Source organism: Vreelandella sp. 21 (assembly GCF_050995515.1).
In the GTDB taxonomy this organism is placed as follows: Bacteria; Pseudomonadota; Gammaproteobacteria; order Pseudomonadales; family Halomonadaceae; genus Vreelandella; species Vreelandella alkaliphila.
Genome location: NZ_CP194673.1, coordinates 3,279,670 through 3,337,340, shown reverse-complemented (window position 1 = coordinate 3,337,340; position 57,671 = coordinate 3,279,670). Strand labels below are relative to the sequence as shown.

Genomic DNA, 57,671 nt, shown 5'->3' with positions numbered 1-57,671 from the left:
TTCCGCGTCAGGCGCTGCATGCTCGGAAGCTCAGTTTTGTGCATCCGGTGAGTGGTGAAACGCTTACTTTTCATGCCGACTTGCCTGATGATCTACTGATGTTGTTGGATTACCTGCGCGAAGATAGTGAGACCATGAGATGAGCGACGCGATTGATCTAAAGCCCACGCTACTGTTACCTGATTGGCCAGCCCCCGCGAATGTGCGGGCGTTTGTGACCACTCGGGAAACAGGGCCGAGCCAGGATGATTTTGCCGCTTTTAATCCAGCGAGCCACGTAGGCGATAATGCTGATCATGTCGCGCTATGTCGGCGTTTGTTGCACAAAGAAATCGGCGATGATCGGCCGCTGCTGTGGCTTAACCAAACCCATGGCGCACGCGTTCAGCAGGCGTATCAAGACGATACGCCGGAAGCAGACGCCTCGGTTGCCAGCAGCAACGACTATGCTTGTGTGGTGCTAACCGCAGACTGCTTGCCGGTGATGTTCTGCAATCGCCAAGGGACCCAGGTAGCCGTTGCCCACGCGGGCTGGCGCGGGCTAGCGGGTGGCGTGCTGGAAGCGACCGTCGCCGCTATGAACTGCGATCCTGACGACATTTTGGTATGGCTCGGGCCGGCTATTTCGAATGCCCAATTTGAGGTAGGACCAGAAGTGTATGGTGCCTTTGTTGCGGTACACCCTGAGACCGCTGAAGCGTTTGACCACAGCCCTTATCGTCTTGGTCACTATATGGCGGATCTTTATCGCTTGGCGCGCTTTCGTTTAGAAGCGCTGGGTATTCATCACATCAGCGGAGGCCACTTCTGCACGGCCTGCGAGTCGCGTTTTTACTCCTACCGCCGAGACAATGGCAGCACTGGACGCATGGCAAGTGTGATCTGGATCAATTAAGTAGTGTTATTCCTTCGAGCTTGTTATGCACAGCTCTTGAAATGCGTGGAACTGACTCCATTAAACTTGTCAAGCTAAACGTTTTTAGCACATTAAAGACAAGTTATTGGGAAACACCGTGGGTCCAAACGCACGGCACCCCCAGGAGGAATTCCATGCGATTCGATAAATTTACTGCCAAATTACAGGCCGCTATTTCTGAGGCACAATCCCTTGCGGTTGGGCACGGCCATAATCAGCTTGATCCCGCGCACTTATTGCTTGCGTTACTCGATACCAAAGACACTGGCATTAAAGCCCTGGTTGAAAAAGCTGGGGGCAGTAGCTCGCGCCTGCGCGACGGTTTGCAGAAGCAGCTAGATAACTTACCTAAAGTAAGCCAGTTCGACGGTGACGTTCAGCCATCTCGCGACTTCATCAAACTATTCAATTTAACTGACCGGGAAGCGCAGAAGCGTGGCGACCAGTTCATTGCCAGTGAATTGGTACTTCTGGCTGCACTGGAAATGAACAGTGCGATCACCAAACTGATGAAAGAGTCAGGGCTCAACCGGAAGGCCCTGGAAGCCGCAATCAATAGCTTGCGCGGTGGTGCTAAGGTCGACGACCCGAATGCCGAAGACCAGCGCGAAGCGCTTAATAAATACACCATGGATCTAACCCAGCGTGCATTAGATGGCAAGTTGGATCCCGTGATTGGTCGTGATGATGAAATTCGCCGCACGATTCAGGTGCTGCAGCGTCGTACCAAAAATAACCCGGTACTGATCGGTGAGCCAGGGGTGGGTAAAACCGCCATTGTTGAAGGGCTGGCTCAGCGTATTGTGAACGGTGAAGTGCCTGAAGGCCTGAAAGAGAAACGCGTCCTTTCCTTGGATATGGGCTCACTGCTGGCAGGCGCCAAATTCCGTGGCGAGTTTGAAGAACGTCTGAAAGCGGTGCTAAAAGAGCTTTCCCAGGAAGAAGGCCGGGTCATCCTGTTTATTGATGAGCTGCACACCATGGTGGGCGCGGGTAAGGCTGAAGGTGCGATGGATGCAGGCAACATGCTTAAGCCCGCGCTGGCGCGTGGTGAACTGCACTGCGTAGGGGCGACCACGCTGGATGAGTACCGCAAATACATTGAAAAAGACGCCGCGCTGGAGCGTCGCTTCCAGAAGGTGTTGGTCGATGAGCCCTCTGAAGAGGACACGGTAGCTATTCTGCGCGGTTTAAAAGAGCGTTACGAAGTCCACCACGGCGTGGATATTACTGATTCGGCGATTATCGCCGCGGCCAAGCTCTCTACCCGCTATATCACTGATCGGCAGTTGCCCGATAAAGCCATTGACCTGATCGATGAGGCAGCGTCACGTATCCGCATGGAACTGGACTCTAAGCCTGAAGAGATGGATAGGCTGGATCGTCGCCTAATCCAGCTGAAGATGGAGCGCGAAGCGCTTAAGAAAGAGACCGACGAGGCCACTAAGAAACGCCTTGAGGCGCTGAACAACCAGATCCACGAGTTAGAGCGCGAATACGCTGACTTGGATGAAATCTGGAAAGCTGAAAAAGCCAGCATTCAAGGCGCAGCCCAGTTTAAAGCGGAGTTGGAGCAGGCGCGCATTGACCTTGAACAGGCGCGTCGCCAGGGCGACCTAGGTCGTATGTCAGAGATTCAGTACGGCAAAATTCCGGCGCTTGAGAAGAAAATCAGCGAAGCGGGTGAAGGCGAAGCTGATATTGCCAGCCACCAGCTGCTGCGCTCAAACGTTACCGAAGAAGAGATTGCCGAGGTGGTTTCTCGCTGGACAGGCATACCTGTCTCCAAAATGTTGGAAGGCGAGCGAGACAAGCTACTGCGCATGGAAGAAGCGCTGCATGAACGAGTGATTGGCCAGCATGAAGCGGTAGAGGCCGTGGCTAACGCCGTGCGCCGCTCGCGGGCAGGGTTGTCTGACCCCAATCGACCCAACGGCTCGTTCCTGTTCCTCGGCCCAACCGGGGTGGGTAAAACAGAGCTATGTAAGTCGCTGGCTAACTTCTTGTTCGATACTGAAGAGGCGATGGTGCGTATCGACATGTCGGAGTTTATGGAGAAGCACTCCGTGGCTCGCTTGATTGGTGCGCCCCCAGGCTATGTAGGTTATGAAGAGGGCGGCTACTTAACTGAGGCGGTGCGTCGTAAGCCCTACTCGGTGCTGTTACTGGACGAAGTGGAAAAAGCGCATCCGGATGTATTCAATATCCTGCTGCAAGTGTTGGAGGATGGCCGCTTAACTGATGGGCAAGGTCGTACAGTCGATTTCCGTAATACGGTGATCGTGATGACCTCTAACATGGGCTCGGACATCATCCAGCGCATGGGTGGAGATGATAACGACTACGAAGTCATGAAAAATGCAGTGATGGAAGTGGTGGGTAACCATTTCCGCCCTGAATTGATTAACCGCATTGATGAGGTGGTGGTGTTCCACGCCCTTGGCCAAGAGCAAATTCAGGCGATTGCCGGTATTCAGTTAGAGCGTTTGAAAGTTCGCTTGGCTGAGCATGACCTGAGCCTGGAAATTAGCGATGACGCCATGGCCCAGCTGGCGGTGGTCGGTTTCGACCCGGTGTATGGCGCAAGGCCGCTGAAGCGGGCGATCCAAAGCCGCATCGAGAACCCATTGGCTCAAGACCTGCTGGCGGGCAAATATGCCCCTGGCGACACTATTCATATCAGTGCGAGTGAAGGCAAGCTAGTATTTGAGTAATTTACGCGTGGGCAATTAAAATTCCCACGTCCTCAACTAGCCTGCGCAATGAACTTCAGCAAGCCTGCGCAATGAACCTCAGTAAGCCTGCGCAATGAAATAGTGCAAAAGCCTCGTTAGCTCTGCTAGCGGGGCTTTTTTAATGGCTAACTGCGACGTTTGTTGCGTTTGTCCTGATCGGAGGTTGACAGGCTGAGGGCGCTAATGGAATCTTGTGTGTTCCTGATTTGCGGGCGCGGAACCAACGGGCAACCCCTAATCCCCGCGCGAAGGGTAGGCGAAAGCCTTTACCCGCCGAAGGACTTCCGGGCTTGGGCTAACCGCCCGACCTGGCCAACGCCCCGACACGGCAAACCGTCGTGTAAGGTAGCTACTGGCGTATTTGATGATATGCCGGTGCTTCCGATGAGAGTGCAGGCCCTAACCGGGCCATATGCCAGGGTTTGGCATCAGGTGCCGGCATGGGCCGGCAGCGGCATACCGCCGCACTCGACACCGCAGGATGTCCTGCGGATCGCACTCGAGACCTCCAGGGGAGAAACACAGTGGAACTGCTTTCCGGCGCAGATATGATCGCCCGCTTCTTGCAGGATGAGGGCGTTGAGTACATTTATGGTTATCCCGGCGGCGCGGCGCTGCACATTTACGATGCGTTGTTCCGCCAGGACAAGGTGAAGCACATTCTTGTGCGTCACGAACAGGCAGCGACTCACGCAGCCGATGGTTATGCTCGTGCAGCGGGCAAACCAGGCGTGGTGCTTGTCACCTCGGGTCCTGGTGCTACCAATGCGGTTACCGGCATTGCGACTGCCTATATGGATTCGATTCCAATGGTCGTGCTGTGCGGTCAGGTCATGAGCCACCTGATTGGTGACGATGCCTTCCAGGAAACCGATATTGTGGGTGTGACTCGCCCCATCGTGAAGCACAGCTTCTCAATTCGGCATCCGTCTGAGATTCCAGAAGTGCTGAAAAAAGCCTTCTATCTCGCGGCGACTGGCCGCCCGGGTCCGGTCGTGGTCGATATTCCTAAAGATATGACAGCACCGACCGAGCGCTATGAGTACGTCTACCCGAAAAAGGTCAAGATGCGCTCCTATAACCCGGTTACCCGGGGGCATACGGGGCAAATTAAAAAAGCCGTTGAGATGATGCTGAAAGCCAAACGTCCGGTGTTCTATACCGGCGGTGGCGTGGTAACTGGCAAGGCAAGCGAAGGGTTGACCGATTTGGTCAAACAGCTCGGCTTCCCCATTACCACGACGCTGATGGGCATTGGCGCCTATCCGCAAAGTGATCGGCAGTGCCTGGGCTGGTTAGGGATGCACGGCTCGTATGAGTCCAATATGGCTATGCACCATGCGGATTTGATTATCGCTATTGGCGCGCGTTTTGATGACCGAGTGACCAACAACACGTCGAAGTTTTGCCCCACGGCAAAAATCATTCACGTGGATGTGGACCCAAGTTCGGTATCTAAAACCGTACGCGCAGATGTGCCCATCGTTGGGCCAGCGTCTAGCGTTATTAATGAAATGATCAGCCTGGTTCAAGGTCAGTCAATTTCGCAGCCTGAAGCGCTGACCGAGTGGTGGCAAAAGATTGACGGCTGGCGCGCCGAGCGTGAAGGCAAGCTATATGAGCCTTCTAAGCCAGGCGAAGTGTTGAAGCCACAGGAAGTTATCGAAGCGCTATGCCGTGTTACTCGCGGTGAAGCCTATGTGACGACGGATGTTGGCCAGCACCAAATGTTTGCTGCTCAGTACTACAAGTTTGATAAGCCTAACCGTCTGATCACTTCGGGTGGTTTGGGCACCATGGGCTTTGGCTTCCCGGCTGCCATGGGTATCAAACAGAACTTCCCTGATGACGATGTCGTGTGTGTAACAGGGGAAGGCAGCTTTCAGATGATGATGCAGGAGCTCTCTACCTGTAAGCAGTACGGCGTGGGCGTCAAAATTGTAAACCTCAACAATGCATCGCTTGGCATGGTGCGGCAGTGGCAGGATTTGAACTACAAGTCCCGTCATGCGCACTCCTATATGGAGTCGCTGCCAGACTTCCACATGCTCATTGAGGCTTACGGATTTACCGCAATCACCGTGAATACCCTTGACGAGTTGGAGCCGGCGCTAGAGCGCGCCTTTGCCGACAAGCATGAGCTGGTGTTCCTGGATGTGAAGGTTGATCCCTTTGAGCACGTCTATCCGATGCAGGTGCCGTTGGGTGCCATGCGTGACATGCTGCTGTCTAAAACGGAGCGTACCTGATGCGTCATATCATCTCGATTCTGATGGAAAACGAACCGGGTGCGCTGTCACGTGTGGTCGGGCTGTTCTCCCAGCGTAACTTCAACATTGAAACGCTGAACGTTGCACCGACCGAAGACCCGTCGCTGTCACGCCTGACGGTGACCACCGTGGGTGATGACCGCGTGATTGAGCAAATCACCAAGCATCTGAATAAGCTGATTGATGTGGTGAAGCTGGTCGACCTGACGGAAGGTAACCACATTGAGCGTGAGCTGATGTTGGTGAAAGTAAAAGCGTTAGGCGCTGCCCGCGATGAAGTGAAGCGTACGGTGGATATTTTCCGGGCGCAGATCGTCGACGTAACGCCAAGCCTGTATACCGTTCAGATTACCGGTGACGCTGCTAAGTTGGATGCATTTCTACAGGCCATGGCGCCGGTAGGCATTCTCGAAGTGGCGCGTACCGGGGTGTCCGGTATCGCTCGTGGCGATAAAGTTCTATCGTTGTAAACGCGGCATGCTAGCTGAGTAAGCCGTTGGAAAAGCCGTCCTTATCAGGGCGGCTTTTTTTTTGTGTTCTTATAAGCACGCGTTAACGCGGCGTCACAGTCGCCCAAAACGCGTCAATCATCGGATTTTTGAGGCGTCGGTTAAGCACGCAAACTCCGACATCGTAGTGGGGGAGCTCGGGTTTTACGCTGAGCACTTGCACACGTTCGGACAGCGGGCTGTTATCTAACACGATTTTGGGTACCACGCCCACGCCAAATCCCAGCCCCACCATGCTCACAATCGCTTCGTGCCCAGCTACTTGGGCATAAATGCGCGGCGTTATACCCATCGCCTTAAACCACGTGTTGGCGTACTCCCTTGAAGGCCCTGCCTCTGAAAGAATCATCGGAACATCACGCCACTGCTCGGCTGTTGAGCTTTCCGGCTGACTTGGCAGCCAGTCGTGGGCTTCTGTAGGTCCAATAAACAGCAGCGGCGAGCGGGTAAGCGATTTAAAGGCCAGAGCGCTGGGTGGAATTCGCGGACGGGGGGTAATGGCCATATCGTCTGCGCCTTCCAGTACCCGTGACATGGCGTCAGCGGGGTCACCGGTATGCAGCTTTAATTCGATACCAGGGTGCCGAGTACGCACATCACTCAGTAGTTCGTAGAGAAAGCTATAGCTCGCGGTTACCGAACAGTAAATGCTTATTTCGCCACTCAGCTGTGCCACCGTGGCGGCCAGTGTTCGCTTTTGCATTTCCCATTGCTCTAAGGTCTCTTTTGCATAGCGCTGAAACGCTAAGCCTTGAGGAGTTAGCGTGACATGGCGATTGTCGCGCTCAAATAGTTGCGTGCCTAGCTCGCCTTCAACCTGCTGAATTGAGCGGCTTAAGGTGGATGGGCTGATATGACAAAGCTCGCTGGCGCGGCCAAAATGCAGCGTCTCGGCCAGCGTTACCACATGCTTTAATAAGCGAAAATCCATAGGAAGCCCACTGTTAAGATCGATGTTTCATAATTAGAAATAGTATGTTGCAAATATAGCGTTTTACGCAATGGTGGCGGTGGCGTAGAGTGATCTCAACGCCAAAGCCCAGTGCTGCAAAAGACGGCACGGGTGGCCATCAACGCTGATACGACATATATAAATTATTCCTATATAACGATCATTTTTTGATCAAATTCGATTTTTGGAGTCTTGCTATGCACGTTTATTACGATAAAGATTGTGATCTATCCCTCATCCAAGCCAAGAAAGTCACTATTGTTGGTTATGGTTCGCAAGGCCATGCCCATGCGAATAACTTGAAAGAGTCTGGCGTCGACGTCACGGTTGCTCTGCGCAAAGGTTCTTCCTCTGCCGCCAAAGCAGAAGCCGCAGGCCTGAAAGTGGCAAGCGTTCCAGAAGCGTGCAAAACCGCAGACGTTGTCATGATTCTGGCGCCGGATGAGAATCAAAAAGCAATCTACGAGCAAGAAGTAGAGCCGAACTTGAAAGAAGGCGCGACCTTGGCCTTCGCTCATGGCTTTAATATCCACTACAACCAAATCGAGCCGCGTAAAGATCTTGATGTCATCATGATCGCCCCGAAAGCACCGGGACACACGGTACGCTCTGAGTTCGTTAAAGGTGGCGGTATTCCTGACCTGATCGCTATCCACCAGGATGCGTCTGGTAATGCCAAAGAATTAGCGCTTTCCTACGCGGCAGGCGTTGGTGGTGGCCGTAGCGGCATTATCGAAACTACCTTCAAAGATGAGACCGAAACAGATCTGTTCGGTGAGCAAGCAGTTCTGTGTGGCGGCGCAGTTGAGCTGGTTAAAGCTGGCTTTGAAACGCTGACTGAAGCGGGTTATGCGCCAGAAATGGCTTACTTCGAGTGTCTGCATGAGCTTAAGCTGATTGTTGACCTGATGTACGAAGGCGGCATCGCCAACATGAACTACTCCATCTCCAACAATGCGGAGTACGGTGAGTACGTTACTGGCCCTGAAGTGATTAACGATGAGTCTCGTGCCGCAATGCGCAATGCACTCAAGCGTATCCAAACGGGTGAGTATGCCAAAATGTTCATTCAGGAAGGCAACACTAACTACCCGTCGATGACGGCACGTCGTCGCTTGAATGCTGAACACGAAATTGAGCAAGTAGGCGCTAAGCTACGTGGCATGATGCCGTGGATTGCTGCCAACCAGTTGGTTGATAAATCGAAAAACTAAGCGGTTAGCGTGTTAGTACGCTAGTTAAAGCTTCGGGGCGCACATTGTTGCGCCCCGAGGCGTTTGGCGTTGCATGCTGCAATTGACTGGCTGAGTTAGCTTCACCGTGTAGAATGAAAAGAGATCACTGTGCTGGTGACTTCACTTCAAACGGATGATATTTATGACCCAGGATGCTCGCGATCAAGAGCGTAAACAGGCCCCGCAGTCAGCGCCTCAAGAAGGCCAGAAAACAGAAGCTAGTGGTGCTGGAGAGCAAGAAGACGCTAGTCACGAAAAGGTAAGTAATGGCAGCGTAAGTCATGACAACGTAAGTAATGAAGATCTGGCTAGCGTTTTTTTGCGCGAAACCGAAGTGGTTGAAGAAGCGGTTGAGGACGGTAAGAAAATTCGCCGAAAAGGCATTTACTTATTACCTAACTTGTTTACTACGTCTGCGCTGTTTTCAGGGTTCTTCGCGGTGGTAGCTGGCATTAACGGAGAATTCACTTCGGCAGCAGTGGCAATTTTTATCGCCATGGTGCTTGACGGACTTGATGGCCGTGTTGCCCGTATGACCAATACCCAAAGCGAGTTTGGCGCAGAGTACGATAGTCTTTCCGACATGATCTCGTTCGGTATGGCGCCTGCATTGGTGGCCTTTACCTGGATTTTACAAGACATCGGTAAAACTGGCTGGGTGGTGGCATTTCTTTATGTGGCTTGTGCTGCACTGCGTCTGGCGCGCTTTAATGTCCAGATTGGTAGTGTTGATAAGAAATGGTTTATTGGCTTGCCAAGCCCATCCGCTGCCGCTTTAGTGGCTGCAAGTGTGTGGACCTTCCATAGTTTTGATGCGGATGCGGTAGGTTTTAAGCTGCTAATGCTGTTTGTTGTAGGGGCTGCGGGTGTGCTCATGGTTAGCAATATTCGTTATTACAGCTTTAAAGATCTCGATTTCAAAAAGCCTGTACCTTTTGTTGTGCTTCTAGCGGTGGTGCTAGGGTTCGTAATGATCTCAGTGGAACCATCTGTAATGCTGCTACTGCTTTTTGGTGCTTATGTGTGCTCAGGCCCGGTATTGGCCGTTATGCGCAAGGCCAAGCCTAAAAGCTAAAGTTTATTCACATTTTCTCAAAAAACCACTTGCCAAGTCGGCAGCGAATCCGTAAAGTACGCATCCGCTGCCGGGGACGCACAGCGTTACCAGCGGTGAATGAAGGTGAAAACCTTCGGTTTGTCAGAGAGTTAGAAGAACTCAGCAGCAATACGCTGCGATGTCTTCCAGCGCTTTTTGAAACGGGCCACGCCAGAAAGCAACGTTATTTCGCTTTCTTCGCTCACTCGCTTCACTCACTCAAAACAGTGATTGACAAACACCAGGAAATGCGTAGAATACGCCTTCCTCGCTAAGGCAAGCCAGTTCATCGGTTAGCCAGTTGCTTCTTCGGAAGTTCAGCAGCGAAAACAGCTCTTTAACAATTTGATCAGGTAATTCATGTGGGCGCTTGCCGATGAGGGTGATAAATCACCAAATATCAAGGCAAGCGGTCATGAGAACGACAGTTTTTAAACGTAAGTTTTTAAACGATAGTTGAATGAATTCGTTTGAACCTTGAGCCAAGTTTGATGCGCTTTTGTTGTTCGTAAACATTACGTTTTCGAGTGACGAGTAAGTATCACAATGATTTTAAACTGAAGAGTTTGATCATGGCTCAGATTGAACGCTGGCGGCAGGCCTAACACATGCAAGTCGAGCGGTAACAGGGGTAGCTTGCTACCCGCTGACGAGCGGCGGACGGGTGAGTAATGCATAGGAATCTGCCCGATAGTGGGGGATAACCTGGGGAAACCCAGGCTAATACCGCATACGTCCTACGGGAGAAAGGGGGCTCCGGCTCCCGCTATTGGATGAGCCTATGTCGGATTAGCTAGTTGGTGAGGTAATGGCTCACCAAGGCAACGATCCGTAGCTGGTCTGAGAGGATGATCAGCCACATCGGGACTGAGACACGGCCCGAACTCCTACGGGAGGCAGCAGTGGGGAATATTGGACAATGGGCGAAAGCCTGATCCAGCCATGCCGCGTGTGTGAAGAAGGCCTTCGGGTTGTAAAGCACTTTCAGCGAGGAAGAACGCCTAGTGGTTAATACCCATTAGGAAAGACATCACTCGCAGAAGAAGCACCGGCTAACTCCGTGCCAGCAGCCGCGGTAATACGGAGGGTGCAAGCGTTAATCGGAATTACTGGGCGTAAAGCGCGCGTAGGTGGCTTGATAAGCCGGTTGTGAAAGCCCCGGGCTCAACCTGGGAACGGCATCCGGAACTGTCAAGCTAGAGTGCAGGAGAGGAAGGTAGAATTCCCGGTGTAGCGGTGAAATGCGTAGAGATCGGGAGGAATACCAGTGGCGAAGGCGGCCTTCTGGACTGACACTGACACTGAGGTGCGAAAGCGTGGGTAGCAAACAGGATTAGATACCCTGGTAGTCCACGCCGTAAACGATGTCGACCAGCCGTTGGGTGCCTAGCGCACTTTGTGGCGAAGTTAACGCGATAAGTCGACCGCCTGGGGAGTACGGCCGCAAGGTTAAAACTCAAATGAATTGACGGGGGCCCGCACAAGCGGTGGAGCATGTGGTTTAATTCGATGCAACGCGAAGAACCTTACCTACTCTTGACATCCTGCGAACTTGTGAGAGATCACTTGGTGCCTTCGGGAACGCAGAGACAGGTGCTGCATGGCTGTCGTCAGCTCGTGTTGTGAAATGTTGGGTTAAGTCCCGTAACGAGCGCAACCCTTGTCCTTATTTGCCAGCGGGTAATGCCGGGAACTCTAAGGAGACTGCCGGTGACAAACCGGAGGAAGGTGGGGACGACGTCAAGTCATCATGGCCCTTACGAGTAGGGCTACACACGTGCTACAATGGCCGGTACAAAGGGTTGCGAGCTCGCGAGAGTCAGCTAATCCCGAAAAGCCGGTCTCAGTCCGGATCGGAGTCTGCAACTCGACTCCGTGAAGTCGGAATCGCTAGTAATCGTGAATCAGAATGTCACGGTGAATACGTTCCCGGGCCTTGTACACACCGCCCGTCACACCATGGGAGTGGACTGCACCAGAAGTGGTTAGCTTAACCTTCGGGAAAGCGATCACCACGGTGTGGTTCATGACTGGGGTGAAGTCGTAACAAGGTAGCCGTAGGGGAACCTGCGGCTGGATCACCTCCTTAAACGATGCATCATCCTCGCGGTAAGCGCTCACAATGAATTACCTGATCAGAATGCTGTTGATACGCAGTGATAAGCGTTTTCTTCATATTGAAAGAAGAGAAAAGAGCTTTTTTAAGCTCTTCTTTAAAGACCTTTCTTTTTCTTTTAACGTGAAAAAAGCACTCGCTTATCACTGCGCATAGCAGTCGCTCTTTAACAATGTATATCATGCTGACATAAACGTTTTTAAAACGTTTATACGTAATTGTTTTGTGATACGTCTCAAGCGTATCCGGCAATCGTTATCATTGCGAGACACCAGACTCCTTCGGGTTATAGGGTCAAGCAATGAAGCGCACACGGTGGATGCCTAGGCAGCCAGAGGCGATGAAAGACGTGGAAGCCTGCGATAAGGCTCGGCGAGGTGGCAAACAACCTGTGACCCGGGCATCTCTGAATGGGGAAACCCACTCATCATAAGATGAGTATCTTGCGCTGAATATATAGGCGTAAGAGGCGAACCAGGGGAACTGAAACATCTAAGTACCCTGAGGAAAAGAAATCAACCGAGATTCCCCTAGTAGCGGCGAGCGAACGGGGACCAGCCCTTAAGCATGTGACTGATTAGGCGAATGCGCTGGGAAGCGCGGCCATAGTGGGTGATAGCCCCGTAGTCGAAAATCTGATCATGTGAAATCGAGTAGGTCGGGGCACGAGAAACCTTGACTGAAGACGGGGGGACCATCCTCCAAGGCTAAATACTCCTGGCTGACCGATAGTGAACCAGTACCGTGAGGGAAAGGCGAAAAGAACCCCGGAGAGGGGAGTGAAATAGATCCTGAAACCGTGTGCGTACAAGCAGTAGGAGCAGACTTGTTCTGTGACTGCGTACCTTTTGTATAATGGGTCAGCGACTTATATTCAGTGGCGAGGTTAACCGTTTAGGGGAGCCGTAGGGAAACCGAGTCTTAACTGGGCGACACAGTCGCTGGATATAGACCCGAAACCGAGCGATCTATCCATGAGCAGGGTGAAGGTTGAGTAACATCAACTGGAGGCCCGAACCAGGATCTGTTGAAAAAGATTTGGATGACTTGTGGATCGGAGTGAAAGGCTAATCAAGCTCGGAGATAGCTGGTTCTCCTCGAAAGCTATTTAGGTAGCGCCTCACGTATCACCGCCGGGGGTAGAGCACTGTTTCGGCTAGGGGGTCATCCCGACTTACCAACCCGAGGCAAACTCCGAATACCGGTGAGTGCAAGCGTGGGAGACACACGGCGGGTGCTAACGTCCGTCGTGAAAAGGGAAACAACCCAGACCGTCAGCTAAGGTCCCGAAATCCTGGTTAAGTGGGAAACGATGTGGGAAGGCTCAGACAGCTAGGAGGTTGGCTTAGAAGCAGCCATCCTTTAAAGAAAGCGTAATAGCTCACTAGTCGAGTCGGCCTGCGCGGAAGATGTAACGGGGCTAAACCAGGTACCGAAGCTACGGGTTCACACTATGTGTGAGCGGTAGAGGAGCGTCGTGTAAGCTGATGAAGGTGGATTGAGAAGTCTGCTGGAGGTATCACGAGTGCGAATGCTGACATGAGTAACGATAAAGGGAGTGAAAAACTCCCTCGCCGGAAGACCAAGGGTTTCTGTTCGACGCTAATCGGAGCAGAGTGAGTCGGCCCCTAAGGCGAGGCCGAAAGGCGTAGTCGATGGGAAACAGGTCAATATTCCTGTACCGGACATGATTGCGATGGGGGGACGGAGAAGGCTAGGTGAGCCAGGCGTTGGTTGTCCTGGTGAAAGTGAGTAGGCTGGTATCTTAGGTAAATCCGGGATGCCTTAAGGCCGAGACACGAAACGAACTGACTACGGTCAGGAAGTCATTGATGCCACGCTTCCAGGAAAAGCCTCTAAGCTTCAGATCATGTGCGACCGTACCCCAAACCGACACAGGTGGTCAGGGTGAGAATCCCAAGGCGCTTGAGAGAACTCGGGTGAAGGAACTAGGCAAAATGGTGCCGTAACTTCGGGAGAAGGCACGCCGGCGTAGGGTGACGAGACTTGCTCTCTAAGCCCGAACCGGTCGAAGATACCAGGTGGCTGCAACTGTTTAGTAAAAACACAGCACTCTGCTAACGCGCAAGCGGACGTATAGGGTGTGACGCCTGCCCGGTGCCGGAAGGTTAAATGATGGTGTTAGGATTCGTCCGAAGCTCTTGATTGAAGCCCCGGTAAACGGCGGCCGTAACTATAACGGTCCTAAGGTAGCGAAATTCCTTGTCGGGTAAGTTCCGACCTGCACGAATGGCGTAATGATGGCCACGCTGTCTCCACCCGAGACTCAGTGAAATTGAAATCGCCGTGAAGATGCGGTGTACCCGCGGCTAGACGGAAAGACCCCGTGAACCTTTACTATAGCTTCACACTGGACGCTGATGTTGCCTGTGTAGGATAGCTGGGAGGCTTTGAATCTCGGACGCCAGTTCGAGGGGAGCCAACCTTGAAATACCAGCCTGGCATCATTGGCGTTCTCACTCAGGTCCGTTATCCGGATCGAGGACAGTGTGTGGTGGGTAGTTTGACTGGGGCGGTCTCCTCCCAAAGAGTAACGGAGGAGCACGAAGGTACCCTCAGCACGGTCGGACATCGTGCAGTGAGTGCAAGAGCATAAGGGTGCTTGACTGCGAGACAGACACGTCGAGCAGGTGCGAAAGCAGGTTCTAGTGATCCGGTGGTTCTGTATGGAAGGGCCATCGCTCAACGGATAAAAGGTACTCCGGGGATAACAGGCTGATACCGCCCAAGAGTTCACATCGACGGCGGTGTTTGGCACCTCGATGTCGGCTCATCACATCCTGGGGCTGAAGTCGGTCCCAAGGGTATGGCTGTTCGCCATTTAAAGTGGTACGCGAGCTGGGTTTAGAACGTCGTGAGACAGTTCGGTCCCTATCTGCCGTGGGCGTTGGATGTTTGAGAAGGGCTGCTCCTAGTACGAGAGGACCGGAGTGGACGCACCTCTGGTGTTCCGGTTGTCACGCCAGTGGCATTGCCGGGTAGCTATGTGCGGACGGGATAACCGCTGAAAGCATCTAAGCGGGAAGCCCCCTTCAAGATGAGACATCCCTGAGGCCTAGAGCCTCCTGAAGGGCCCAGCGAGACCAGCTGGTTGATAGGCACGGTGTGGAAGCGCTGCAAGGCGTTGAGCTAACGTGTACTAATGGCCCGTGAGGCTTGACCCTATAACACCCAAGGGGTCTGGTCGTAGTGATAATGAAAACCGGATACGCGCTTCCTGTCAGTAACAGGAGACGAGAGACGACACAAAACATCAGTGACATGTTCAGCATGATATGCATTAAAAGTTACGCCTGACGACCATAGCACGCGTGAACCACCTGATCCCATGCCGAACTCAGAAGTGAAACCGCTTAGCGCCGATGGTAGTGTGGGGTCTCCCCATGCGAGAGTAGGTCATCGTCAGGCACTTATTGAGAAGCCCCGGCCATTTGGTCGGGGTTTTGCTTTTTAGGGGTCTCCCCTGGAGAGTAGCGGAACGCCGCCCGGATCATCGTCAGGCACTTATTTAACAAGAAACCCAGCCCATCGGCTGGGTTTTTTGTTTGCGCTATTGGTTATAGACTATTCGAAAAAATCCCCCAGGGCTGATGCCTTGGGGGATTTTTTTATGCTTTGAAAATGTGAGAATTAGCGGCAGATTGCTTCCAGTGCCTCTATTAAACTATCCATTTCATCATCTGTACCGATTGTGATGCGTAAGAAGTTGTTGAGCGCGTCAGTATTAAAGTGACGTACCAAAACTCCTCGCTCGCGGAGGCCTGCAAACAGCTGAGCGCCTTCAAAATCGTGATGCTGGGTAAGCACGAAGTTGGCCTTTGAAGGCAGTACTTCAAAACCTAGCTGCTCAAGTCGCTGACGTGTGCGCTCACGGGTCGTGATCACATTATTTCGGCAAGCGTTAAAGTGTTCTTCATCTTTCAGAGCTTCAATGCCGATGAGGCTCGCTAGGCTATCCACTGGATAGGAATTAAACGAGTCCTTGACCCGCTGGAGGCCATCAATCAGCTCAGGGGAGCCAATGGCATAGCCCAAGCGTAAACCAGCCAAGCTACGTGATTTAGAGAACGTTCCCGTGACTAGCAGGTTAGGGTAGCGCTCAACTAAGGTGACAGCGCTTTCAGCGCCGAAATCAACATAAGCCTCATCGATTAATACAACCCAGTTTGTCACGCGCTTAAGCAGAGCTTCAATGGTTTCGAGGGAGTGCGCATGCCCAGTCGGCGCGTTTGGGTTGGCAAAAATAACGCCGCTGCGCTCTGATGCACTCGCCAGGGCATCAATATCAACTTCCCACTGGGCATTTAGTGGGTGTTTGCGAAGCGTGACGCCATAAAGATTGGCGTAAACAGGATAGAAGCTATAGGTGATTGAGGGGACATCCAGCGGTGCGTCATGGCAGAAGAAGGCCTGAAACGCAAACGCGAGTACTTCATCTGACCCATTGCCGACGAAGGTTTCTGCCACGCTAACCCCATAGCTTTCAGCCAGCGCAGTACGCAATGCGTAAGAGGTAGGGTCAGGATACAAGCGCAAATGATCGGTGGCATAATTGCGCAGCGCCTTGCTCACCCCTGGCGCAGGTGGGTAAGGGTTTTCATTGGTGTTGAGTTTAATAACCTGTTCGCGGGGCTGCTCACCTGGCACATAGGGGGTAAGCTCCCGAACAGCTGGACTCCAGTATTGGCTCATGGGGGTAACCTGATTATCCTAATGTTAATACCCCATGGTCACCCGATGGCTGCCCGAGCGCAAGCATTCAAGTAAGCAAGGGGGTGGGCGTCGCACCTTGTAGCGGTTATGCTGTCATAAGCGCGCGAAAGAAATGTATGTCCAACACGATAAGGAGACACTCAATGCAATTTAGGAGTTTGCTAGCCGGCTCGGCTATGTTGGCACTGCTGGCGGGCTGTGCAGCTGGCCCGACGGGCCAGGGGGAAGATGCAGGAATGACTGCTTCTCAAGTCAATTACCAAGGTACGCTGCCTTGCCGCAACTGCGATGGTATCGACTTGGATGTGACGATGATAGGCGAAGAAATGAGTGCTCCTGAAGAGCGGACGTTCACGTTAAACGCCACTTATCGTAATCATCCACAAACACCACCAGACGAAAACTATGCAGGGAACTGGGAAGTGTTGACGGGCACGCCGTCTGATCCAGATGCTACTGTCTATGAATTAACGCCGAATGGCGATGGTCAGATTTACTACTTCCAGCGTATCAGTGAGCGCACGTTGGAGCTGATCGACCCAGAGCGTCGTCGTTTCGAGAATGGCGAGATGCTGCAGTTACAGCGTCAATAAAGTGTGAAGCGACGCTCAAAGGCGGCCATTGGCCGCCTTTTGCATTTCTAGCTATCTGATGCATAAATCTCAGTGGCGACATCAAGATATCAACAGGAGCAACATGGCGGTGGCGAAAGCGAAGAGTGCCTTTGTATGTACCGAGTGCGGTGCAGAGTATCGGAAGTGGCAAGGCCAGTGCTCCAGCTGCCAGGAGTGGAACACGCTAAGTGAGATTCGTTTGGCCAGTGCGCGACCTGGAGGTGGTACTGCGACGGGACGAGCGGGCTATGCTGGAGACCTGTCGCGAGACGTGGTGGATCTTGGTAATGTGGATCTCAGTGAGGTTCCTCGTCTTACCTCGACCTTTGCCGAGTTTGACCGTGTGCTGGGTGGCGGCTTAGTGCCGGGTTCCGCTGTGTTACTGGGGGGGAATCCAGGCGCTGGTAAATCTACACTGCTTCTACAAACTGCCTGCAAGCTCGCCCAGCAGCGGCGTATTCTATATGTCACTGGGGAGGAGTCGCTTTCCCAAGTCGCCATGCGCGCCCACCGCTTACAGCTGCCTACTAATGGCTTGAAAATGTTGGCCGAGACCAGTGTAGAAACCATCTTGGCGGTGTCTGAACGGGAGAAGCCAGAGATTCTGGTGATTGACTCCATCCAGACTATGCATCTGGAAGATATCAGCTCTGCGCCGGGGGGCGTTGCCCAGGTACGGGAGTCTGCGGCAGCGCTGACACGCTTCGCTAAGCAAACGAACACGGTTCTTTTGCTGGTTGGACATGTGACCAAAGATGGCACGCTGGCTGGTCCTAAAGTGCTGGAGCATATGATTGATGCTTCGTTGCTATTAGAGGGCGGAGCTGATTCTCGATTTAGAACGCTCCGCGGCCAGAAAAACCGCTTCGGCGCGGTGAATGAGCTGGGTGTGTTTGCAATGCTCGAGCAAGGTCTGAAAGAGGTTAAAAACCCCAGCGCGATTTTCCTCTCACGCCAAGAAGAGCAGGCACCCGGTAGTTTGGTCATGGTGGTGTGGGAAGGCACTCGGCCCATTCTCGTGGAAGTGCAGGCATTGGTAGATGAGTCTGCCCTGGGGAATCCTCGCCGTGTTGCCGTTGGCGTCGATCAAAACCGACTTGCCATGCTGCTAGCCGTATTAAATCGCCACGGTGGTCTGTTTACCGGTGATCAAGATGTTTTCCTTAACGTGGTGGGTGGAGTGAAAGTGCTCGAAACCAGTGCTGACTTAGCGGTGCTGTTAGCCGTGGTGTCCAGTCTGCAAAATCGTGCACTGCCAAAAGAGCTAGTGGTGTTTGGCGAAGTGGGGCTTTCAGGAGAAATTCGGCCAGTGCCCAGTGGGCAAGAACGCATTGCTGAAGCGGCTAAGCACGGTTTTCTAAGGGCAATTGTTCCGCGCGGCAACGCACCTAAGCAGGCTCCGAAGGGAATGGAGGTTATTCCTGTTGATAAATTGAGCGATGCCCTGGAAGCGTTGTAGCGTAAGCTATGCTAAGGAAAAGCATTAAGACTAAGGAGAGGCGCCATGAGTGCAATTCGGTTAACCCAATATAGTCACGGAGCGGGTTGCGGCTGCAAAATTGCACCAGATGTACTGGATGGGATTCTTGCTAAAGCTGGGCCTGCCGCGGGCCATAAACGACTCATTGTCGGTAACAAGGGACGCGAAGACGCAGCGGTGTATGATTTGGGTGATGGCCGCGGCATGATTGCGACCACCGACTTCTTTATGCCGATTGTCGATGACCCCTTTGATTTTGGTCGTATTGCTGCCACTAACGCGATTAGCGATGTGTATGCCATGGGTGGCACGCCGGTCATGGCATTGGGAATTTTAGGTTGGCCGCTGGATAAACTCAGCGCAGAAATCGCGGGTGATGTTGTTGCCGGTGCCCAGGCTGTTTGTCGTGAGCTAGGGGTAGCGTTAGCGGGCGGTCACTCGATCGACGCTCCTGAGCCGATGTTTGGTTTGGCGGTCAACGGGTTAGTCGATTTAGCGCATTTAAAGCTCAACAGCCAAGCAAAGCCTAATGACCTGTTATTCCTAACCAAGCCACTTGGCGTAGGGCTACTAACCACAGCCGAAAAACGGGGTTTGTTAGAGGCTGGGCACCATGGCCTTGCCCGTGAAACGATGCTCAAGCCCAATCATATCGGTGTTGAGTTAGCTAAGGTGAAAGGCGTTAACGCTATGACGGATGTCACCGGGTTTGGCCTTGCTGGACACCTAGCTGAAATGTGCAGCGCAAGCGGTGTGATGGCGCAGATCGATTTTCGCCGCTTACCCCGTTTAGCAGAAGCCGAAGCCTACCGTCGGCAGGGCGCTGTCCCCGGAGGTTCGCTGCGCAATCGCGAAGCCCTTGGTAAAGCGTTGCCTGTGATGGACGATGCTCACTGGCAATGGCTGTGTGATCCTCAGACGTCAGGTGGTTTGCTGATCAGTGTCGACCCTGCCTGGGAAGATGATGTAGAGCGTATTGGTCGTGAGCACAGTCTTACCTTGGTACCGTTTGGTACCATGAAGGCAGCTCAAGGCGACGTTTTGATTGAGGTTATTGGATGACGCTAGCCACTGTTCCGGCATCATTGAACTTAATCGCGCAAACAACACCGCTGATAGATGTGCGCGCCCCGGTTGAATTTATTCAAGGCAGTTTGCCTGGCGCGGTTAACTTACCGTTAATGGTTGATGATGAGCGCCATCAAGTGGGCATTGCTTATAAACAGCACGGACAGCAGGCAGCAATCGGATTAGGTGAACGTTTAGTCAGCGGTGGCACTAAGCAAGCACGCGTTGACGCGTGGCTGGGATACGTAGCGCGTCAACCAGACGCTATTATCTACTGTTTTCGCGGAGGGCTGCGTTCGCAAATTGCACAGCAATGGCTTGCTGATGCAGGCATCAACCGGCCGCGCATTGACGGTGGCTGGAAAGCGATGCGGCAACGGCTATGTCAGCGCATTGATGAGGCTTCCAGCCAGCCGATGCTGGTCGTGGCGGGGCTGACAGGTTGCGCGAAAACGACGCTAATTAATCAATTGAGTAACGGCATTGATTTAGAGGCTTTTGCCAACCATAAAGGATCGGCTTTTGGGAGGCAGCCAGAAGAACCGACAACACAAATTGATTTTGAGCATGCCTTAGCCAAGCGCTTAATTGGGCTGACGGGAAGCTTAGTGGTAGAAGATGAGTCGCGGCAAATCGGTAATGCCAATATTCCGCTTACCTTTTGGCATGCCCTGCAACGTGCGCCGCGAATACGCATTGAGATGCCCTTGGATTGGCGTTTAGAGCAGTTGCGCCGCGACTATATCGAAGCACTTGAACAGCGCTACACTGCCCGTTACGGCCCACAAGAGGGCTGGCAACGTATGCGACTCCAATTAGCCAATGCCCTGGAGCGTTTGGCGAAACGCTTAGGCAATGCCCGATTGCAGCGTCTACAGCGATTACAAGGTATGGCTTTTGATGCCCATGCACTAGGGAATATTCAAGCCCACGAAGCATGGCTTGCGCCACTGTTGACCGAATATTACGACCCACTTTATCGCTATCATCTTGAAAAGCAGCGAGATAACCGCCCTGTGGAACTGCATGTTGGCGATTGGGAAAGCTGCTTAGAAGCCGCTAGGCAGTGGAGCGCTTAGCGGCGTTGTATTCATCTATAGCTTATGCCGCTTTCAGCCATTGGGTCATCACGCGGTCTAGCAGCGGGGCTAACTGATGAAAGCGTCCAGCATTTTCTAGGATCTGTTCACTGGTTTGTATAAAGCGCCCTGCTGAGGCAGTTTTGGGCTGTGGCCATTCATCGGCATTGAGCAGTGGTGATACGCTGGAAGCCGTCGCTTCGAAATGACACAGTAAACCGACGACACGCCCGGCGTCCCACGAAAAACCTTGCAGTGGTGCTGCTGCACTGCCGCCTAGCGGTAGTGCGCTTTCCGGTAAGCTAAACACGAGGCGGTGCCTCATAAATGCCTCAAATTGTTCGGGTAGGTCAAAGGTGCTTTCCGGGGCAAGTGTTATTTGGTGCCAGCCAATTTCAGGGTAGGTGCCTGGTGCAATAACGGCATCCAGCGCCTCCGCTATCCACAGTGCGCCCAAGCCAATACCCAATAATGGTTTCTGCCCATCCAGATAGCGGTTAATCAGCTTGCGTTCGGCTTTAAACCAATCGGGTGGATCATTTACTAGACGTTCAGGGCCATCCAGTATAATTAGCGCATCGCACTCACCTGGTCGTGGAGTTAGCTCGCCCGCATAAAGATGAAAAACGGTGTAACTATGGCCCATACTCTCAAGCCAGTCAGTTAGACGAGCGGGACCATGGTCAGGGCCGTGCTGTAGCAGATGAATATGCATGGTAATCTCCTCGCCGGCCGATGTTAATAACGCGATAGGGATCTCCTGCCGCGTTTGTGCGACGATAACGTATCGCGTTCATTTCACCAATATTGTGACCCAGGAAATCAGCATGGTGGCTAAACCCCTAGGATTTTACCAGCGGCTTCAACAGTTGCCGTTGCCCGCTCAGCAAGCGTTTATGGCAGCCCTGTGTGAACGTCTGCTACCTAACTACGCGCTTTATCAACAAACCACGGGGTTAGGTGACGAGCATACACTGCGTACTGTGCTGAGCCTGGTGTGGGAACGGCTGAGCGTTTCTAATGCTAGCATTGACTTTGCTCGGCAAGCGGAAAAGCTGGCTGAGTGCGAACCTCCGGAAGATGATGAGAGCTTTGGAGCGCGCCGAGCGTTAGATGCTGTTGTGTCGGTATCCGCGCTGCTGGATACGCTGCTGGGGGAGTCGCCTGAAGCCGTGTTAGATGTCAGCCGCACCTCGCGAGCGGGCGTTCGCGCTTTTATCGAGCTAACGGAAGGTGAAGAAGATGCCCAGGCGCTTGCGCTGATCATTCGCGACCATCCCTTGATGGCCGACGAAAATGATTTCCAGGACGCTGTTTTGGACGCCGTGAGTGAGCCAATTACTAAAGCCTACCTAAAAGAAATTCGTCAGCTAGGGCGTAATAACGGCATTAGTAATCTTGGTTTAACCTTAGACGAGGGCAAGGAGTAGCTGTCGAAGCTGGTTAAAACCGCAGGCCCGCCGTCACCATCATGCCGGCGGTGCCGAAGATGATGAGATCTGATTCTACGCGCCCCCATTGCACGCCAATGCTGGGTAGCAGTGCAGGCGCCGTGCCTAAATGGTTAAAGGGAATCTTGTCGCGATATTCACCTTTATAGCCGTGTAGTAGCCCGCCAGTTAGCTTGGCGCGTACGTTGATCTCTTCGGCAAATTGCCAAAGCGGGAATTCACGCCCTGCATAAAAATACCAGGTTGGTTGATCAAACGAGTTTTTAAACCATGCCGCCCCTGTTAACCAGCGGTCTGGATTATGTAGTTCAATGCTTACCAGTTTTTGCTGATTGGTATGGTCAGGGTCAGGATCGAAGTGGCGCGTTAGCAAACTGGTTTGCACCAGTGTGTGATCGAGTTCTAAGGTGGGAGGCCAATCTGGCAAAGAAAAGGCTGAGACGGTAGTGCTCAGCCAAATCCCTGCTATCCCTCCTGCCCATTGATAATAACGAGGCATGTCACTGTTCCTGAGAGAAGGGCTTTTTGCTAAGTGATTTCACTACTAAGTGGTTTCGCTAAAGGCGCATTTCGATGCCACGTTCCGCCATGTAACGTTTTGCTTCTGGTATCGTATATTCACCGAAATGGAAGATGCTTGCTGCCAATACTGCATCGGCACCACCTTTGAGTACGCCGTCTACTAAGTGATCCAAGTTTCCTACACCGCCAGAGGCAATTACCGGCACGCTGACGGCTTCAGAAATAGCATGGGTAACCCCCAGATCAAAGCCCACTTTAGTGCCGTCGCGATCCATACTGGTGAGCAATAACTCGCCAGCACCAAACTCTACCATCTTTTTGGCCCACTCGATGGCATCCAGTCCCGTTGGTCGACGCCCACCATGAGTGAATATTTCCCAGCGAGGAGGCTCGCCTTCTTTAGACACCTTCTTAGCGTCAATCGCCACCACAATACATTGGCTGCCAAAGCGCTCGGCGGCTTCGCGAACAAACTCAGGGTTGGTCACCGCGGCGGTATTGATGGAGACTTTATCAGCCCCTGCATTCAGCATCGTGCGAATATCATCGCAGCTGCGGATGCCTCCCCCCACGGTGAGGGGAATAAACACTTCACCGGCAATGCGCTCTACCATGTCGACCGTTGTGTCACGGTTTTCATGGCTGGCGGTAATGTCGAGGAAGGTGATTTCATCGGCACCCTGCTGGTTATAGCGCTGGGCAATTTCGACCGGATCGCCTGCATCACGGATGCCTACAAAGTTAACGCCTTTCACCACGCGTCCGGCATCGACATCTAAGCAGGGGATAATACGTTTCGCTAAACTCATTTGTCGCCTCCGCTAAGCTGGTCGCTCAAGCGCTGAGCTTCTGCCACATCGAGGCTGCCTTCATAGATCGCGCGGCCGGTAATCGCGCCTAAAATGCCGCAAATGCCGCTGTCAGCGACATCACACAGCGCACGAATGTCGTCTAAATTGGTGACGCCGCCGGAAGCAATCACTGGTAAGCCACCTTCACGGGCTAGCGCAGCCGTGGCTTCTACATTGACGCCTTGCATCATGCCGTCGCGGGCAATGTCGGTATAGACAATGCTGGAAACGCCGTCATTGGCAAAGCGCTTGGCGAGCTCGGTCGCCTTTAAAGTGGATACTTCCGCCCAGCCATCGGTGGCCACATAGCCATCTTTAGCATCCAGGCCAACAATAATGTGGCCTGGGAACGCACGGCACATTTCGCCCACGAAGTTCGGCTCTTTAACCGCTTTAGTGCCAATAATGACGTAAGAAACCCCGGCATTTAAATAATGCTCAATGGTTTCCGCTGAGCGGATACCACCGCCAATTTGGATGGGCAGTTTAGGGTAGGCGCGCGCAATTGCGGTGACTGCCTCGCCGTTCATCGGCTTGCCTTCAAAAGCGCCGTTTAGATCAACCAAGTGCAGGCGGCGAGCACCCGCTTCTACCCAGCGAGCGGCCATGGCAACAGGGTCATCGCCGTAGGACGTTGAATCTTCCATGCGGCCTTGCTTCAAGCGCACACACTGGCCGTCTTTGAGATCAATCGCGGGAATTACCAACATTGTGAAACCTCTCAGGGCGTCCAGGTGACAAAGTTTTCTAGCAGGCGAAGGCCCGCGCGGGAGCTTTTTTCAGGATGGAACTGCACAGCGAAGGTGGCATCACGGCCAATCGCTACATGGGCGCAAACCTTGCCGTACTGGGTAGTACCAAACACTTGGGCATCGTCGGTCGCATTAACGTAGTAGCTGTGCACAAAATAGAAGTGTTCGTTATCGTCAATGCCTGACCATAGCGGGTGATCGTGATGTTGCGCCACAAGGTTCCAGCCCATGTGCGGAACTTTTAAGCGCTGTTCGTAATCATCGCGCATATTGGCCGGAAAACGATCAACGCTGCCATGGAAAAAGCCCAGGCAATCTACGCCGCCGTTCTCTTCGCTACGCTCCATCAGCATTTGCTGGCCCACGCAAATACCCAATAGTGGTTTAGCTTGACGGGTAAGGATGTCATCGACTAGACCGCGTAGCTCGGTACGTTCCAGCTCGCCGACACAGTCCCGAATAGCCCCTTGGCCCGGGAGTACTAGGCGCGTTGCACCTAAAATACGTCGAGGGTCGCGAGTAATAATCACATTTTCGTGGGTGACGTGCTCAAGCGCTTTTGCCACAGAGTGTAGGTTGCCCATTCCATAATCGATTACCGCGATGGTCATAAAGCGCTCCTTGTTATCGTTGGCGAGCTACCACTCGCTGTAATACCCGGCATTATAGGCTTCCTTTGGTAGACGGCATTTGTCCCGCCATACGCGGGTCTTCTGCCACCGCCATGCGCAGCGCGCGGCCAAACGCTTTAAATATAGTCTCAGCCTGATGGTGAGCATTAAAGCCTTTTACATTGTCAATATGCAGGGTGACGCGCGCATGGTTGACGAAGCCTTGGAAAAATTCCCAAAACAGCTGGGTATCCATACGGCCAATGGTATCGCGGGTGAAGTCGACATTCATATAGAGACCTGGACGGCCGGAGAAGTCGATAACCACACGGGACAACGCTTCATCAAGAGGAACGTAAGCATGCCCATAGCGGTAGATGCCGCGTTTATCGCCGATCGCTTGGTGAAATGCTTGGCCTAGGGTAATGCCTAGATCTTCAACTGTGTGGTGATCATCGATGTGCAGATCGCCTTTTGCGTCAATATCGAGATCCACCATCCCATGGCGAGCTACTTGATCAAGCATATGATCAAGAAACGGAACGCCGGTGTCGCTGCGGAGACGGCCTTCGCCATCAAGGTTGACGCTGACCGTAATCTGCGTTTCGTTGGTGTCACGGCTTACCGTGGCAATACGCGCTGACATGTTGCATCTCCTGCGCTGATGCGCACTCTGAGGGGGTATTGGTGGATCATCGGGTAATGTTAACACCGCTAGATCAAAGCATAACCTGTGCCAAAAGCGACCATTATAGTGAATCGGCGCCCCCATCCGCTACAATGCGCGAAAGGTAGCCGCCTTTGCTGGCGGTAGAATAGCAGCCTTGCTGCTTTGGCAAAGAGGATTTCACCATGCCGGTGACATTGCATTACGTCGACCAGGCCCGTTGGGAAGCTGAGGAGCAGGTGCGTATTGACCTAATACGCATTTATGAAGATGCGCCCCAAGAGCGAATGCCTACACCAACGGTCGCCCCTTTTATTGAACAGCATTTAAAAGGGCAGCACTTTTTTGCCTGCGCACATTTTAACGATCGACTGCTCGGTGCGGTTGCAATAAAAGAGGCAACTGACCGCGCGTGGTGGCTCTCCGAGCTGTGCGTGCGTAAACCCACCCGACGGCGTGGCGTAGGCGCGCGACTAATGGCACTGTTAGGAGAGCAGGCAAAACAAGAAGGACGTATGCTGCGCATCGAAACGTCGTCGCTGCCGTTAGCAGATCGAGTACTGCTCTCAAAGCTTGGTTATCGCCCCGTAGCCCCTGAATCATCCGCACAGTCGGATGATTCCATCACCAGTGATTTTGTTGAGCTAGACCCACAAGGAAAAGGGCAATGAATCATCTACTACGTATTTTGCTGGCTGCGGTAGGTATTTTAGCGATTGTTGCCGTTGCCGCAGTGGTGTATGTCACCACTTTTCTTGACCCAGAAGATTTCAAGCCTCGGCTAACTGCGGTGGTAGAAGAACAAACTGGCCTGAATCTAGCGTTGGAAGGCCCAATCACATGGTCATTTTATCCGCGTATAGGGGTCAGTGTTGAGCAGGCAAAAGCGTGGCTGCCAGAGCAAGCTCAGGACGAGAGTGCGTTTGCCGCCATTGAGCGAGCTGAAGTTAGCGTAGCCTTTGCCCCTTTATTACGCGGCGAAATAGCGGTTGACGGCTTAACCCTAGATGGCATGCGCTTAAACCTTGAAAAGGATGAGCAGGGCGAAGGTAATTGGCAGCCGTTACTAGAGCGCCTCGCTGAGCAGGGTAACGAAACAGCGGAAACGGTACTGGCGCCTGCAAGCGCTGGCCCCAACGCAGATGCTGGTAATTTGTCGGTGGTGCTGAATATTGCCAGTGTAGAAGTGAAAAATGCTGATATTCGTTTTCGTGATGAGCAAAGCCAAGCACTTTGGCGTGTGCAGTCGCTCAATATTTCAGGCGCCAACGTCAATCCGTTACGTTCCTTCCCTTTAAAAACCATGTTCACATTAACTAAGCATAATCGCTTAGATGCAGAGGTGTTGGAGCGTACGCCCGACCTGAGCAGCGAAGTGAATCTCGAAACTCGTCTTCGTTTAGGTTTGAAAGATGAGCAGCTGGTTTTTGAAAATATCCAGTTGACGACTCGTACGCGACGCTCTGGAGAAAGTGATCCGCAGCAGCTTAGTTTGAAAGCAGCTGAAATAGTTGCCCGAATGGGTGAGCAGCAACTTACGATTCGCGAGGGTGTCGTTGACGCGGGCTTACGTCATCCAGACAATTGGCAGGGTAGCCTCGCGCTTTCGTTGGCATTTGGTTTGGAAAGTGACTGGGCGGCGCAAACTGCTCAGTTTAAAGATGCTCAGTTAACCGGGCCGGATGGACTGAGAGTCAGTGGCCATCTCAATGTCGAAAAGTTTTTAGACTCTCCTCAGTACAGCGGCCAACTCACCGCAGCGCCTTTTACATTGCGGCCTTGGTTATCTCGCGCAGGCATTACTCTCAATACGGCCAATGAAAGTGCCCTGAGAGATGTGGCGATGACTAGCCCAATTGAAGGAGATATGACGAGTATTGCACTGCCGCGTCTTTCCTTAGTAGTGGACGACAGTACCTTTACAGGTAATATTTCCGCCGCGCTGGACGGTACTCGGCTCGCCTTTAATCTGGAAGGCGACCAGCTGAATATTGATCATTATCTGCCTGGTCCGGAAACCGCTCAACAAGCTAGCCGAGGCATGCTGCGCAAAGCCTTCGCCCAAACCGATGGGGCACTATTACCTCAGGAATGGCTGAGCACGCTATCGCTAGAGGGGGACTTAAGCGTCGACCAGCTTGTGCTGGCTGGATTAACGTTCGATGGCACTTCGCTAAGCTTGCGCGGCGAGAATGGAGTGCACCAACTGACAGCCTTTGAGTCGCGTTTTTATGAGGGCGAGCTTAATTCGACTGGCCGTCTAGATGCGACAGCAAACGTACTGGAATGGCAGATTTCTCCACGTGTCAGTGATGTTCAGGTCGCACCGCTCATTGAAACCTTTAGCGAAGAGGCGTCACCGTTACGAGGCCGCTTCAACTTGGAAGGCGCACTGACTACCCAAGGCAATCGCCGTGATGTGCTCACCAATAATCTTAACGGCGAGCTAAGTGCACAACTGAACGACGGCGCTATTCTGCAAACGAATATCTCTCAGCAAATGTGTGAGATAGTGGCGCAGCTAGAGGGCGAAGGCACCCTGCGCGAATGGGAACCTGATACGCGCTTTGAACGGTTTGACGCGACCTTCCAAGTGCGTAATGGCGTAGTAAACAGTGACGATTTGCTTATCACCCTTCCTGGCATTGACGTACAAGGTGAAGGCGAATTCAATCTCAATACGCTGAATTTTACGACTGAGGCAAATGCTAGGCTGGTCGACACGGCGGATGCCGCCTGTAACGTGAACCCGCGTTTAGAGCAGTTGCCTCTTCCAGTTCGTTGTGAAGGCCATGTGGGCGACGATAAAACCCAGTGGTGCCGATTTGATCGTTCGGCTTTCCAAGCAGCGGTGATAGACCTACTTCGTAATGAAGCAGGCAGCCGTCTTGAAGAAGAGCTTGAGGAACGGCTGGGCGATTCGCTTGATCAAATTGACGAACGCTTAGGAGAAGGTGCTGGTCAGGAACTTCGTGAGGGGATTCGTCGTCTATTTAACTGAGCATTCATGCACGTTTTGAATCGATACAATAAGTGCGCGCCGGCCTTACCGCCGGCGCTTTTTTGCGTGTTAGTTAGCCACATAATAGCAAGGCCAACTGACGGCTAATTGCAGGGTGCCGTTTTACTGTTTAAGGAAATCCTATGGCCGACATGTTTACACCGTGCCTCGCGGCGGAAGAGTTTCAACGTCGCTTGCTTACCTGGTTCGATCAGTATGGACGGCATGACCTGCCTTGGCAGTCGCCCCGAAGTGCCTACCGGGTATGGGTATCTGAAATTATGCTCCAACAAACCCAGGTCGCTACGGTCATTCCCTATTTCAAACGCTTTATGACGCGCTTTCCCACGTTAGAAGCACTGGCCAACGCACCTCAGGACGACGTGCTGCATCTTTGGACCGGGCTGGGTTACTACGCCCGTGCCCGTAATTTGCATAAAGCGGCTCAAGTGGCGTTAGCGTCCCATGGGGGAGAGCTGCCAACGGACAGTGTCGAAGCGTTAATGGCGCTGCCGGGTATCGGCCGCTCCACTGCTGGCGCGATCATCGCGCAAAGTTCTGATAAACATAGCTCTGATAAACATAGCTCTGATAAACAACGTTCTGGTCAGCAGGCCGCGATTTTAGATGGCAATGTAAAACGATCGCTGACTCGCTTGCATGCCATTGCTGGCTGGCCAGGCAAGCCAGCAGTAGAGCGTTCACTATGGACACTGGCTGAGTATTTCACGCCCAATACCCGTCTTGCCGACTATACCCAAGCCATCATGGATTTCGGCGCCACGCTATGTAAACGCAGCAAACCTGATTGCCTGATCTGTCCGTTTAACGACGTATGCCGTGCCTATGCCCAAGGTGAGCCGCAACGCTTTCCCGAATCCAAGCCTAAAAAAGCCTTGCCGACGCGTGAAACCATTATGCTGATGCTACGAGACAGGCAAGGGCGGGTGTGGTTAGAGCAACGGCCACCCAGCGGCTTGTGGGGAGGCCTATGGAGCCTGCCTCAATTTGAGCAGCATAGTGAACTGAACGATTGGCTGGCTGATCATGTGACGTCCCCCGAACGCCATGCGCCAATGCCCAGCTTTACTCATACGTTTAGTCATTTTCGGCTATTGATTACGCCTCAGCCCGTCAGTTGCGATAGGCTGAACGGCGTAAGAGAAGATGGCGTGTGGTATGACGTTGACGAACCGCCCACGCTTGGCTTGGCTGCGCCGGTTAAATCGCTGCTGAGCCAGCTGGCGCCTTTTTCCTTAGATCCAACGCCAGGGCCGTCGCGCTAACCTCACTCGCGTTATTACTTTTATATTCGCACCGTTATTCATAAAGGAGCACACCATGAGCACCACCGTTTTCTGCCGCAAGTACCAACAAGAGCTGCCCGCCCTGCCATTTCCACCATTACCAGGTAAGCAGGGACAAGAGATTCAAGCCACCGTGTCTAAGCAGGCCTGGGAAGAGTGGCAGTCGTTGCAAACGCGCTTGATTAATGAAAAGCACCTCAACATGTTAGAGCCTGAGGCGCGCGCCTATTTGATGGATCAAATGCAGCGTTTTCTAAATAACGAAGCAACGGATCAAGCGGAAGGTTACGTGCCGCCTACCCAGGCTTAAGCGTTCAGGAAGCAAGGCTGTAAGGAGTGAAACTCGGTGCAGCCCACGGATGGCGCGGCTTTTGCACGTTTTGAGCCCTGCAAAGAAGTGCCCTAAGCACGTGACTAGAAAGAAAGTTTCACGAAAGTGTTGACGAAAAGCTGAGTTTTTAGTTTAATACGCACCGTTGGCAGCGGCCAGATAGCTCAGTTGGTAGAGCAGGGGATTGAAAATCCCCGTGTCGGCGGTTCGATTCCGTCTCTGGCCACCAAACGTTGGGGTATCGCCAAGTGGTAAGGCACCGGTTTTTGGTATCGGCATTCCCAGGTTCGAATCCTGGTACCCCAGCCATTGCCAACAAGATTTCTTGTTGATTGCAAAGCTTAACAGTGAAGCAATCATATTCTCAAGAAAGCGCGAAGAGCCGACATAGCTCAGTTGGTAGAGCAACTGACTTGTAATCAGTAGGTCCCGGGTTCGACTCCTGGTGTCGGCACCACTTAAAAGTGGTTAAAATCAAAGCGTTAGAGAATTAGATTAAGCCGTCCGAAAGGGCGGCTTTTTCGTATGTGTCTATAAAGTGTCTACAGCGTGGGCACCTCCACAACTGAACCTTGCAAGTTGGGTGACCAAGCTGCCATTACAGAAAGATAGTCATCGGCCACCTCTATACTACAGGGAAAAATGACTATCCCCAGTCCATTTCCCCCATAGCTACTTTAGCGCCAATCTGTAGTGCAACGCTTAGCTTTGCATTTGGGTAGCGACGGGTCATTGCTTCAATGAGTTCATCGCTGTTATTCGCTTTGGCGAGCTCTTCTTCAAATGCTAATAGGTAGTCACGTGTATATTGAATCGCGGAAGCATCAATAGCTGCGTCAGGTTGCATGTGACCGGGTATAACGACCTTAGGAAAGCGTGCTGCCATTTCATCAAGCGCTTGTATCCAAGCCGCTCGCTGTTCAGCAGTAGGGGTGTCTGCTATCCACACATGTAGGTCTGAGAATACCAGCACACCTCCAAAAACAGCATTTAAGGAAGGAGCCCAAAGATAGCGACGATTAGGTAAACCCTCCACGTCAACAATCTGGATATCTTCACCATCGACTTGCAATAAATGGCCGTCGAAAACCTCAGGCATAACGATATCATCAAGTGACTGAGGGCCATTGTCTTGAAGTTGGGGTGACCATGTAGAGATTTTTTTCTCTACATTAGCTTCGATAGCATCAACGGTAGCTGAAGCTGCGACAATGCGAGCATCAGGGAAGGCTGCTTTTATCGCGCCAAGGCCAAAATAGTAATCAGGATCGCTTTGGCTAATGTAGACGGTGGTTAGCTGCTTACCGCTCTGTTGGACTGCCTCGGCAACGGCACGTCCGTCAGATAAGGTAAAGCCGCTGTCAATTAATACTGCCTCTGTTGCTCCCGTCACCAGTACGGGCGCTCGGAAAAAGCCATGCTCTCCAGCAGGAAAGTGCTGCCAACTTAATTGATCATCAGACGCGAGGCTCTTTTTTATGCCACTTAGGTTACCAGTGCTTATAGCCATGGATAATCCTAAGGCAGTTAATGACTTTAAAAACATACGCCGAGTAGCCATTTTTTCTTCCTTCTGCAATTTTGTTTAGAGGGTCAATTGATTAAGTTGGTGCGTTATAGCGCGCGTATCTGTTGGGCTAGCGCACTGGGGTTGGCATACAACTCATTCGTGGAAAGAGCCTTTAGGTTTTCACTCGACTGAGCGATGAACGTGGGCACTCCTCGAACGTTAAGCTTCTGCATTAGTGTTTGAGCCTGTGAAATTCGAGAACGATTGGAATGCATAAGTGTTTCACTGGCACTTGTCATTAACTCTGCCGCTTGTGTCAGCTCAAGTCCTTGTAGAATCTCAACCAACGTGACTTGAGATGTCACGTCTCGACCCTGTACGTAGCGTGCGTATTGGATTGCTTTTAAAGCCTCGAACTCATCGGCGGGTGCGGCAAGCGATACTGCCGTTAGCGCTAGCGTAGCGGCACTACTATCAAACCGCTGATGATGATCGCTTAACACGTGATCGCGATATAGTTGAGTGAATAGTTGTCCCGTTAGGCGCTCAATCCGCTGATCGTTACTCCAGGCATAGGCCGCGAATTCATGATCCATTTGCCTTCCGCCACGGCCTGTGAAAAGGCCGCTGGGTAACAGAACCACTTTTATATCGTCTGCCGCGATCACGTCTGAAACAGATGATGTTGCGCCATAGCACCAGCCACACAAAGGATCGAATAGGTAGTACAAAGTGTTATTCATAGTCGAGTCTCTCTATACATGATTGACTCGCATGCTAAAGAGATTGTATTGACGGATAAATACATACGAAGCATATTATGCGTATGGAAAAAGCATACAGTCGAAGTGGAAGTAAGCTAGGCGGATTTAATAACTTGCGGCGCTTAGCTTATTTTGCTGCTGTGGTTGAAACGGGGTCTTTTACGGCCGCCGCAGAGCGTCTGGGTATCACCAAGGCGGTGGTTAGCCAGCAGGTGGCACGTCTTGAACAAGAATTTAGAACCTCTCTCCTTACGCGTACGACGCGATCGGTACAAGTTACCTCCGCTGGAAAAGTGTTTTACCAACGCTGTGCCTTGATTCTCCGTGAAGCTGAAGATGCTTTTGATGAGTTAGGCGAAATAGCCCAGGAGCCGACAGGCACATTACGGTTGACCGCCCCTTTCGATTACGGTGTCACCTTTGTGGTGCCTGCGATTGCTGCATATACCCAGCAATATCCCGATTGCCGGGTCGATGCCACGCTGCGGGATCAAAAAGTCGATCTGATGGCTGAGGATATCGAACTGGCTATCCGTGTTGGTTGGCTAACAGAGGCAAGCGTGCAGGCAAGGAAAATAGGCTCTTTTCGGCAATTGCTAGTTGCATCGCCAAGCCTTGAAAAAGAGGTGGCGCAGCTCTCTCAGCCAGAAGAGTTATTGAAATTCCCGTTCATTGCTAATAAAGCGCTGCCCCATCCATTGCAGTGGGAGTTTTCACTCAGTAAGGGTGAACGCAGAACCATCCACGTGCGCGCCTCAATCTTTCTTGATGCTACACTCGCGGTACGCGAAGCGTTGTACGCTGGTGCAGGAATCTCGGTATTGCCGGATTATGTCATTGCAGGCGACATAGCCGCCGGACGCCTTATACATATTTTACCCCAGTGGAGTTTGCCCTCCGGCGGCATACATGTCGTTTTCCCATTAGCACGTTTTCGTCCTGCGAAAGTGCGTGCATTTGTCGACATACTTGCGCATAGAGAGCAGCAGCGACAAGAGGGCGCTTTCATTAAGTGAGCTTGCCTGCAAACCGATGGCTAATAAAGATGCACGGCCTCAAATACTGCCACTGGTTTGCCATTGGTATTTTTAAGTGACAGGGAACCACCGTCTACTTGCCAAGTGGCTACGCTGTTAAGTGTACTTAGCATTGTCTGCTCGTTACGCATTTGCGTGTCGGGGCAGGCCATCATCGTGGTGCCAACTTGTTCAAATGCTATTTGCTTACCATCAACACGGTAACTGCCAATCAAGGTATTGCAGCCAGTTGAGCCAGCTAGCCGTGTATTTTCTTCATGCAGCACAAGATGAGGCTCGCGAAAGTTCTCAGCGGTGATGATGGGTTGCCCTTCAAGCGTGACCAGTTTCCAGTACGTATTGGTTAGCGTTTCGTCAGGCTTGGCTGCTTGATGAGGCGCTGAGTGTGATTGGCACCCGCTAGCTAGCAGGACAATAAGAGTAGATGCGATAAGGGATAATTTTTTCATAAAGCGTTTCTCTAGGTTTGCGTCATAAAATCATAATTGGATCGTTAATTTTTTTCTACCCTGGCTTATGTTAGATACCTTGTCGAATATTTTATCTCCCCCGTTTTTAAATTTTTATTTAAGTGGTAAGTCGAGTTTTTATATTTTTTATAATCTACTGCTTGAATCAATCTTTGAGGGCCAGTATTTGGTGTGAAATAAGTGTGATTAAGTAAAGTGTTATTAATTATGTTGCCGTTACCTTTATTGCAAATAGGGCTCTGATATAAGCGTGTTAGTTTTCCATGACGCCGTGCCATCTGGTGATGCTTTGGGTCTATCTGGTTGGGCGGCTAAATTGACCGTGCCGCCATACTTTATGTCGGATTTTGAACAGAAAAACTCCTAAAGCCTATAGCGCTATCATGCTTTCTAGTCCGAAGGAAGTGAAAGAGGTGCCAGTTTTTATAGTGAATCTGTTTGTGGGTATAGTTTTCTGGATTAGTTTTTAAAAGTTGTTTCTATGTCTTTTTAATAAGGGTTAAAAAGTTTCATAACACATGTTATAAATTAAGTAATATGGGTTGCAAGGGCTGGCTACTTAGCTATCCTGTTGGCTGTGTTATGTGAAAGTGAAAGCCGCTACATGTTTTATCGATCTGAAATTTAATCATACAAGGAGTGGATTAGATGACAGTCAGCAACAACTCTCTCAAAACGATTACTGTCTATAAGCAATATAATGAAATGTTAGATATGCCGTCGGCGCAACGTACAGCGGGGAAAGATGAGTACCCAACGCGCCTAGCGGCAGCCCCAGCTTCGCTAACTCAGCCGCGTCGCGATGCGGTGGTTAAAGGTCGGAACTTATCAGGGCCGCTATCCCCAGAGCAGCTTGATGAGTTTGAGCGCAAAGGTTTTTTGTTTATTCCAAACCTCATTTCAGGTGAAGAGCTGGAGGCACTTCGCGATGAAATGACATTATTGATGAATAATCAGGCTTATCGCGATCAGGAATTCAGCATTACCGAGCCAGAAAGCCACGATATTCGTTCGCTGTTTGCCGTGCATAGGCTTTCTGAACGATTAGGTGAACTGGCCAGTGACGAACGCTTAGCGGGTGCAGCCCGGCAGATCATTGGCGCTAATCCTTACGTGCATCAGTCACGGATTAACTATAAACCAGGCTTTGCGGGTAAAGGGTTTAATTGGCACTCTGATTTCGAGACGTGGCACGCGGAAGATGGCATGCCGAATATGCATGCTGTTAGCGCTTCACTGATCTTGACCGACAACCATGAATTTAATGGCCCGCTTATGCTGATTCCAGGCTCCCATTTGGAATTTGTGCCCTGCTTGGGGGAAACACCGGAGGATAACCACAAAAGCTCGCTTAAAGCACAGGAGATTGGCGTGCCCAGCCAAGAAGCACTGACTCAGTTAGTAGCAAAATATGGTATTGAAGCGCCAAAAGGTAAAGCAGGGGGCTTGCTACTGTTTGATTGCAACACGCTGCATGCGTCTAATGCCAATTTGTCGCCTGACCCCCGCAGTAACGTGTTCTTTGTATTTAACCGTCCGGATAATCGCTGTGTTGCACCGTTTGCTGCTCCCAAGCAGCGCCCTAGCTTTTTGGCGCATGAGCCTGATGATCGCTGGACGCCCGACGCATAATCTAACGTATCACTAGTGATATGTATGAAATGCTGTAGAAGAGGTTGTGGTACATACGCATAGCTGGGGTAGACTGTTGCGCCTGTCGTTGCGAATGCGGCACGCATAATGAGAAGGAGAGGACCCGCCATGCGTTTTGTTCCCCAGTTTACCGATGGTCAGGAGTTTCCCCACGCGTTGGGCAAAATCGTCTGCGTTGGCCGCAACTATGCCGACCATGCCAAAGAACTGGATAATCCGGTTCCCAGTGAGCCTCTGTTATTTATGAAGCCCGCCACCAGTGTGGTGGACTTGACTAAACCTCTTGATCCGCCGTTTTCACGGGGTGATATACATTATGAAGCAGAGCTTGCGCTTTTGGTGGGAGAGACCCTGACTCACGCGACCCAGGATGAAGCTGAGCGTGCCATTGTGGGCATTGGCCTAGCGATGGATTTAACGTTGCGTGATGTGCAAACCAAGCTGAAAGAGAAGGGGCACCCGTGGGAAATAGCAAAAGCATTTGATGGTGCTTGCCCACTATCTCCTTTTTTGCCACTAAGCCGTATTCCCAATTGGAACGCGCTGGTATTTACCCTTGAGATTGATGGTGAAAAGCGCCAGCACGGAGAAGGTGCCGATATGATCTTCGCGATCCCGACGTTGGTGGCAGAGATGAGTCGTCACTTCACGCTAGAGCCGGGTGACGTCATTTTGACAGGAACACCTGCGGGTGTGGGCGAATTGCCCCGTGGGGCTTCGCTGCGTTTAACGTTGACCGGCGGGTTAGAAATCACCACTAGCGTAGTAGAGTAGTTGGATGGCGATGACGCCAAAACCAACAATAGGTAAGCGTTAGCAGTTATGCGAAAAGCCACTGACGATGTCAGTGGCTTTTTCGTTGGCCTATTCTAAAAGCACTATTCTATAAGCACGGTTCTATAAGCACAGTTCTATAAGCACTATTCTAAATAGGTGTAGCCATCCAGGCCTTCGCTCAGGCTAGCGGCAAACTTTGCCTGCTCTTGGGTCGAAAAGCCGCTAGTGATTAGTTGCTCGGTGAGCTTTTGCTTAAGCACTCGAGCATCAAAATTCACGTAGGCTAAAACATCGGCCACCGTATCGCCTGCCTGTAGGTTAGAAAGTACCCACTCGCCATCTTTACCCAGTGCGGCATCGACTGAGTCGGTATCGCCGAATAGGTTGTGCAAGTCGCCGAGAATTTCCTGATAGGCGCCTACCAGGAAGAAGCCTAGCCAGCGCTCGTCGTCGCTTGCCCACTCGGGCAGCGGTAGTGTGCTCTCCACGCCTTGGCCATCCACGTAGCTATCAATGCGGCCATCTGAATCGCAGGTAATATCCTGAATGACTGCGCGACGAGTGGGTGGCTGGTCTAGCCCGCTCAACGGCAGGACAGGGAATATCTGTTCGATCCCCCAAACGTCCGGCACCGACTGGAATAATGAGAAATTGACGAATAGCTTGTCGGCTAGCTTTTCGGCCAGTTCGTCCATAATTTCCCGGTGCGCGCGATTACGGGTATCGAGTTGACCGCGTAGGCGTGCACAGGCTGCCATATAAAGCCGTTCACCTTCGGCACGGGCATTGATATCACTTAAGCCCATTACGAAGCGGTCTTGCAGCTCACTAACCGCTTGCAGAAGGTCATGCCAAGCTTCCACCAAGACACGGGGCTCCTGGCTTTCGGCTAACTGCTCAAAAACCCGCCATAGGGCTTCCACCTGGAGGTCTTCCTGTGAAGAGCGCTCAGGAGGCGAATCATTAACGCGCTCTTCGCCAATCACGTTAGTGATCAACACGGCATGATGAGCCGTTAGCGCACGGCCTGACTCGCTGATCAGATGAGGCTGGGGAAGGTCAGCCTCCTGACACAGCTGCGCAAAGGCGCTAACGACGTTACGTGCATACTCCTGCATGGAGTAGTTGGCTGAGCAGTAGCTACGTGAGCGGGTGCCTTCGTAGTCGATTCCTAGACCGCCACCCACATCGACGGTATCAATCGGTGCCCCTAGGCTCATCAGGTTTTGGTAAAAACGGGCGCATTCCCGCAGACCGCGCTGAATGTCGCGAATATTGGCAATTTGCGAACCGAGATGAAAATGCACTAACTGTAGGCTCTCTAACGCATTTTGAGCGCGCAAGGTCGCGACTACGTCAAGAATTTGGCTGGCAGTCAGACCAAACTTCGACTTCTCGCCACCGGTATTTTGCCATTTACCCTTACCCACAGAGGCCAGTCGTGCCCGCAAACCAATACGCGGGGTAACTTCTAACTCACGAGCTTCTTCTAATATAAGCTCCAGTTCAGACAGCTTTTCCACGACCAGATAAACGCGATGCCCCAGCTTTTCACCCAGCAGCGCTAGGCGAACGTACTCGCGGTCTTTATAACCATTGCAGACGATAAGCGAAGAGCCGCCATCAGACAGCGCCATTACTGCCAGCAGCTCCGGTTTACTGCCTGCTTCTAAGCCTACGCGACCATTGCCTCGCTCGGAGGTGGCGAGGATCTCTTCCACCACGCGGCGCTGCTGATTCACTTTGATAGGATAAACGGCTGTGTAGCCGCCCTGATAGTCGATATCCTGCATTGCAACATCGAATGCACCGCACAGCTGTTCTACGCGGTCGTGCAGAATGTCGCTAAACCTTACTAGCACCGGCAACCGCAGCCCCGCTGTCTGCAGCTGACGCACAAGCCCGCTAAGTGGCAGTGCCGGGCCTTCTGCGTCGCTACCTAGCGGACGAACCAAGGCTTGCCCGTGGTCATCCACATCAAAATAGCCACTGCCCCATTGGTCAATATTCCATGTGCGTCGAGCGCGTAAGGCCTGGGCGCTGGTGGTCACCGATTCGATCATCAAGAAACCTCTGGGAGCGGTAGTGCGCCAAATGCAATGCGCGCTTTTAAAATGGTTCGGAAACGCTCAGGGTCATGAGGCGTTAGGTCATGAGCAGGTGGATCAACATAAACGACCAGCAGGCGCGATAGCCAATATCGCAACGCTGTCATGCGCAACATGATTGGCCATAGTTCACGTTCATCAGCGGTGAGAGGACGGCGTGCCTGGTAAGTGCGCAGAATGGCTTCATAACGCTCAGCGTTCAGCGTGCCATCATCATTGCTTGCCCAGTCGTTAATGACGATGGCTAGGTCAAAGAGCAAATCGCCGGTACAACCGTTATAAAAATCAATAATACCGCCTAATTGGTCGCCCTTAAACAGCGTGTTGTCACGGAATAAGTCGCCGTGAAGCGCTCCTTGCGGTAGCTCGCCGTGCTGGCTAAAGGCACCTTCAAAGTCATCGACTTCATTTTTCATCAGCGTCTGATCGTCAGGGCTGATATACGTTAGCACCTTATGATGCACCGCACGCAGCCAGTGGAGGTCGCGCGGGTTTGGCCGATGGCCAGGGAAACGCTGGGAGACTACATGCAGATGTCCCAGCGTATTGCCCAGTGCTTGGCATTGGGCAAGGTTAGGTGCACTAGGATGCTTGCCTGGTAGGCGTGGAAACAGCAGAGCAGGTTTGCCTGCCAAACTGTGTAGCGCAATACCTTCGCGGTCATGAATAGTGCCGGGCACCGGCAAACGGTGCTCATCCAGGTAATCCAACAATTCGACAAAAAACGGCAGCTCTTCATGTTCGCCCTGTTCAAACAGGGTTAATACCAGCTCACGACGATCGGTGGTCACAAAAAACGTCGAGTTTTCTGTGCCACCGGCAACGCCTTGTAGCGAAACGAAGCTGCCTACATCAAACTTTTCCAAAAACGCGGCGACCTGAACGTCGCTCAGCGGAGTAAATACAGCCATGAGAATCTCGCCCAGGTTGCTAAGCCCATTATTGTAGCGGCTTGCAGGGTCAGTTGGCAGCGTTGTGTGAGTTTGAAATGCGTTATTCGTAACGGTTGTTTCTGCAGCCATTGGTCTGAACGCGTATCATAGCCAATAGACTTTCTTACTGTGTTGCTAACAATGGAATTGGTTATGGCCCGTGCCCCAATCGTGCTTGTCGATGGCTCATCGTATCTATATCGCGCCTTTCACGCGCTGCCACCGTTAACGACCTCCAACGGCCAGCCCACGGGGGCCGTGAAAGGCGTATTAAATATGCTCAAGCGGCTGATCAAAGACTACCCGGAAAGCCCAATGGCGGTGGTGTTTGATGCCCCAGGAAAAACCTTTCGCGATGAGATGTACAGCGACTATAAAGCCCATCGACCGCCCATGCCGGACGATCTACGCAGCCAAATTAAGCCGCTGCACGCGTGTGTAAGAGCGCTAGGCTTACCGCTGCTGTGCATTGAGGGCGTCGAAGCCGACGATGTGATTGGTACCTTGGCCCATCATGCCACTCAGGCTGGCCGTGATGCGGTGATCTCGACTGGCGATAAAGATATGGCGCAGTTGGTGAATGACCACATCACACTGGTCAATACCATGAAAGAAGAAACCCTCGATGAAGCGGGCGTCAAAGAGAAGTTTGGGCTGCCGCCCTCGCTGATCATTGATTTTCTGGCCTTGATGGGTGACAAGGTTGATAACATTCCCGGCGTGCCGGGGGTGGGCGAAAAGACTGCTATTGGCCTGTTGCAAGGCATGGAAGGGGGGTTAGAAACTATTTATGGTGATCTGGAACGCGTCAAGACACTTAGTTTCCGTGGCGCGAAAACGTTACCGAAGAAGCTGGAAGAGCACCGTGACCAGGCCTTTCTCTCTTACCAATTAGCGACCATTAAGACCGACTGCGAACTCCCCGTGGGGCTGGATGACTTGGATATTGCGCACCCAGACCGCGAAGCCCTGGTGGAGCTCTATAAAGAGATGGAGTTCAAGCAGTGGTTGGCTGAGCTGCTGGCGGGTAACGACGAGGGTGTTAATGACGTAAAAGGGGGCGAGCCCGCGCCTGATAACATCACTACTGACGCCGCTGAAAGCGCCGCGACTTCCAGCCAGCGAAATGACCATGTCATCGTTGAGCAAGCTGAGTTCGATGCGTGGTTAGCGCGACTGAAAAAAGCCGAGCGCTTTTGCTTCGACTTAGAAACGACCAGCCTGAATTATATGGACGCCGATATTGTAGGCGTTGGCCTGGCACTGGAGGCTGGTGAAGCCGCCTATATTCCACTGGCCCATGACTATCTGGATGCGCCCGCACAGCTTGATCGTCAACGGGTACTGCAGGCATTAAAGCCGCTACTGGAAGATCCTGAGAAAACCAAAGTTGGCCAGAACCTTAAGTACGATATTTCCGTGCTGGCAAACTATGATATTCGCGTTGTGGGGCCGCTAGCCGACACCATGCTAGCCTCGTACGTGTTGAATTCCACCGCCACGCGTCACGACATGGATTCGCTGGCACTGAAGTATTTGGGCGAAAAAACCATCTCTTTCGAAGAGATCGCTGGAAAGGGTGCCAAGCAGCTTACGTTTAACCAGATTGCCCTAGAGCAAGCGGTTCCTTATGCCTGTGAAGATGTCGATATCACGCTGCGGCTGCAAGAAATACTGCGTCCTCAGGTAGAACGGGAAGGGCGTTTAGCGGACGTGCTGGATCATCTTGAGCTGCCGCTGATTAACGTCTTGTCGCGGATTGAACGCAATGGCGTTGCACTGGATGCCGAACGTCTGCACGAGCAAAGCCAGCAGCTAGAGCGCCGTATTCGTGAGCTTGAAAGCGAAGCCTTCGAGTTAGCCGGTCGTGAGTTTAATCTCGGTTCGCCCAAACAGCTGGGGCAGATTCTGTTCGAAGAGCAGAAAATTCCGGTGATCAAGAAAACGCCCAAAGGCGCACCCTCGACCGCAGAGGCGGTGCTAGAGGAGTTGGCGCTGGATTACCCCTTGCCCAAGGTGATTATGCAGCACCGGGGGCTGGCGAAGCTAAAATCCACCTATACCGATAAGCTACCGCGCCTGCTCAATAAAACCACTGGCCGAGTGCATACCAGCTATCACCAAGCGGTGACGGCGACAGGGCGTCTATCGTCGTCCGACCCGAATCTGCAAAACATCCCGATTCGCACAGAAGAGGGGCGTAAAATCCGTCAAGCGTTTGTGGCACGCCCTGGCTATCGCATTGTGGCGGCAGACTACTCGCAAATTGAGCTGCGTATTATGGCGCACCTTTCTGAAGATAAAGGGCTTTTAGAGGCGTTTGCGGAAGGGCGCGATATCCACACTGCGACCGCTGCCGAAGTGTTTGGTACTGCGCTTGAAAAGGTCTCTGCCGACCAGCGGCGCAGCGCTAAAGCGATCAACTTTGGCCTAATTTACGGCATGAGCGCTTGGGGCTTATCACGCCAGCTGCATATTGATCGCAATCAGGCGCAAACCTACATCGACCGCTATTTTGACCGTTATCCTGGCGTTGCTCGCTATATGGATCGTATTCGCACCCAGGCCGCAGAAGATGGCTTTGTGGAAACTGTGCTAGGGCGGCGGCTGTACCTGCCAGAGATCCACTCGCAAAACCGCAATCGCCGTCAGGGTGCTGAACGCACCGCCATTAACGCGCCTATGCAGGGCACGGCAGCGGATATCATCAAGCAGGCGATGATTGATGTCGATGCATGGCTTGCTGAAGGGGAGTTTGACGCCCTCATGGTTATGCAGGTGCACGATGAGCTAGTGTTTGAGGTGGCCAATGGACAAGTTGAGGCGTTTATTGAACAGGTTCAGAGGCGTATGCAAGCCGCTGCCACGCTTAGTGTGCCACTGATTGTTGAAGCCGAAAGCGGCGCCAACTGGGATGAAGCCCACTAGTATTAAGCCCGCTAGGCTAAGTAAGGCTTAAACGTTACGGGCTTGTTATAGGGTAGCCAATGCAAAACACCTGCAGCTGAGCTGCAGGTGTTTTTTTTAGTTAGGCTTGCGGCTGATGAGTCCTAAGAGCCGTAGAGCCGCAGAACTTAACGCCAGCTTACACGATCAAAAATACGAATCGCTTCTGGATTGTTTTCACCTAAGATGCTGATGTTGATATCGTCTTTGGCGAAATCACCCCAAGATTCAAGCACCGGGTTTTTCTTGATGCCTTCCACGACGGGGAACTCGTAGTTACGGTCAGCCAATACTTCTTGAGCTGCGTCAGAGGCTAAGAACTCCAGGAAGCGAATGCCGTTTTCCGGGTTTTGTGCGTTAGCCACTAAGCCCGCGCCGCCAACGTTAACGTGAGTGCCACGATCATCCTGATTAGGGAAAATCAACCCCACTTTGCGTGCGGCTTCGCGATCAGCATCTTCATCGGAATGCAGCATGCGAACGTAGTAATAGTGGTTTGCAACAGCTAAGTCACACTCGCCGCTCGCAACGCCAAGAATCTGATCGGTATCACCGCCTTCAGGGTCGCGTGCCATGTTATTAACAACGCCTTGGGCCCACTCTTCCGCGCCTTCTTCGCCGTGATGCTCAATCATTGAGGCTAACAACGACTGGTTATAAATGTTGTTGGAAGAGCGAATGCACACTTGGCCTTCAAACTGTGGATCGGCCAGGTCTTCATAAGAACTGATTTGGCTGGGATCAAAGTTCTCACGGTTGTAGAAAATAACCCGTGCGCGCTGACTAAAGCCAAACCACAGGCCGTCAGGGTGGCGCATTGATTCTGGCAGGCGCTCGTTAAGCACGTCAGAGTCTACGTTTTGAAAAAGACCGTCCTGCTCGGCGCGCCATAGGCGACCTGCGTCAACGGTAAGCATTACGTCAGCAGGGCTAGCAATGCCTTCACGCTGCATGCGCTCCATCAACTGGTCGGAGTCGCCTTCCAGTACATTAACTTCGATGCCGGTCTCTTCAGTGAACGCTTTGTAGAGAATCTCATCAGAGTCGTAATGGCGGGCGGAGTAAATGTTGACCTCGTTAGCGAGCGCGCTACCTGCAAAAGCAGAACCTGCCATGATGGCAGCTACGGTAGCCGTAAGACGTGCTTTTTTCATAACAAATACCCTGAATGTTTATGATAATAAGTTGCATTAGCGACGTGACGTATTGAAACGCTTCTCTTGGTTGACGTCAAGTTAAATGCTAATGAAACGCATCTGCTGTTTAGCAAGAAACGTGCATCTCTACTCAATAGAAAATAGAATGCAAATAACTTTCAACCGTGTTCGCAGCGGCATGCGTTTATCATGTCGCGGGTGGACGAGACAATGGTGAAATAATGACGGCAACTGTGTCACTTTCCGATGTGTCGGCGCCTGCATCAGCACTGTCGCTTCGTGGTATTCAGCACACGTTTGCGGCTAATAAAGTGGTGAAAGGCATTGATCTTGATATCGCTCCAGGCGAGGTTGTGTGTTTACTGGGCCCTTCTGGTTGCGGCAAAACCACACTGCTTCGGATTGCTGCGGGCTTAGAGGTCGTGCAGGAAGGCTCGGTTAGTCTTGATGGTTTATCCATTGCGGCACCCGGTAAGCGTCATGTGCCACCGGAAAAGCGCAATGTTGGGCTTGCTTTCCAAGACTCAGCCTTGTTCCCACACCTTAGCGTGCTGGAAAATGTTACCTTCGGTCTGAAAAATTTGCCCTCTAGCCAGCGCCGAGAGCGTGCGCTGGAACTGCTGGCTCAACTCGGCATGGCCGACTACGCCGAGAGCTATCCGCATATGTTGTCAGGTGGGCAGCAGCAGCGCGTTGCGCTGGCGCGAGCGCTGGCGCCCACGCCTAAATTAATGTTACTGGATGAACCTTTTTCTAGCCTGGATGCGCGGCTACGTGATCGCATCCGAGACGATACGCTGCACGTGTTGAAAAAACTCGGCTCAGCGACCCTTCTAGTGACCCACGACCCTGAAGAAGCCATGTTTATGGCAGACCGTATCGCGCTAATGCGGGATGGCGAAATCGTGCAGACTGGCACGCCCCGTGAACTTTATTGTGCGCCAGTGGCTCCCTTTGTGGTGACGTTTTTTGGTGAAGTGAATGAGTTAAGTGGTGTGGTGAAGGGGGGCTTTGTCGCTACGCCAGTCGGGCCGGTAGACGCTAGTTGGTTGCCTGAAGGCAGTAACGTTCAGGTGATGATTCGCCCCGAAGCACTGCGTATCAAAGAGCGTGACTTGCCCGTAGAGTCGCATAGCCACAGCCATGTGGTCATGGCTAAGCTGCTAGGGCGTTCCAGCCTTATTCACTTATGTGCGCATGGAGAAGATGGCCAGGAAGCTCACCTTCACGCTCGTGTGCCAGGCGTGTTTTTACCCCAGGAGGGCCAGCCGATTGATATCGACTTGGACCACTCCCAGGTATTTATCTTTCCGCGTTAAGTTTTCGCTGTTCAGCGCTTGCTTGCTTCCACTACTCAGCTTGGCTACCAGGGCGCGCCCGGCGCATTGCCAAGCTGAGTAAAATCACCGGTAAGATGCCCACTACCACAATGGTCAGAGAGGCTGTTGACGCTTCAGCTAAGCGTTCATCTGAGGCGAGGCTGTGAGCACGTACTGCCAGCGTGTCAAAGTTGAAGGGGCGCAGGATGATCGTGGCGGGCAGTTCTTTCATCACATCGACAAATACCAGAATCCCAGCTGCTAGGAGACTGCTACGCATCAGCGGCGTATGAATATGGCGAAGTGTACCGCCAGCGGTTTGGCCCAAGGTACGGGATGCGGCATCCATGCTGGGGGTTACTTTGCCAAGGCTCGCTTCTACCGCGTTAAACGAGACGGCCAAAAAGCGTACTACATAAGCGTAAATCAAAATAAATGCTGAGCCGCTAAACACTAGACCAATGATTTTTCCGTAGTGTTCGTGAAGCCACATGTTCAGCGAGTTATCCAGCCAGGCAAATGGAATCAGGATGCCTACGGCAACCACCGAGCCAGGAATGGCATAGCCCATTGCGGCGATACGTGTGAAAAATCGTGCGCTTGGTGAATTGTTGAGCCTAACCCCGTAGCTCAGGAGTACGGCTAACCCTACCGCAATCAATGCGGCAACGGTCGCGAGGCTCAGGCTATTCATAGCAAAGCCAATAAACCGTGTGCCGAACAAGCTATCGCCCGTTTTAATGGCCATATTGAGCAAAATACCGCTGGGCAATAAAAAGCCGATAACAATGGGCAGCAAACACGCCAGGGTAGCCCCGAGTGCATGCCAGCCACGCAGCTGATATTCCGGTAGTTGCTGATAGCGGTTGGTGGTATGGAAGTAGCGCCGTTTACCCCGCGAATAGCGCTCTAGAAGAACCAATACAATGACGAAGGTCAGCAGGCAAGCGGCTAGCTGAGCGGCAGCTACAGGTTCACCTAAGCCAAACCATGTGCGATAGATCCCCGTGGTAAACGTATCTACTCCAAAAAACTGCACCGCGCCAAATTCGTTAAGCGTCTCCATCAGTACCAGTGAAACGCCGCCTACTAATGCCGGGCGGGCGAGGGGCAACGCCACGCTGGCAAACAAGCGCCAGGGGCCACGCCCCAGAGTGCGGCCTACATCTAATACACATACCGACTGCTCAAGAAAAGAAGCTCTAGCTAACAGATACACATACGGGTAAAGCACAAAGGTAATCAGGGTTGCTGCGCCGCCTAGTGAGCGCACATTGGGGAAATAGTAATCGCCCACTCGCCAATCAAACCATTCACGCAACAAGCTTTGTAGCGGTCCTGCTACTTGGAAAAAGTCTGTATAGGCGTAGGCAATGACATACGTTGGTACCGCCAGGGGTAACAGCAGCGCCCATTCAAATATGCGCTTGCCTGGGAAACGGCACATCACCACCAGCCACGCAGTCCCGGCGCCTGTAATCAGAGTGCCAATGCCAACCCATAGCACCAGCCAGAACGTATTAGAGAGGTAGCGTGGTAATACGGTGCTTGCAAGGTGCTGCCAAACACCTTCTGTCGGCACAAAAATATGGCTTAGGACCACAATAATAGGCAGTGCGACAACAAGGGCGATCAAAAAAAGCGCGATTGACCAAGGGTTGAGCGATAGTGAAATGTGTGACGCAAAACCTGAAAGCAGGGCCGATGGTGAGCGGCGAGCTGGCGTAGACACGTCGTTGTCTCCTTGGATGAGGGGCAGCTTGGCTCGTCAATGCGAAAAAATAGCGGCTGCAAATAGTATCACTTGCGTTAGGCGGCTGCAGCCAACATTGTGGCTATCAAAAAAATCCCCCCGCAATGCGGGGGGACGTTGTGCGTTTTGCATCAGTAGCTTGGTATCACTGGTAGCCCACCAGCACACTAGGTAGTCCCGTAATCAAACTAGGGAAAAGAGCCATTAGTATGCAGGCGAAAAGGATGATGGCCACAAATGGCACGACGGCTTTATATAAGTCGACGATTTCGACTCCTGGTGGAGCCACCCCTTTCAAATAGAACAGCGCATAACCAAAGGGCGGTGTTAAGAAGGAGGTTTGTAACACCACCGCCACCATGACGACGAACCACAGTACATCCACGCCCATCTGCGAAATGATTGGCAGCATGATAGGGAAGCTAAGCAACACAATGCCAGTCCAATCAAGGAACATGCCGAGAATGAATACCAGGAACAGCATTAATAGCAGGGCACCAACGGTGCCACCCGGCATGGCCAGTACAAAATCACTGATCACGGTCATCCCGCCACCAATCGAGAATACCCCAGTGAACGCCGTGGCCCCGACGAGCACTAACATCACCATCGTTGTGGTTTTGCCAGCTTCAATCAGCGTGTTGTAACAGGTTGATAGCTTTCGGTCGCCGAAGATTAAAAACAGTAGGAAAGCGATAAAAACACCAATGGCGGATGCCTCAGTCGCCGTCGCCACACCGGTAAACAGTGCCCCCAGTACGCCGAGAATTAACGACATTGGCGGGACAACATACTTGCCTAGCATGATCAGTAGATGTTTTGTGCTGACTTCAGCGCGCTCTTCTGCCGGTACTTTAGGGCCGTAGCTAGGTTTGAGCCAGCAGATTACCAGCACGTACAGGGCATACATCACCCCCAGTATCAGGCCGGGTACTAACGCTCCAGCAAAGAGTGCACCTACGGAGACAGGTGAGTAGCTTGCCATCAAAATCAGCATAATGCTGGGGGGAATCAAAATGCCCAGACAGCCGCTAGCCATGATGACGCCAGCACTCAGCTCTTTGTTATAGCCATACTTAAGCATCGGCACTAAGGCAATCATGCCCATAACGGCAATCGACGCGCCGACAATGCCGGTGGTAGCTGCAAGTAAGACAGATACAACCACCACGGTAAGCGCTAATCCACCGCGCAGGTTCGCCAGCAGCAAGCGCATGGCATCAAACATTTTTTCGGTGACGCCTGAGTCATTAAGAAAGCGCGCCATTAGAATAAACAGTGGTATCGCCACTAGTACATAGTTGTCCATAGCGTTGCCATAGACGTTGTTAATGATGATACCCAGGGTATTAATGCCCGGCCCTAAATAAGCACCGATGACCGCCATGCCACCCAATACAAAAGCAAGCGGATGACCCATAAACAGGCCAACTAAAAGGCCACCAAACATCACCAGCGTCAGTAGTTCTGCACTCATGCGGACGTCTCCTCACGCAGCTGCATAATGGCGCGCAGAACGATAGCAATCGCCTGCAACAAAATAAGCACAGCAGCGACTACGATAACGCCTTTCACCGGATACACCGGGATTGAGACCATTCCGTAGGTAGTTTCGCCACGACTGAACGAGCGCTCGAAAAAACGCCAGCCGTAGGTCAATAACAGCCAGATGAAGGGCACAAAGAATATCAAGTAGCCGAGCAGGTCTAGTACGGCCTGCTTTTTACGTGATAGCAGGCGTTTAATAACGTCGACTTCCACGTGGGCATGGTGGCGCAATCCATAGGCGGCCATCAGCATAAAGTGGGCGCCGAATAGCATTTTGGTGACATCAAACGCCCAGTCGCTAGGGCGGCCAAAGAAGAAGCGCGACACAATGTCGTAAAGCACTATTAGAGTAATGATGGCAATTAACGGTGCAATGATGCGGCCCAGCAGCTCGTTAATTGCATCGATCGACTTGGCAATCGCATTCATGGAAGGTCTCCGCAGCTAAGCAATAACCGCCCCAGCAGCGCAGGGGCGGCACTTAAACGCCTTATAGGCAGGCTTCGATCTCTTCCAGTGAGGGCAGGTTATCCATCGTGCGGCTCATGTTGAATGGCGCAGTAACATCACGCCATGCAGCGTACTCTTGTAGATAGGTAATCATGGAGTGATAGACCTTGGCATGGTCGGAATTTTCACAAGCGCCACGCACAATGACATCGTTGGTAATTTCCTGGATGCGCGCCAAGTCTTCCTCTGAGAACTGGTTAATGGTGACGCCCGCATCAATAAACTTCTGGGTTGCTTCGGTAGATTCACGCTCCGACCAGGAAAGTGACCAAGCCATGGTGGCTTCAGCAGCTGTTTTAAGCTTAGCCTGGGTTTCTTCAGACAGGGCATCCCAAGCGTCTTTGTTAATCATAACGCCGAAAACGCTTGCCGACTGGTGCCAGCCAGGTGTTGCCCAGTATTCAGCAACTTCAGCAAAACCAGCGTTAAAATCAACGCCTGGAGTCGAGAACTCACCTGCATCAATTACGCCGCGTTCAATCGCTTGATACACTTCACCACCGGCCAGAGTGACCTGTGAACCGCCTAACTCTTCGAGTACTCGGCCCTGGTCGCGTCCCGATAGGCGCAAACGCTTACCTTCAAGATCTGCGATGCTCTCAATCGGGGTGCGGCCCATGAAACCAGATTCGTTGTTGGTAATGCCGTAGGGCAAATACACCATGTTGTACTGGCCATAAATTTCTTGATAGAGCTCAAAACCGCCCCACTGTTGAATCCAGTTCAAGTAATCCACGCCGTTAAACAGGCTGGTAGTGGTGGCCAGAGGAGAGAACGCTGGGTTCAAGCCTGCCCAGTAGCCTGGCCAATCGCCAGAAGCTTGGATAGCGCCGGTTTCGGTAGCGTCGAACACTTCAGTGCCAGGCATTAGCGTGCCGCCTGCACGGAAGTTAATTTGTACTTCGTCACCTGCAAGTTGGTTTACAAGCTCTGCCCAGTGCTGATCAATCTTAATCAGGTCAAGGTTTTCGGGCCAGGTAGTTGTCATTGTCCACTGCTCTTGCGCTTGAGCAGTGGAGGTAAGCGCGGCGAAAGCGACACCAGCGGCGAGGCTGGATAGTGCGAATTTAGTCATCTTTTTCATTGTATGTTTCCTGGTACTTTGGCGGTTGGCGTTATTAGTGTTTATTACCTGAAAGCAGGAAAGTACAGCGAGTATGGCTTACGTTTACGTAAGGTAAACGCCGCAAGGCTGCATCGCTAAGCTAGCACACTCCCCCCGCTGCAGCGCAATATCAGTAACTCAAGGAATTTAACGTCATATAAGATGTTTCTTTGAAAAATTTAGTTCATTAAAAACAATTATTTGTATATTTTTTAGTAACTTTCTTAACCTTATGGTTAGCTCTAAGAGCGTTGAAAATTACGCTGATCTACAACCAAAGTTGTAAATAAAAGACAATCTCAGGAGTTGCTATGCGAGCAGGCTGTCGCGTTGACAAACCCAACGCTGTCATTAAGCAAGCATCAGCCTTGGTTCATCATGCCACCCGCTTGCAGCGCCGTCGTTGGCGGGCGCTGGTATGGCTATATGGGTCGCCTGATAAGGCCCGCCAGCAGGCGCAACTGTTGTGGGAAGAGCAAATGTGGCAGGCACCGCTGTGGGTGGGCGCTGAGCATGAAACGCCAGTGGCGCCATGTTTACCAGCCAGTAAAGCTCGCACACGGCTAGGTGCGGAGCATCAGCTAATCGTCCTAGACGCTAGTGGTAGCCAAGGATTAGATCCAGATGCGCTAGGCGCATTAGCGGGTACCGTGAGTGCTGGTGGGTTATTGGTGATTATTACGCCCAGCAACTGGGGTGAACAGCCTGATCCTGATTATGCCCGCTTTGCCGATTATCCGTGGCGTTGGGATTCGCTGAGCGCTCATTACCTTAAACGGTTAGCGTTTCAGCTGACGGGTGAGAGCACTATTGTTCGCTGGGAGGTAGACGGTAGCCTCATGCTGCCCAAGCTGTCTATTCGAGACTCGCGTGCGGCTCCGTTTGACGACGCAGACTGTTTGACGGCTGATCAGGCTCGTGCAGTGAATGCGCTAGTAAAACTAAAGCGTCGCCGGCCATTGGTTATTACCGCGGATCGTGGGCGGGGTAAAAGCGCTGCATTGGGGATTGCTTGCGCTCGCCTGCTACAAAAAAGCGTGACGCAACTGGTGGTGACTGCACCTCGACTCAGTTCAGTGGAAAGCTTGTTTGCGCGCGTAGTAGCGCTATGTCCGGAAGGTCAACGCCTCAGCTCAGCGCGGTTTGAACTGCCGAGCGGTAGCTCACTGTGTTTCCTTGCGCCTGATGCGCTTAACGAACAGGTTGATCAGGCAAGACTCGGCGGTAGCGGCAGCTATTTACTCGTCGACGAGGCAGCGGCCATTCCTGCGGCAATGTTAGCTCACTGGCTTGCTGCATTTCCACGTATCGCGTTTGCAACTACTGTGCATGGCTATGAAGGCTCAGGGCGCGGTTTTGCACTACGTTTTCGCGAGGTGCTCAATCGAACAGCTCCTCAATGGCGAGAGTTACCGTTAGATACCCCTGTTCGCTGGTCAGTGGGAGATCCTTTAGAAGCGACTATCCAAGCGTTGCTACTGCTCAACGCTCCGTTACCTGAGGCACACGCCAGTACTCATTGTCAGACTGCTTCTATGGTGTTGACTCAGGCGCAGTTAGCCAAGCAGCGTGAGTTGTTAGCGAAGCTGTTTGGCTTGCTGGTGCAGTCCCACTATCGCACCACGCCTAGTGACTTGCGCCAACTGTTAGATGGCCCTGGCACCGCCATTCGCACAATCATCGCATCAAAAGAGCCACAGGCCGTTTTGGTGACCCGTGAAGAGGGCGGCTTTAATACCGCACTTGCTGATCAAGTGGCACGCGGCGAGCGACGCCCTCAAGGCCATCTGCTGGCCCAGTCGTTGGCGGCTCACAGTGGTAGCCGTGAGGCGTTAACCTCTCGCTGGCGGCGAGTAGCGCGCATTGCTACTCATCCAGAGCGGCGGCGTGAAGGGTTAGGCCGCCGGCTGTTAGAAGAGGATATAGCTAACGCCCATCAGCAGGGTATCGCGCTTTACGGAGCTACCTTTGGTGCCGAGGCATCGTTGCTACGTTTTTGGCTGGCACTCGGGTTTGCGCCTGTTCGTTTAGGCATCACCCGAGAAGCGGCTACCGGCGAGTACGCCATTATGGTGGCGCGCGCGCTAACCAGCGAAGGGCAAGCCGTGCTGGCGTCGCTGCGTGATTCATTTGCGGCCTCGTTGATAACGCTATTGGCCTTTGAGTTAGCGACACTGCCCGCGCCGATCGTCGCGTTACTGTTGCCGTCCTTGCCACGTTTACCGCTTAGCGCCGCTGAGCTTCAGGCGGTGGACGATGTGGCGTATGCGCACCGCGACCCTGCCTTGGCAAGGGCGGCGCTTCAGGCGCTGGCCAGAGAGGCTAGCCATTGGCCGTTAGGGCAAGAGGCGCAAATAGCCCACCAGCAGTTGATTACCTGGGCCTTCCAAAACCAGCCGTTAGCAAAGGCGCACGGTGAGTCAGTGCGGCTGATTCGTCGCGCGACTCAACAAATTATTGAACAGCGCACGCTTTTCCCCAGTAGCCCGGAGGGGTAAAGTAAACTGGTTATCGATAATGAAGAGTTTCCATGAACGTACATCTAGAAGCCCTCGAGCCACGTTTAGTGTGGCAGCACTTTCGCACACTATGTAATACGCCGCGTCCCTCTGGTCATGAGGCCGCGCTGGTGGCGACGCTGGAGGCCTGGGCAGATTCCCAGGGGCTACCCCACGACCGTGATGAGTTTGGCAACTTGCGCATTTGTAAGCCAGCCACGCCCGGCTGTGAAAGCGCGCCAGGCATCGTGCTGCAGGGCCATCTAGATATGGTGGCGCAAGCTAACGCAGGCCATGACCACGATTTTACCCGCGACCCTATTCAGACGTATGAAAAAGACGGTTGGCTATTTGCTGATGGCACCACACTAGGTGCTGATAATGGCCTTGGTGTCGCCGCTATTCTGGCAGTATTGGAAGACCCTGCGCTTACGCATGGCCCGTTAGAAGCACTGTTTACGCTAGAGGAAGAGACCTCTATGGGGGGCGCGCTCAATCTTGCTGAAAATTGGCTGGAAGGGTCATTGCTGCTCAATTTAGACAGTGAAGATCGCGGCCAAGTTTATATCGGCTGTGCGGGAGGCGCTGACGTAGTAGTGAATGCGCAGCTCCCCAGCACGGCGCTGCAAGACAATGAGCAGGTGGTTTCGCTGGCGCTGACGGGGCTAAAAGGCGGCCACTCGGGGATGGATATTGATAAACCCCTGGGCAACGCGAACCGCTTGCTAGTCCGCGTGCTGTGGGCATTAGAATCCTTTGGTGCGCGGCTGATTAATTACCATGGCGGCACACTACGTAATGCCATCCCCCGCGAAGCGTTTGCGCAAATTGCCCTGCCTACTGATGAGCTTGACGCAGCGTTGGCTATGGTGGAAACGCTTGCTGATACGCTAAAAGCTGAATTGGGCAGTGGCGATAGCAATATGGCGCTTACTGCTGAGCGCGTGGAGCTGGCTGACGCTGAACCACTAACGCGGGACGCCAGTGCGATGCTGCTGGCTGCGCTGCACGCGGCCCCCTGTGGAGTCGAACGCATGAGTGCTGATGTGCCGGGGGTAGTGGAAACCTCGAACAATTTAGGTGTATTAAGCGTGGAGAACGGACGTTTCCACCTTTGTGCACTGGTGCGTTCACTGCATGACAGTGCCACTGACGCGATGGCGGGACGTTTTCAGGCGCTGTTTGGCCTGATGGGCGCTAGGGTAAAAGTGGAAAATGGCTATCCAGGCTGGGTGCCTAATCCACAAAGCCCCTTGCTTGCTACCTTTAATGCTCGGCATGCTGCATTAATGGGCCGTGAACCCGAGGTCAAGGTGATTCATGCCGGCCTTGAATGCGGCATCCTGGGAAGTAAATACCCACAGCTAGACATGATTTCGTTTGGTCCGCTGATTCGCGGTGCGCATTCGCCGGCCGAACGAGTGGAAATTGCCTCGGTGGCGGAGTTCTGGGAGATGCTACGCGATTTCATTGAAACCTTGGCGAACTCTCGTTAGACAAATCGCCATAAAAAACGGCACCGTATAGGGTGCCGTTTTGGTTAGTGCCTACCTCCTGCCTACGTTAGCCGTCAGCGAGGTAAGCCTCGTATTATTTACTCAGGTAAGCGTTGAGCATCCATACGGTTTTTTCCTGCTCGCGAATATAGTCACCGGCTTGTGCAGCGGTGCCCTCATCGTCAGCGTCCGACGCAATTGCCAGCAATTCCCGCTGTAATTCAATCAGTGTTTGATAGCCGGTGAGTACGCCTTTTACGCAGGTTTGACCATCATGAACGTCTTTATCTTCTTCAATGCGCGAAATTTTCACATAGTCGCTATACGCATGAATGGGCTTGTGGCCTAACGTCAAAATACGCTCTGCCACTTCATCTACTTTGGTAAGCAAGTCGGTATAAAACTCTTCAAATTTCGCGTGTAGCTCAAAGAAGTCGCTACCTCGTACGTTCCAGTGGTAGCCACGAACGTTCATATAGAAAATCTGATAATTGGCCAGCAGGTGATTAAGTTTCTCAGCGAGTTGGCTTGCGCTGCCTTCGTGTAAGCCAATGCTATTTGTATCACTCATGTAGTGCTCCTCCATGGTTGTAACAGCTCTGAAAACAGTACGGTCATCAAATCGTTTGATTTAGCTTAAGACGCTTAGCGAGCGTTGCAAAACAAGTTTTTTGCATCGCGGCAATAGCGTCATAACATTACCTTGGCGGTGAGCTGGCGGCGGCTGACTCATCGCTTACGCAACATAGTACAGGTCTGAGATGTCGTCGAATGTGTGCCTAATAAAAGAGATGTAGGCGCCTAGCGTGTTTTTCAAGGGGGCGTGTTTTTACGCGTTGGCCGGCTGACCCATTTATCGAGCGAGCCAAAGCCTTGCAATGCTCTCACAGCGGTCAGCGAGTAGCTCAGCGGTGCGTGGTAAAGCAGCTTCAAGTGTCATCGGGCCGTCGGCAAGGGCAAACGCAGCGGTAACGCCTTCTCCTAGGCAGGCCTGCCACCCTTCACCCAGGCTGCCGGCCAGTACGATGACCGGTTTGCCGTGGCGTTTAGCGGTACGGGCAACGCCAATAGGCGTTTTACCCGAAAGGCTTTGACCATCTAAGCGACCTTCTCCGGTAATCACTAGGTCAATGTTAGGAAGCAGGCTGGGTAGCTTGGCTTGCTGCATAATCATCTCAATGCCGGGCGTGAGGGTGGCGTTCAGAAAGCAGCGAGCGGCGAATCCCATGCCACCCGCAGCCCCCGCGCCTGCTAATTCTTTTTCATCGCGACCCAGTACCTGGGCGCTTAGTTCAGCAAAATGACCAATAGCGCGATCAAGCGTGGCGACATCGTCAGGTGATGCGCCTTTTTGCGGGCCAAAGACAGCGCTCGCCCCATGTGATCCTAGCAGCGGATTATCTACATCCACGGCGGCTTCAACTTCTAAGCTGTTTAAACGAGGGTCAAGCGTGGAAAGGTCTAACGTTGCAAGCTGCTGGAGTGCTGCGCCACCGGGGGGAAGCGAGTCGCCGTGCTTATCTAATAACTTGGCTCCCAGTGCTTGGAGCATGCCTGCGCCTGCATCGTTGGTGGCACTGCCACCTAAAAAAAGCAGCGCCTTCGTGGCGCCAGCATCAAGCGCCGCATGAAATAACTCTCCGACCCCGTAAGTGGTGGTATGCAGGGCATTACGTTGATGAGGGGATAGATGCTGCAGCCCACTGGCTTCTGCTAGTTCGATAAACGCGGTACGCTGCTCGCTAAGCCAACCCCAGGATGCTTGATGCGGCCGCCCCAAGGCATCTTGTACCGTTAGTTGACGTCGCTCGGCATGGGTGGCAGCTATAAGCGCATCCAAGCTGCCTTCGCCGCCATCAGCAAGCGGGCAAAGGTGGATCGTGGCGGTTGGCACAGCCCGTTGAATACCATCGGCCATGGCGCTTGCTGCTTGTTCAGCGCTAAGTGCATCTTTAAAACTATCGGGGCAAAGCAGAACATTCATCGCACAACCTCCCTAACGTGTTGTCATAATTTTTTATCGTGATTTTTTATCATTTATCTTAATGAATGGCTGCTGGCGAGCTTAGCGCGGCGTTCGATGACACACCAGCCGCACCTGAGACGAGAGGATCACTCATGAAGGCAATACTACCGATTAGCATGACGTGCTTGTTGATACTGACAGGCTGCCAAGCAGTGCCAGAGCGTCTTCCTCAAGCGGAGCCAGCGCCTTCTGCAGCCTGCTACTTTCCCACTGGGCCGTCTGGCCAAACGGCACCGCCATTGGAGGTGGTGACGCAAAGTATTGACGTATTGGAAGCATGGGGGTTTGAGCTTGAAGCTACCGACACCGATTTAGGCTTGGTGACCGCTAGTCGACAGCGAGATTTGATTGGCTACTACGACCCTTATGATAACGACTTTGGGTATGGGCGAAACATGCGAGTATTTGGTGGCTTTGGTTTGGGGCGTGGTGGTTCCAGCATTGGTCTGGGGATTGGTAGTGGATTTGGAGGCGGTTTCCACCATCAACCTGTCGAAGTAGAGCGAGTATCGCTACTGGCACGTGATGGGCATATTCGGCTTTCCCGAGATATTCGGCGCTTTGACCACTTAGGGGATCTGCGTGAATCTTACAGCGCTAGCAATGATGATTTTTGTCAACGTTTCCGAACTGCGTTTGAGCAAACGGTAGCTACCCCGAGGGCGTTATGAAACCACTACGTAAGCACTTTTTAACGGCCACCGCAGTACTCATGATTATTATGCTGGCAGGCTGTGCCTCTACGCAGCCACTAGAGCCGCGAGAACTACGTTACAGCGCTTCCCCAGAGAAAACGTTCCGCGAAGCCATTGAGTTAATGATGGAGCAAGGCTATGTCGTTCGGCACGCTGATTTAGCGCTAGGGCGCGCAGATGCAACGTTAGCCCGCTGGCCGGAGTATCGCTTGCAACTGCAGGTAAGTGAGGTACCTGGTGGCAGCCGTGTCAGTCTGTCGGCGTTGCGTGGGAATCAGCCGTTGCCACCGTATGTATTAGATCCCTGGCTGGTTGAGCTGCAACATAAATTAGGAGAGTTGCCGTGACAGGCGTATTCCACCCGCTAGGTAGCTCACTGAATAAACTCCGCAGTTACTGGGTAGTGCTGGCAATAGGCGTTTGTAGCACGCTAAACAGCAGCCCTGTGTTGGCTCACCCCCATGGTTGGATTGATCTCAGCGTGAGGGTGATAACAAACGATGAGGGGATCGCAACAGGGCTTCATCAAACATGGCGAATGGACCCCTTTTACAGTTTGGTGGTGTTCGAAGAGTTACAGCAGGTTCAAGGCAGCAACTTGCAAGAGGGACTTGACCAGCTAGGCAGCGATATCCGCGATAACCTGTCGCAGCAGCACTACTTTACGGAGGTTCGTGTGAATGGCGAGCCGCAAGTGCTGGGTGAGGTGTCTGAATACACGGCGTTGGAGCGAGATGGTCGCTTAACCTTTATGTTTATTCTGCCGTTAGCAACGCCTCAGCCATTGGCCGGGCGAATGCTGGAGTATCAGGTCTTTGACCCAACCTACTATATCGAAGTGGTGCACGAAGAAGAGGGCGGGGCACCCTCTGAACAGGCGCTGATTCTCAATGGCGAGTCCGACTGCCGTTTAAGCGTGTTACCTGCTGACCCTGATCCCGAGCTCGTTATGCAAGCAGCGCTGTTAGATGTGGATGAAACGGGAGAGTCAGGATTGGGCCGCCATTTTGCAGAAACGGGGCGGATTGAATGCGACTAGCGGAAAACCTGGAAGGTCGTGTATAAAGTGT

The 57,671-nt window shown here is 52.5% G+C and carries 46 protein-coding genes, 3 tRNA genes and 3 rRNA genes (1 of these 52 running past the window's edge); 32 read left to right on the top strand and 20 right to left on the bottom strand.

All coding sequences use genetic code 11. The annotated features are described in order from the left end of the window. The 5 genes from rluD to ilvN all read left to right on the top strand — a co-directional run. Window positions 1-143: the 3' portion of a 23S rRNA pseudouridine(1911/1915/1917) synthase RluD gene (gene rluD / locus ACN06F_RS15240; RefSeq protein WP_089040762.1), read on the top strand. The gene continues 817 nt to the left of window position 1, outside the view; the window shows 143 of its 960 coding nt (coding positions 818-960); its start codon lies off the left edge, out of view; the stop codon is at window positions 141-143. After that, window positions 140-895 (top strand): peptidoglycan editing factor PgeF, encoded by a 756-nt coding sequence (gene pgeF / locus ACN06F_RS15235; protein WP_038478337.1) that lies wholly within the window; start codon window positions 140-142, stop codon window positions 893-895. Before rluD ends, pgeF begins: the two co-directional genes overlap by 4 nt. Before the next feature lie 155 nt (window positions 896-1,050). Next, window positions 1,051-3,630 (top strand): ATP-dependent chaperone ClpB, encoded by a 2,580-nt coding sequence (clpB, locus tag ACN06F_RS15230; protein WP_038478334.1) that lies wholly within the window; start codon window positions 1,051-1,053, stop codon window positions 3,628-3,630. A gap of 545 nt (window positions 3,631-4,175) precedes the next feature. Continuing rightward, complete coding sequence (locus tag ACN06F_RS15225) at window positions 4,176-5,900, top strand: acetolactate synthase 3 large subunit (RefSeq protein ID WP_038478332.1); 1,725 nt, start codon at window positions 4,176-4,178, stop codon at window positions 5,898-5,900. Next, window positions 5,900-6,391, top strand: coding sequence for an acetolactate synthase small subunit (ilvN, locus tag ACN06F_RS15220; RefSeq protein WP_027336791.1), 492 nt, complete (start codon window positions 5,900-5,902; stop codon window positions 6,389-6,391). The genes ACN06F_RS15225 and ilvN overlap by 1 nt, the downstream gene beginning before the upstream one ends. 82 nt (window positions 6,392-6,473) lie before the next feature. Here ilvN and ilvY read toward each other — a convergent pair whose 3' ends face one another. Further along, window positions 6,474-7,361 (bottom strand): HTH-type transcriptional activator IlvY, encoded by an 888-nt coding sequence (ilvY, locus tag ACN06F_RS15215; protein ID WP_433924205.1) that lies wholly within the window; start codon window positions 7,359-7,361, stop codon window positions 6,474-6,476. A 218-nt stretch (window positions 7,362-7,579) separates the two neighbouring features. Between ilvY and ilvC the strand changes: the two genes are divergently transcribed. From ilvC to rrf, 5 genes are all read left to right on the top strand, one after another. Continuing rightward, window positions 7,580-8,596: a ketol-acid reductoisomerase gene (ilvC, locus tag ACN06F_RS15210; RefSeq protein ID WP_016916053.1), complete on the top strand. Its 1,017-nt coding sequence runs from the start codon at window positions 7,580-7,582 to the stop codon at window positions 8,594-8,596. Between the two features lie 163 nt (window positions 8,597-8,759). Then, a complete protein-coding gene (pssA, locus tag ACN06F_RS15205; RefSeq protein ID WP_433924204.1) occupies window positions 8,760-9,692 on the top strand; it encodes a CDP-diacylglycerol--serine O-phosphatidyltransferase in 933 nt (310 codons plus the stop codon). Window positions 9,693-10,267: 575 nt separating this feature from the next. Next, a 16S ribosomal RNA gene (locus ACN06F_RS15200) occupies window positions 10,268-11,802 on the top strand. Window positions 11,803-12,121: 319 nt separating this feature from the next. Continuing rightward, window positions 12,122-15,014 (top strand): 23S ribosomal RNA (locus tag ACN06F_RS15195). Window positions 15,015-15,142: 128 nt separating this feature from the next. Beyond that, a 5S ribosomal RNA gene (gene rrf, locus ACN06F_RS15190) occupies window positions 15,143-15,258 on the top strand. The 16S, 23S and 5S rRNA genes sit together here, the layout of an rRNA operon. 222 nt (window positions 15,259-15,480) lie before the next feature. Here the strand turns inward: rrf and hisC are convergent. Then, window positions 15,481-16,542: a histidinol-phosphate transaminase gene (gene hisC / locus ACN06F_RS15185; protein WP_433924203.1), complete on the bottom strand. Its 1,062-nt coding sequence runs from the start codon at window positions 16,540-16,542 to the stop codon at window positions 15,481-15,483. A 164-nt stretch (window positions 16,543-16,706) separates the two neighbouring features. Between hisC and ACN06F_RS15180 the strand changes: the two genes are divergently transcribed. From ACN06F_RS15180 to mnmH, 4 genes are all read left to right on the top strand, one after another. Next, window positions 16,707-17,156, top strand: a complete 450-nt coding sequence (locus tag ACN06F_RS15180) for a copper resistance protein NlpE N-terminal domain-containing protein (RefSeq protein ID WP_038478315.1) — start codon at window positions 16,707-16,709, stop codon at window positions 17,154-17,156. Between the two features lie 109 nt (window positions 17,157-17,265). Continuing rightward, window positions 17,266-18,636 carry a DNA repair protein RadA gene (gene radA / locus ACN06F_RS15175; RefSeq protein ID WP_038478312.1) on the top strand — a complete coding sequence of 457 codons (1,371 nt, stop codon included), beginning with the start codon at window positions 17,266-17,268 and terminating at the stop codon, window positions 18,634-18,636. Window positions 18,637-18,681: 45 nt separating this feature from the next. Next, window positions 18,682-19,719, top strand: a complete 1,038-nt coding sequence (selD, locus tag ACN06F_RS15170; RefSeq protein WP_095604463.1) for a selenide, water dikinase SelD — start codon at window positions 18,682-18,684, stop codon at window positions 19,717-19,719. Next, window positions 19,716-20,804: a tRNA 2-selenouridine(34) synthase MnmH gene (gene mnmH / locus ACN06F_RS15165; protein WP_433924202.1), complete on the top strand. Its 1,089-nt coding sequence runs from the start codon at window positions 19,716-19,718 to the stop codon at window positions 20,802-20,804. Before selD ends, mnmH begins: the two co-directional genes overlap by 4 nt. A gap of 22 nt (window positions 20,805-20,826) precedes the next feature. Here the strand turns inward: mnmH and ACN06F_RS15160 are convergent, their stop codons facing one another. Continuing rightward, window positions 20,827-21,519, bottom strand: coding sequence for a type 1 glutamine amidotransferase (locus ACN06F_RS15160; RefSeq protein WP_253486095.1), 693 nt, complete (start codon window positions 21,517-21,519; stop codon window positions 20,827-20,829). 112 nt (window positions 21,520-21,631) lie between these two features. Here ACN06F_RS15160 and ACN06F_RS15155 point away from each other — a divergent pair, with 112 nt between their 5' ends. Further along, entirely contained in the window at window positions 21,632-22,234 is a 603-nt protein-coding gene (locus tag ACN06F_RS15155; RefSeq protein ID WP_038478301.1) for a YjaG family protein, read from the top strand. A gap of 13 nt (window positions 22,235-22,247) precedes the next feature. On the opposite strand, the gene ACN06F_RS15150 is transcribed toward ACN06F_RS15155, so the two are convergent. From ACN06F_RS15150 to hisB, 5 genes are read right to left on the bottom strand one after another with little or no spacing between them, the layout of a single operon-like run. Continuing rightward, complete coding sequence (locus ACN06F_RS15150) at window positions 22,248-22,754, bottom strand: hypothetical protein (protein ID WP_051626361.1); 507 nt, start codon at window positions 22,752-22,754, stop codon at window positions 22,248-22,250. Between the two features lie 58 nt (window positions 22,755-22,812). Further along, window positions 22,813-23,586: an imidazole glycerol phosphate synthase subunit HisF gene (gene hisF, locus ACN06F_RS15145; protein WP_038478299.1), complete on the bottom strand. Its 774-nt coding sequence runs from the start codon at window positions 23,584-23,586 to the stop codon at window positions 22,813-22,815. Further along, entirely contained in the window at window positions 23,583-24,338 is a 756-nt protein-coding gene (gene hisA, locus ACN06F_RS15140; protein ID WP_433924201.1) for a 1-(5-phosphoribosyl)-5-[(5-phosphoribosylamino)methylideneamino]imidazole-4-carboxamide isomerase, read from the bottom strand. The genes hisF and hisA overlap by 4 nt, the downstream gene beginning before the upstream one ends. A gap of 11 nt (window positions 24,339-24,349) precedes the next feature. Beyond that, the gene (gene hisH / locus ACN06F_RS15135; protein WP_038478294.1) at window positions 24,350-24,991 is read right to left on the bottom strand and encodes an imidazole glycerol phosphate synthase subunit HisH; all 642 of its coding nucleotides are present in this window, start codon (window positions 24,989-24,991) and stop codon (window positions 24,350-24,352) included. Window positions 24,992-25,043: 52 nt separating this feature from the next. Then, on the bottom strand, window positions 25,044-25,637 hold the full coding sequence (gene hisB, locus ACN06F_RS15130; protein WP_009724907.1) for an imidazoleglycerol-phosphate dehydratase HisB: 594 nt from the start codon (window positions 25,635-25,637) through the stop codon (window positions 25,044-25,046). 206 nt (window positions 25,638-25,843) lie between these two features. On the opposite strand from hisB, the gene ACN06F_RS15125 reads away from it, so the two are divergent. The 7 genes from ACN06F_RS15125 to ACN06F_RS15095 all read left to right on the top strand — a co-directional run bounded on the left by ACN06F_RS15125 (window position 25,844) and on the right by ACN06F_RS15095 (window position 30,754). Continuing rightward, window positions 25,844-26,329, top strand: a complete 486-nt coding sequence (locus ACN06F_RS15125; protein ID WP_433924200.1) for an acetyl-CoA sensor PanZ family protein — start codon at window positions 25,844-25,846, stop codon at window positions 26,327-26,329. Beyond that, window positions 26,326-28,659, top strand: coding sequence for an AsmA family protein (locus ACN06F_RS15120; protein ID WP_038478287.1), 2,334 nt, complete (start codon window positions 26,326-26,328; stop codon window positions 28,657-28,659). The genes ACN06F_RS15125 and ACN06F_RS15120 overlap by 4 nt, the downstream gene beginning before the upstream one ends. A 143-nt stretch (window positions 28,660-28,802) precedes the next feature. Beyond that, window positions 28,803-29,945 (top strand): A/G-specific adenine glycosylase, encoded by a 1,143-nt coding sequence (mutY, locus tag ACN06F_RS15115; protein ID WP_433924199.1) that lies wholly within the window; start codon window positions 28,803-28,805, stop codon window positions 29,943-29,945. A 55-nt stretch (window positions 29,946-30,000) separates the two neighbouring features. Further along, window positions 30,001-30,276 (top strand): oxidative damage protection protein, encoded by a 276-nt coding sequence (locus ACN06F_RS15110; protein WP_083007102.1) that lies wholly within the window; start codon window positions 30,001-30,003, stop codon window positions 30,274-30,276. Window positions 30,277-30,450: 174 nt separating this feature from the next. Continuing rightward, window positions 30,451-30,526 (top strand) — tRNA-Phe (locus tag ACN06F_RS15105). Window positions 30,527-30,531: 5 nt separating this feature from the next. Next, window positions 30,532-30,606 (top strand) — tRNA-Gln (locus ACN06F_RS15100). A gap of 72 nt (window positions 30,607-30,678) precedes the next feature. Then, window positions 30,679-30,754, top strand: a tRNA-Thr gene (locus ACN06F_RS15095). A 189-nt stretch (window positions 30,755-30,943) separates the two neighbouring features. On the opposite strand, the gene ACN06F_RS15090 is transcribed toward ACN06F_RS15095, so the two are convergent. Beyond that, window positions 30,944-31,807: an MBL fold metallo-hydrolase gene (locus ACN06F_RS15090; protein ID WP_198349856.1), complete on the bottom strand. Its 864-nt coding sequence runs from the start codon at window positions 31,805-31,807 to the stop codon at window positions 30,944-30,946. 104 nt (window positions 31,808-31,911) lie between these two features. Then, on the bottom strand, window positions 31,912-32,550 hold the full coding sequence (locus ACN06F_RS15085; RefSeq protein WP_038478275.1) for a DsbA family protein: 639 nt from the start codon (window positions 32,548-32,550) through the stop codon (window positions 31,912-31,914). Window positions 32,551-32,627: 77 nt separating this feature from the next. Between ACN06F_RS15085 and ACN06F_RS15080 the strand changes: the two genes are divergently transcribed. Next, entirely contained in the window at window positions 32,628-33,587 is a 960-nt protein-coding gene (locus ACN06F_RS15080) for a LysR family transcriptional regulator (protein WP_253486091.1), read from the top strand. Between the two features lie 20 nt (window positions 33,588-33,607). Here ACN06F_RS15080 and ACN06F_RS15075 read toward each other — a convergent pair whose 3' ends face one another. After that, window positions 33,608-34,057: an META domain-containing protein gene (locus ACN06F_RS15075; RefSeq protein ID WP_433924198.1), complete on the bottom strand. Its 450-nt coding sequence runs from the start codon at window positions 34,055-34,057 to the stop codon at window positions 33,608-33,610. A gap of 669 nt (window positions 34,058-34,726) precedes the next feature. Between ACN06F_RS15075 and thpD the strand changes: the two genes are divergently transcribed. Next, a complete protein-coding gene (gene thpD, locus ACN06F_RS15070; protein WP_433924197.1) occupies window positions 34,727-35,710 on the top strand; it encodes an ectoine hydroxylase in 984 nt (327 codons plus the stop codon). A gap of 129 nt (window positions 35,711-35,839) precedes the next feature. Then, complete coding sequence (locus ACN06F_RS15065) at window positions 35,840-36,505, top strand: fumarylacetoacetate hydrolase family protein (RefSeq protein WP_433924196.1); 666 nt, start codon at window positions 35,840-35,842, stop codon at window positions 36,503-36,505. Window positions 36,506-36,651: 146 nt separating this feature from the next. On the opposite strand, the gene speA is transcribed toward ACN06F_RS15065, so the two are convergent. Together speA and ACN06F_RS15055 are read right to left on the bottom strand one after the other, a co-directional pair. Then, on the bottom strand, window positions 36,652-38,571 hold the full coding sequence (gene speA, locus ACN06F_RS15060; RefSeq protein WP_433924195.1) for a biosynthetic arginine decarboxylase: 1,920 nt from the start codon (window positions 38,569-38,571) through the stop codon (window positions 36,652-36,654). Beyond that, the gene (locus ACN06F_RS15055) at window positions 38,571-39,527 is read right to left on the bottom strand and encodes a homoserine kinase (protein ID WP_433924194.1); all 957 of its coding nucleotides are present in this window, start codon (window positions 39,525-39,527) and stop codon (window positions 38,571-38,573) included. The genes speA and ACN06F_RS15055 overlap by 1 nt, the downstream gene beginning before the upstream one ends. A 174-nt stretch (window positions 39,528-39,701) precedes the next feature. Between ACN06F_RS15055 and polA the strand changes: the two genes are divergently transcribed. After that, on the top strand, window positions 39,702-42,476 hold the full coding sequence (polA, locus tag ACN06F_RS15050; RefSeq protein WP_433924193.1) for a DNA polymerase I: 2,775 nt from the start codon (window positions 39,702-39,704) through the stop codon (window positions 42,474-42,476). A gap of 146 nt (window positions 42,477-42,622) precedes the next feature. Here polA and ACN06F_RS15045 read toward each other — a convergent pair whose 3' ends face one another. Further along, window positions 42,623-43,648: a Fe(3+) ABC transporter substrate-binding protein gene (locus tag ACN06F_RS15045; RefSeq protein ID WP_433924192.1), complete on the bottom strand. Its 1,026-nt coding sequence runs from the start codon at window positions 43,646-43,648 to the stop codon at window positions 42,623-42,625. 224 nt (window positions 43,649-43,872) lie between these two features. On the opposite strand from ACN06F_RS15045, the gene ACN06F_RS15040 reads away from it, so the two are divergent. Then, the gene (locus ACN06F_RS15040; protein WP_433924191.1) at window positions 43,873-44,970 is read left to right on the top strand and encodes an ABC transporter ATP-binding protein; all 1,098 of its coding nucleotides are present in this window, start codon (window positions 43,873-43,875) and stop codon (window positions 44,968-44,970) included. Window positions 44,971-45,001: 31 nt separating this feature from the next. Here ACN06F_RS15040 and ACN06F_RS15035 read toward each other — a convergent pair whose 3' ends face one another. The 4 genes from ACN06F_RS15035 to dctP all read right to left on the bottom strand — a co-directional run bounded on the left by ACN06F_RS15035 (window position 45,002) and on the right by dctP (window position 49,865). After that, complete coding sequence (locus tag ACN06F_RS15035) at window positions 45,002-46,702, bottom strand: ABC transporter permease (protein ID WP_433924190.1); 1,701 nt, start codon at window positions 46,700-46,702, stop codon at window positions 45,002-45,004. Between the two features lie 166 nt (window positions 46,703-46,868). After that, on the bottom strand, window positions 46,869-48,200 hold the full coding sequence (locus ACN06F_RS15030) for a TRAP transporter large permease (RefSeq protein ID WP_433924189.1): 1,332 nt from the start codon (window positions 48,198-48,200) through the stop codon (window positions 46,869-46,871). After that, window positions 48,197-48,700, bottom strand: a complete 504-nt coding sequence (locus ACN06F_RS15025) for a TRAP transporter small permease subunit (protein WP_433924188.1) — start codon at window positions 48,698-48,700, stop codon at window positions 48,197-48,199. Before ACN06F_RS15025 ends, ACN06F_RS15030 begins: the two co-directional genes overlap by 4 nt. Window positions 48,701-48,761: 61 nt before the next feature. Then, window positions 48,762-49,865, bottom strand: a complete 1,104-nt coding sequence (dctP, locus tag ACN06F_RS15020) for a TRAP transporter substrate-binding protein DctP (protein WP_231658486.1) — start codon at window positions 49,863-49,865, stop codon at window positions 48,762-48,764. A 332-nt stretch (window positions 49,866-50,197) separates the two neighbouring features. Here dctP and ACN06F_RS15015 point away from each other — a divergent pair, with 332 nt between their 5' ends. Further along, a complete protein-coding gene (locus tag ACN06F_RS15015; protein ID WP_433924187.1) occupies window positions 50,198-52,384 on the top strand; it encodes a GNAT family N-acetyltransferase in 2,187 nt (728 codons plus the stop codon). A 32-nt stretch (window positions 52,385-52,416) separates the two neighbouring features. Continuing rightward, entirely contained in the window at window positions 52,417-53,880 is a 1,464-nt protein-coding gene (locus tag ACN06F_RS15010; protein ID WP_433924186.1) for an aminoacyl-histidine dipeptidase, read from the top strand. A gap of 94 nt (window positions 53,881-53,974) precedes the next feature. Here the strand turns inward: ACN06F_RS15010 and ACN06F_RS15005 are convergent, their stop codons facing one another. Together ACN06F_RS15005 and ACN06F_RS15000 are read right to left on the bottom strand one after the other, a co-directional pair. Further along, the gene (locus tag ACN06F_RS15005) at window positions 53,975-54,451 is read right to left on the bottom strand and encodes a Dps family protein (protein ID WP_009724882.1); all 477 of its coding nucleotides are present in this window, start codon (window positions 54,449-54,451) and stop codon (window positions 53,975-53,977) included. Window positions 54,452-54,733: 282 nt separating this feature from the next. Next, window positions 54,734-55,864, bottom strand: coding sequence for a glycerate kinase (locus ACN06F_RS15000; protein ID WP_433924185.1), 1,131 nt, complete (start codon window positions 55,862-55,864; stop codon window positions 54,734-54,736). 134 nt (window positions 55,865-55,998) lie between these two features. On the opposite strand from ACN06F_RS15000, the gene ACN06F_RS14995 reads away from it, so the two are divergent. Genes ACN06F_RS14995 through ACN06F_RS14985 form a run of 3 tightly spaced genes read left to right on the top strand, consistent with a single transcriptional unit; the run spans window position 55,999 to window position 57,640 of the window. Beyond that, on the top strand, window positions 55,999-56,577 hold the full coding sequence (locus ACN06F_RS14995; protein WP_095604486.1) for a hypothetical protein: 579 nt from the start codon (window positions 55,999-56,001) through the stop codon (window positions 56,575-56,577). Next, window positions 56,574-56,948, top strand: coding sequence for a hypothetical protein (locus tag ACN06F_RS14990; RefSeq protein ID WP_433924184.1), 375 nt, complete (start codon window positions 56,574-56,576; stop codon window positions 56,946-56,948). The genes ACN06F_RS14995 and ACN06F_RS14990 overlap by 4 nt, the downstream gene beginning before the upstream one ends. Window positions 56,949-57,004: 56 nt before the next feature. Continuing rightward, complete coding sequence (locus tag ACN06F_RS14985; protein ID WP_433925125.1) at window positions 57,005-57,640, top strand: DUF1007 family protein; 636 nt, start codon at window positions 57,005-57,007, stop codon at window positions 57,638-57,640. Window positions 57,641-57,671 lie beyond the last annotated feature (31 nt).

Bases quoted from the DNA above. Each gene is read 5' to 3' on its own strand.
- pgeF (WP_038478337.1), top strand. From the start codon at position 140: ATGAGCGACGCGATTGATCTAAAGCCCACGCTACTGTTACCTGATTGG.
- clpB (WP_038478334.1), top strand. From the start codon at position 1,051: ATGCGATTCGATAAATTTACTGCCAAATTACAGGCCGCTATTTCTGAG.
- ilvN (WP_027336791.1), top strand. From the start codon at position 5,900: ATGCGTCATATCATCTCGATTCTGATGGAAAACGAACCGGGTGCGCTG.
- ilvY (WP_433924205.1), bottom strand. From the start codon at position 7,361: ATGGATTTTCGCTTATTAAAGCATGTGGTAACGCTGGCCGAGACGCTG.
- ilvC (WP_016916053.1), top strand. From the start codon at position 7,580: ATGCACGTTTATTACGATAAAGATTGTGATCTATCCCTCATCCAAGCC.
- pssA (WP_433924204.1), top strand. From the start codon at position 8,760: ATGACCCAGGATGCTCGCGATCAAGAGCGTAAACAGGCCCCGCAGTCA.
- hisC (WP_433924203.1), bottom strand. From the start codon at position 16,542: ATGAGCCAATACTGGAGTCCAGCTGTTCGGGAGCTTACCCCCTATGTG.
- ACN06F_RS15180 (WP_038478315.1), top strand. From the start codon at position 16,707: ATGCAATTTAGGAGTTTGCTAGCCGGCTCGGCTATGTTGGCACTGCTG.
- selD (WP_095604463.1), top strand. From the start codon at position 18,682: ATGAGTGCAATTCGGTTAACCCAATATAGTCACGGAGCGGGTTGCGGC.
- mnmH (WP_433924202.1), top strand. From the start codon at position 19,716: ATGACGCTAGCCACTGTTCCGGCATCATTGAACTTAATCGCGCAAACA.
- ACN06F_RS15160 (WP_253486095.1), bottom strand. From the start codon at position 21,519: ATGCATATTCATCTGCTACAGCACGGCCCTGACCATGGTCCCGCTCGT.
- ACN06F_RS15155 (WP_038478301.1), top strand. From the start codon at position 21,632: ATGGTGGCTAAACCCCTAGGATTTTACCAGCGGCTTCAACAGTTGCCG.
- ACN06F_RS15150 (WP_051626361.1), bottom strand. From the start codon at position 22,754: ATGCCTCGTTATTATCAATGGGCAGGAGGGATAGCAGGGATTTGGCTG.
- hisF (WP_038478299.1), bottom strand. From the start codon at position 23,586: ATGAGTTTAGCGAAACGTATTATCCCCTGCTTAGATGTCGATGCCGGA.
- hisA (WP_433924201.1), bottom strand. From the start codon at position 24,338: ATGTTGGTAATTCCCGCGATTGATCTCAAAGACGGCCAGTGTGTGCGC.
- hisH (WP_038478294.1), bottom strand. From the start codon at position 24,991: ATGACCATCGCGGTAATCGATTATGGAATGGGCAACCTACACTCTGTG.
- hisB (WP_009724907.1), bottom strand. From the start codon at position 25,637: ATGTCAGCGCGTATTGCCACGGTAAGCCGTGACACCAACGAAACGCAG.
- ACN06F_RS15125 (WP_433924200.1), top strand. From the start codon at position 25,844: ATGCCGGTGACATTGCATTACGTCGACCAGGCCCGTTGGGAAGCTGAG.
- ACN06F_RS15120 (WP_038478287.1), top strand. From the start codon at position 26,326: ATGAATCATCTACTACGTATTTTGCTGGCTGCGGTAGGTATTTTAGCG.
- mutY (WP_433924199.1), top strand. From the start codon at position 28,803: ATGGCCGACATGTTTACACCGTGCCTCGCGGCGGAAGAGTTTCAACGT.
- ACN06F_RS15110 (WP_083007102.1), top strand. From the start codon at position 30,001: ATGAGCACCACCGTTTTCTGCCGCAAGTACCAACAAGAGCTGCCCGCC.
- ACN06F_RS15090 (WP_198349856.1), bottom strand. From the start codon at position 31,807: ATGGCTATAAGCACTGGTAACCTAAGTGGCATAAAAAAGAGCCTCGCG.
- ACN06F_RS15085 (WP_038478275.1), bottom strand. From the start codon at position 32,550: ATGAATAACACTTTGTACTACCTATTCGATCCTTTGTGTGGCTGGTGC.
- ACN06F_RS15080 (WP_253486091.1), top strand. From the start codon at position 32,628: ATGCGTATGGAAAAAGCATACAGTCGAAGTGGAAGTAAGCTAGGCGGA.
- ACN06F_RS15075 (WP_433924198.1), bottom strand. From the start codon at position 34,057: ATGAAAAAATTATCCCTTATCGCATCTACTCTTATTGTCCTGCTAGCT.
- thpD (WP_433924197.1), top strand. From the start codon at position 34,727: ATGACAGTCAGCAACAACTCTCTCAAAACGATTACTGTCTATAAGCAA.
- ACN06F_RS15065 (WP_433924196.1), top strand. From the start codon at position 35,840: ATGCGTTTTGTTCCCCAGTTTACCGATGGTCAGGAGTTTCCCCACGCG.
- speA (WP_433924195.1), bottom strand. From the start codon at position 38,571: ATGATCGAATCGGTGACCACCAGCGCCCAGGCCTTACGCGCTCGACGC.
- ACN06F_RS15055 (WP_433924194.1), bottom strand. From the start codon at position 39,527: ATGGCTGTATTTACTCCGCTGAGCGACGTTCAGGTCGCCGCGTTTTTG.
- polA (WP_433924193.1), top strand. From the start codon at position 39,702: ATGGCCCGTGCCCCAATCGTGCTTGTCGATGGCTCATCGTATCTATAT.
- ACN06F_RS15045 (WP_433924192.1), bottom strand. From the start codon at position 43,648: ATGAAAAAAGCACGTCTTACGGCTACCGTAGCTGCCATCATGGCAGGT.
- ACN06F_RS15040 (WP_433924191.1), top strand. From the start codon at position 43,873: ATGACGGCAACTGTGTCACTTTCCGATGTGTCGGCGCCTGCATCAGCA.
- ACN06F_RS15030 (WP_433924189.1), bottom strand. From the start codon at position 48,200: ATGAGTGCAGAACTACTGACGCTGGTGATGTTTGGTGGCCTTTTAGTT.
- ACN06F_RS15025 (WP_433924188.1), bottom strand. From the start codon at position 48,700: ATGAATGCGATTGCCAAGTCGATCGATGCAATTAACGAGCTGCTGGGC.
- dctP (WP_231658486.1), bottom strand. From the start codon at position 49,865: ATGAAAAAGATGACTAAATTCGCACTATCCAGCCTCGCCGCTGGTGTC.
- ACN06F_RS15015 (WP_433924187.1), top strand. From the start codon at position 50,198: ATGCGAGCAGGCTGTCGCGTTGACAAACCCAACGCTGTCATTAAGCAA.
- ACN06F_RS15010 (WP_433924186.1), top strand. From the start codon at position 52,417: ATGAACGTACATCTAGAAGCCCTCGAGCCACGTTTAGTGTGGCAGCAC.
- ACN06F_RS15005 (WP_009724882.1), bottom strand. From the start codon at position 54,451: ATGAGTGATACAAATAGCATTGGCTTACACGAAGGCAGCGCAAGCCAA.
- ACN06F_RS15000 (WP_433924185.1), bottom strand. From the start codon at position 55,864: ATGAATGTTCTGCTTTGCCCCGATAGTTTTAAAGATGCACTTAGCGCT.
- ACN06F_RS14995 (WP_095604486.1), top strand. From the start codon at position 55,999: ATGAAGGCAATACTACCGATTAGCATGACGTGCTTGTTGATACTGACA.
- ACN06F_RS14990 (WP_433924184.1), top strand. From the start codon at position 56,574: ATGAAACCACTACGTAAGCACTTTTTAACGGCCACCGCAGTACTCATG.